This is a genomic window from Campylobacter concisus (genome assembly GCF_003048605.1).
Classification (GTDB): Bacteria; Campylobacterota; Campylobacteria; order Campylobacterales; family Campylobacteraceae; genus Campylobacter_A; species Campylobacter_A concisus_BM.
In genome coordinates, this window is record NZ_PIRX01000008.1 from 1 (window position 1) to 57,671 (window position 57,671).

At 41.2% G+C, this 57,671-nt stretch carries 54 protein-coding genes (1 of these 54 running past the window's edge); 6 read left to right on the forward strand and 48 right to left on the reverse strand.

Annotated elements, in window-relative coordinates; genetic code table 11:
• The 4 genes from CVS86_RS07495 to CVS86_RS07510 all read right to left on the reverse strand — a co-directional run.
• Nucleotides 1-1,033: cache domain-containing protein (locus CVS86_RS07495; protein WP_159070817.1), on the reverse strand; the 1,033-nt coding region annotated here is incomplete at its 3' end.
• Between the two features lie 128 nt (nucleotides 1,034-1,161).
• Complete coding sequence (locus tag CVS86_RS07500) at nucleotides 1,162-1,932, reverse strand: transporter substrate-binding domain-containing protein (RefSeq protein WP_107791477.1); 771 nt, start codon at nucleotides 1,930-1,932, stop codon at nucleotides 1,162-1,164.
• A gap of 12 nt (nucleotides 1,933-1,944) precedes the next feature.
• Entirely contained in the window at nucleotides 1,945-2,673 is a 729-nt protein-coding gene (locus CVS86_RS07505) for an amino acid ABC transporter ATP-binding protein (protein WP_107791478.1), read from the reverse strand.
• Complete coding sequence (locus CVS86_RS07510; protein ID WP_234399252.1) at nucleotides 2,666-3,376, reverse strand: amino acid ABC transporter permease; 711 nt, start codon at nucleotides 3,374-3,376, stop codon at nucleotides 2,666-2,668. Before CVS86_RS07510 ends, CVS86_RS07505 begins: the two co-directional genes overlap by 8 nt.
• A gap of 146 nt (nucleotides 3,377-3,522) precedes the next feature.
• On the opposite strand from CVS86_RS07510, the gene putP reads away from it, so the two are divergent.
• Nucleotides 3,523-5,010: a sodium/proline symporter PutP gene (putP, locus tag CVS86_RS07515; protein WP_021092063.1), complete on the forward strand. Its 1,488-nt coding sequence runs from the start codon at nucleotides 3,523-3,525 to the stop codon at nucleotides 5,008-5,010.
• 48 nt (nucleotides 5,011-5,058) lie between these two features.
• On the opposite strand, the gene tsaD is transcribed toward putP, so the two are convergent.
• The 11 genes from tsaD to CVS86_RS07575 form a co-directional block, all read right to left on the reverse strand.
• On the reverse strand, nucleotides 5,059-6,063 hold the full coding sequence (gene tsaD, locus CVS86_RS07520) for a tRNA (adenosine(37)-N6)-threonylcarbamoyltransferase complex transferase subunit TsaD (RefSeq protein ID WP_107791480.1): 1,005 nt from the start codon (nucleotides 6,061-6,063) through the stop codon (nucleotides 5,059-5,061).
• Complete coding sequence (locus CVS86_RS07525) at nucleotides 6,060-7,358, reverse strand: M99 family carboxypeptidase catalytic domain-containing protein (protein ID WP_107791481.1); 1,299 nt, start codon at nucleotides 7,356-7,358, stop codon at nucleotides 6,060-6,062. The genes tsaD and CVS86_RS07525 overlap by 4 nt, the downstream gene beginning before the upstream one ends.
• Nucleotides 7,358-8,593, reverse strand: coding sequence for a uracil-xanthine permease family protein (locus CVS86_RS07530; protein ID WP_107791482.1), 1,236 nt, complete (start codon nucleotides 8,591-8,593; stop codon nucleotides 7,358-7,360). Before CVS86_RS07530 ends, CVS86_RS07525 begins: the two co-directional genes overlap by 1 nt.
• A complete protein-coding gene (gene dxr, locus CVS86_RS07535; protein WP_107791483.1) occupies nucleotides 8,580-9,689 on the reverse strand; it encodes a 1-deoxy-D-xylulose-5-phosphate reductoisomerase in 1,110 nt (369 codons plus the stop codon). The genes CVS86_RS07530 and dxr overlap by 14 nt, the downstream gene beginning before the upstream one ends.
• On the reverse strand, nucleotides 9,671-10,402 hold the full coding sequence (locus CVS86_RS07540) for a phosphatidate cytidylyltransferase (protein ID WP_107791484.1): 732 nt from the start codon (nucleotides 10,400-10,402) through the stop codon (nucleotides 9,671-9,673). Before CVS86_RS07540 ends, dxr begins: the two co-directional genes overlap by 19 nt.
• Before the next feature lie 175 nt (nucleotides 10,403-10,577).
• Complete coding sequence (locus CVS86_RS07545) at nucleotides 10,578-10,730, reverse strand: hypothetical protein (protein ID WP_234399253.1); 153 nt, start codon at nucleotides 10,728-10,730, stop codon at nucleotides 10,578-10,580.
• 343 nt (nucleotides 10,731-11,073) lie between these two features.
• Nucleotides 11,074-11,793 carry a fumarate reductase iron-sulfur subunit gene (locus CVS86_RS07555; protein ID WP_004317555.1) on the reverse strand — a complete coding sequence of 240 codons (720 nt, stop codon included), beginning with the start codon at nucleotides 11,791-11,793 and terminating at the stop codon, nucleotides 11,074-11,076.
• Nucleotides 11,786-13,804: a fumarate reductase flavoprotein subunit gene (locus CVS86_RS07560; protein WP_107791486.1), complete on the reverse strand. Its 2,019-nt coding sequence runs from the start codon at nucleotides 13,802-13,804 to the stop codon at nucleotides 11,786-11,788. Before CVS86_RS07560 ends, CVS86_RS07555 begins: the two co-directional genes overlap by 8 nt.
• A 14-nt stretch (nucleotides 13,805-13,818) precedes the next feature.
• Nucleotides 13,819-14,517: a fumarate reductase cytochrome b subunit gene (locus CVS86_RS07565; RefSeq protein WP_035160410.1), complete on the reverse strand. Its 699-nt coding sequence runs from the start codon at nucleotides 14,515-14,517 to the stop codon at nucleotides 13,819-13,821.
• Between the two features lie 119 nt (nucleotides 14,518-14,636).
• A complete protein-coding gene (lgt, locus tag CVS86_RS07570) occupies nucleotides 14,637-15,452 on the reverse strand; it encodes a prolipoprotein diacylglyceryl transferase (protein WP_107791487.1) in 816 nt (271 codons plus the stop codon).
• A gap of 36 nt (nucleotides 15,453-15,488) precedes the next feature.
• Nucleotides 15,489-16,124, reverse strand: coding sequence for an IMPACT family protein (locus CVS86_RS07575; protein ID WP_107791488.1), 636 nt, complete (start codon nucleotides 16,122-16,124; stop codon nucleotides 15,489-15,491).
• Between the two features lie 126 nt (nucleotides 16,125-16,250).
• On the opposite strand from CVS86_RS07575, the gene galU reads away from it, so the two are divergent.
• Genes galU through CVS86_RS07595 form a run of 4 tightly spaced genes read left to right on the forward strand, consistent with a single transcriptional unit; the run spans nucleotide 16,251 to nucleotide 20,488 of the window.
• Entirely contained in the window at nucleotides 16,251-17,072 is an 822-nt protein-coding gene (gene galU, locus CVS86_RS07580; protein WP_103630602.1) for a UTP--glucose-1-phosphate uridylyltransferase GalU, read from the forward strand.
• Nucleotides 17,069-18,289: a glucose-6-phosphate isomerase gene (locus tag CVS86_RS07585; protein ID WP_107791489.1), complete on the forward strand. Its 1,221-nt coding sequence runs from the start codon at nucleotides 17,069-17,071 to the stop codon at nucleotides 18,287-18,289. Before galU ends, CVS86_RS07585 begins: the two co-directional genes overlap by 4 nt.
• Before the next feature lie 3 nt (nucleotides 18,290-18,292).
• On the forward strand, nucleotides 18,293-18,838 hold the full coding sequence (locus tag CVS86_RS07590) for a DUF1287 domain-containing protein (RefSeq protein ID WP_103608126.1): 546 nt from the start codon (nucleotides 18,293-18,295) through the stop codon (nucleotides 18,836-18,838).
• Between the two features lie 60 nt (nucleotides 18,839-18,898).
• Nucleotides 18,899-20,488, forward strand: a complete 1,590-nt coding sequence (locus CVS86_RS07595) for an ABC-F family ATP-binding cassette domain-containing protein (RefSeq protein ID WP_103608127.1) — start codon at nucleotides 18,899-18,901, stop codon at nucleotides 20,486-20,488.
• 204 nt (nucleotides 20,489-20,692) lie between these two features.
• Here CVS86_RS07595 and CVS86_RS07605 read toward each other — a convergent pair whose 3' ends face one another.
• From CVS86_RS07605 to galE, 31 genes are all read right to left on the reverse strand, one after another.
• Nucleotides 20,693-21,370: a DUF4272 domain-containing protein gene (locus tag CVS86_RS07605; protein WP_107791565.1), complete on the reverse strand. Its 678-nt coding sequence runs from the start codon at nucleotides 21,368-21,370 to the stop codon at nucleotides 20,693-20,695.
• Between the two features lie 39 nt (nucleotides 21,371-21,409).
• Nucleotides 21,410-22,756, reverse strand: coding sequence for an FAD-dependent oxidoreductase (locus CVS86_RS07610; protein WP_107791490.1), 1,347 nt, complete (start codon nucleotides 22,754-22,756; stop codon nucleotides 21,410-21,412).
• Nucleotides 22,757-22,884: 128 nt separating this feature from the next.
• Nucleotides 22,885-23,991: a TonB-dependent receptor domain-containing protein gene (locus CVS86_RS10055; RefSeq protein ID WP_234399254.1), complete on the reverse strand. Its 1,107-nt coding sequence runs from the start codon at nucleotides 23,989-23,991 to the stop codon at nucleotides 22,885-22,887.
• Complete coding sequence (locus CVS86_RS10060; RefSeq protein ID WP_234399255.1) at nucleotides 23,955-24,878, reverse strand: TonB-dependent receptor plug domain-containing protein; 924 nt, start codon at nucleotides 24,876-24,878, stop codon at nucleotides 23,955-23,957. Before CVS86_RS10060 ends, CVS86_RS10055 begins: the two co-directional genes overlap by 37 nt.
• A gap of 233 nt (nucleotides 24,879-25,111) precedes the next feature.
• Complete coding sequence (locus tag CVS86_RS07620; RefSeq protein WP_107791491.1) at nucleotides 25,112-26,134, reverse strand: NADH:flavin oxidoreductase/NADH oxidase; 1,023 nt, start codon at nucleotides 26,132-26,134, stop codon at nucleotides 25,112-25,114.
• A gap of 854 nt (nucleotides 26,135-26,988) precedes the next feature.
• Nucleotides 26,989-28,503: a 2-isopropylmalate synthase gene (locus CVS86_RS07625; protein WP_107791492.1), complete on the reverse strand. Its 1,515-nt coding sequence runs from the start codon at nucleotides 28,501-28,503 to the stop codon at nucleotides 26,989-26,991.
• A gap of 140 nt (nucleotides 28,504-28,643) precedes the next feature.
• Nucleotides 28,644-29,375 carry a CDP-diacylglycerol--serine O-phosphatidyltransferase gene (gene pssA, locus CVS86_RS07630; protein ID WP_009294672.1) on the reverse strand — a complete coding sequence of 244 codons (732 nt, stop codon included), beginning with the start codon at nucleotides 29,373-29,375 and terminating at the stop codon, nucleotides 28,644-28,646.
• 1 nt (nucleotide 29,376) lies between these two features.
• Nucleotides 29,377-29,994 (reverse strand): phosphatidylserine decarboxylase, encoded by a 618-nt coding sequence (locus CVS86_RS07635; RefSeq protein WP_087582760.1) that lies wholly within the window; start codon nucleotides 29,992-29,994, stop codon nucleotides 29,377-29,379.
• A gap of 2 nt (nucleotides 29,995-29,996) precedes the next feature.
• Nucleotides 29,997-31,922 carry an ATP-dependent zinc metalloprotease FtsH gene (ftsH, locus tag CVS86_RS07640; protein WP_107791493.1) on the reverse strand — a complete coding sequence of 642 codons (1,926 nt, stop codon included), beginning with the start codon at nucleotides 31,920-31,922 and terminating at the stop codon, nucleotides 29,997-29,999.
• Nucleotides 31,915-32,748, reverse strand: a complete 834-nt coding sequence (locus CVS86_RS07645) for a 50S ribosomal protein L11 methyltransferase (protein ID WP_103575593.1) — start codon at nucleotides 32,746-32,748, stop codon at nucleotides 31,915-31,917. The genes ftsH and CVS86_RS07645 overlap by 8 nt, the downstream gene beginning before the upstream one ends.
• Nucleotides 32,748-33,113, reverse strand: a complete 366-nt coding sequence (locus CVS86_RS07650; protein WP_002939933.1) for a chemotaxis response regulator CheY — start codon at nucleotides 33,111-33,113, stop codon at nucleotides 32,748-32,750. The genes CVS86_RS07645 and CVS86_RS07650 overlap by 1 nt, the downstream gene beginning before the upstream one ends.
• A 63-nt stretch (nucleotides 33,114-33,176) precedes the next feature.
• Nucleotides 33,177-33,887, reverse strand: a complete 711-nt coding sequence (hisA, locus tag CVS86_RS07655; protein WP_107791494.1) for a 1-(5-phosphoribosyl)-5-[(5-phosphoribosylamino)methylideneamino]imidazole-4-carboxamide isomerase — start codon at nucleotides 33,885-33,887, stop codon at nucleotides 33,177-33,179.
• Complete coding sequence (hisH, locus tag CVS86_RS07660; RefSeq protein WP_087581521.1) at nucleotides 33,887-34,498, reverse strand: imidazole glycerol phosphate synthase subunit HisH; 612 nt, start codon at nucleotides 34,496-34,498, stop codon at nucleotides 33,887-33,889. The genes hisA and hisH overlap by 1 nt, the downstream gene beginning before the upstream one ends.
• Nucleotides 34,495-35,391 (reverse strand): PDC sensor domain-containing protein, encoded by an 897-nt coding sequence (locus CVS86_RS07665; protein ID WP_103573201.1) that lies wholly within the window; start codon nucleotides 35,389-35,391, stop codon nucleotides 34,495-34,497. The genes hisH and CVS86_RS07665 overlap by 4 nt, the downstream gene beginning before the upstream one ends.
• Nucleotides 35,392-35,393: 2 nt before the next feature.
• The gene (pglF, locus tag CVS86_RS07670; RefSeq protein ID WP_107791495.1) at nucleotides 35,394-37,175 is read right to left on the reverse strand and encodes a UDP-N-acetylglucosamine 4,6-dehydratase (configuration-retaining); all 1,782 of its coding nucleotides are present in this window, start codon (nucleotides 37,173-37,175) and stop codon (nucleotides 35,394-35,396) included.
• Nucleotides 37,176-38,267, reverse strand: a complete 1,092-nt coding sequence (gene pglE, locus CVS86_RS07675) for a UDP-N-acetylbacillosamine transaminase (RefSeq protein ID WP_107791496.1) — start codon at nucleotides 38,265-38,267, stop codon at nucleotides 37,176-37,178.
• Between the two features lie 49 nt (nucleotides 38,268-38,316).
• On the reverse strand, nucleotides 38,317-38,907 hold the full coding sequence (pglD, locus tag CVS86_RS07680) for a UDP-N-acetylbacillosamine N-acetyltransferase (protein ID WP_107791497.1): 591 nt from the start codon (nucleotides 38,905-38,907) through the stop codon (nucleotides 38,317-38,319).
• A complete protein-coding gene (pglC, locus tag CVS86_RS07685; protein WP_107791498.1) occupies nucleotides 38,894-39,499 on the reverse strand; it encodes an undecaprenyl phosphate N,N'-diacetylbacillosamine 1-phosphate transferase in 606 nt (201 codons plus the stop codon). The genes pglD and pglC overlap by 14 nt, the downstream gene beginning before the upstream one ends.
• Nucleotides 39,492-40,607 (reverse strand): N,N'-diacetylbacillosaminyl-diphospho-undecaprenol alpha-1,3-N-acetylgalactosaminyltransferase, encoded by a 1,116-nt coding sequence (gene pglA, locus CVS86_RS07690; RefSeq protein WP_107791499.1) that lies wholly within the window; start codon nucleotides 40,605-40,607, stop codon nucleotides 39,492-39,494. Before pglA ends, pglC begins: the two co-directional genes overlap by 8 nt.
• 2 nt (nucleotides 40,608-40,609) lie before the next feature.
• Entirely contained in the window at nucleotides 40,610-42,709 is a 2,100-nt protein-coding gene (locus CVS86_RS07695; protein WP_107791500.1) for an STT3 domain-containing protein, read from the reverse strand.
• Nucleotides 42,702-43,826 (reverse strand): glycosyltransferase, encoded by a 1,125-nt coding sequence (locus CVS86_RS07700; RefSeq protein ID WP_107791501.1) that lies wholly within the window; start codon nucleotides 43,824-43,826, stop codon nucleotides 42,702-42,704. The genes CVS86_RS07695 and CVS86_RS07700 overlap by 8 nt, the downstream gene beginning before the upstream one ends.
• Nucleotides 43,823-44,866, reverse strand: coding sequence for a glycosyltransferase (locus tag CVS86_RS07705; protein WP_107791502.1), 1,044 nt, complete (start codon nucleotides 44,864-44,866; stop codon nucleotides 43,823-43,825). The genes CVS86_RS07700 and CVS86_RS07705 overlap by 4 nt, the downstream gene beginning before the upstream one ends.
• Nucleotides 44,863-45,921 (reverse strand): glycosyltransferase, encoded by a 1,059-nt coding sequence (locus CVS86_RS07710; RefSeq protein ID WP_107791503.1) that lies wholly within the window; start codon nucleotides 45,919-45,921, stop codon nucleotides 44,863-44,865. Before CVS86_RS07710 ends, CVS86_RS07705 begins: the two co-directional genes overlap by 4 nt.
• On the reverse strand, nucleotides 45,918-46,850 hold the full coding sequence (locus CVS86_RS07715; protein ID WP_107791504.1) for a glycosyltransferase family 2 protein: 933 nt from the start codon (nucleotides 46,848-46,850) through the stop codon (nucleotides 45,918-45,920). The genes CVS86_RS07710 and CVS86_RS07715 overlap by 4 nt, the downstream gene beginning before the upstream one ends.
• Entirely contained in the window at nucleotides 46,851-47,612 is a 762-nt protein-coding gene (locus CVS86_RS07720) for a glycosyltransferase family 25 protein (protein WP_107791505.1), read from the reverse strand.
• On the reverse strand, nucleotides 47,613-49,130 hold the full coding sequence (locus tag CVS86_RS07725; RefSeq protein WP_107791506.1) for an MATE family efflux transporter: 1,518 nt from the start codon (nucleotides 49,128-49,130) through the stop codon (nucleotides 47,613-47,615).
• Nucleotides 49,130-51,259, reverse strand: a complete 2,130-nt coding sequence (locus CVS86_RS07730; protein ID WP_107791507.1) for an STT3 domain-containing protein — start codon at nucleotides 51,257-51,259, stop codon at nucleotides 49,130-49,132. Before CVS86_RS07730 ends, CVS86_RS07725 begins: the two co-directional genes overlap by 1 nt.
• Nucleotides 51,260-51,267: 8 nt before the next feature.
• Nucleotides 51,268-52,500 carry a nucleotide sugar dehydrogenase gene (locus CVS86_RS07735; RefSeq protein ID WP_002939912.1) on the reverse strand — a complete coding sequence of 411 codons (1,233 nt, stop codon included), beginning with the start codon at nucleotides 52,498-52,500 and terminating at the stop codon, nucleotides 51,268-51,270.
• Nucleotides 52,497-52,943: an ecotin gene (locus CVS86_RS07740; protein WP_107791508.1), complete on the reverse strand. Its 447-nt coding sequence runs from the start codon at nucleotides 52,941-52,943 to the stop codon at nucleotides 52,497-52,499. Before CVS86_RS07740 ends, CVS86_RS07735 begins: the two co-directional genes overlap by 4 nt.
• The gene (locus CVS86_RS07745; RefSeq protein ID WP_103617188.1) at nucleotides 52,940-54,262 is read right to left on the reverse strand and encodes a UDP-glucose dehydrogenase family protein; all 1,323 of its coding nucleotides are present in this window, start codon (nucleotides 54,260-54,262) and stop codon (nucleotides 52,940-52,942) included. Before CVS86_RS07745 ends, CVS86_RS07740 begins: the two co-directional genes overlap by 4 nt.
• An 8-nt stretch (nucleotides 54,263-54,270) precedes the next feature.
• The gene (gene galE / locus CVS86_RS07750; protein ID WP_103617189.1) at nucleotides 54,271-55,254 is read right to left on the reverse strand and encodes a UDP-glucose 4-epimerase GalE; all 984 of its coding nucleotides are present in this window, start codon (nucleotides 55,252-55,254) and stop codon (nucleotides 54,271-54,273) included.
• Between the two features lie 188 nt (nucleotides 55,255-55,442).
• On the opposite strand from galE, the gene CVS86_RS07755 reads away from it, so the two are divergent.
• The gene (locus CVS86_RS07755) at nucleotides 55,443-56,483 is read left to right on the forward strand and encodes an LLM class flavin-dependent oxidoreductase (RefSeq protein WP_103617190.1); all 1,041 of its coding nucleotides are present in this window, start codon (nucleotides 55,443-55,445) and stop codon (nucleotides 56,481-56,483) included.
• Here the strand turns inward: CVS86_RS07755 and CVS86_RS07760 are convergent.
• Both CVS86_RS07760 and CVS86_RS07765 read right to left on the reverse strand, forming a co-directional pair.
• Nucleotides 56,480-57,346, reverse strand: a complete 867-nt coding sequence (locus tag CVS86_RS07760) for a DNA ligase (protein ID WP_413784225.1) — start codon at nucleotides 57,344-57,346, stop codon at nucleotides 56,480-56,482. The genes CVS86_RS07755 and CVS86_RS07760 overlap by 4 nt on opposite strands.
• Nucleotides 57,343-57,671, reverse strand: the end of a protein-coding gene (locus CVS86_RS07765; protein WP_107791509.1) for an NAD-dependent epimerase. 730 nt of this gene lie beyond the right edge of the window; only the last 329 of its 1,059 coding nucleotides appear in the window; its start codon lies beyond the right edge, outside the window; the stop codon is at nucleotides 57,343-57,345. Before CVS86_RS07765 ends, CVS86_RS07760 begins: the two co-directional genes overlap by 4 nt.

The following is a 57,671-nucleotide window of genomic DNA, read 5'->3' on the forward strand; positions in this document are numbered from 1 at the left end:
CCATTTGACCAAATTCATCTTTAGATGTTATCTCTATAGGCTGGGCTTTGTTTGTCTTATGATTTAGTAGATCAAAGAAAGATAGTAGGCCTGTTTTTAGTTTGAGGATAATTTTTAGGAGGTAAGAAGATAGGTAAAGTGAGAGCAATAGTCCTAAAATAAGCACCACCACAAGCACTCCGACAGACGCATAAGCAAGTGAGTTTAGATCCTCTAAAAGCTCATCTTTGTCAAGCTCGCCGATCAGATACCAGCCCATACTTTTGATATATTTCGAGCCGATCAATAAATTTCTTCCATCTTTATCTAGCGATATGTAGCTGCCGTTTTCGTTGATTAGCTTTTTAAGATTTGCTTCGCCTACTATATCTTTTAGATTGCCGCTTTCATCTTTGCCGATTTTGATGTCTCCTTTTTCATCGACTAGTAGAAATTTACCGCCACGACCTATCTTTTGTGACTGGACAAAATTTACTATCTCGCTTAAATTTACGCCAGTCGCTGCGATACCATAAAATTTATCATCTTTTTGAACTTTGTAGTTTATATACATCATTATCTTGCCGCTGCCGTCTTCAGCCTTGTTGATGTCGATTAAGCTTAGGCTGCTGCCATCTTTTAAGGCGTAGTACCACTTGTCATTTTCTGGGTTAATGACCTTTAAAATTTTGTCTTCGACGTAGTAGTTTAGGGTTCTATCTGAGCCAAACATTATCGTATCTAGCTTTAAATTTTTAGCAAGAGTTTGAAAATAGTCAAACAAGACCTTTCTGCCGTGCTCATCCTCGCCGTTTTTAACCCAGTCTATTAAAAAGCTATTTTGAGTTATTTGATAAGAAGCGTCGATTATCTTATCGATGTAAGATTCTATTTTATAGCCAACTTCATTGATAGCAAGTGGAAATTCTTTACTTTCGACCCTGTCGGTATATAAATTTTTAGCCATATTATAGGTAATAAGGCCGACTACACTGACACAAACCAAGATCATGACACTTAGCACAAGTGCCGTTCTCATCCTGAGTGACTTCATTATATTCTCCTTAAATCAAATTGACAATTTTATTACAATATATTTAAATAACATTTAATTTTATAAATTAGAAATTTGTGAGATTTTTTGCAAGAAGCATCTTGCCTCTTGCAAATTTATATTAGGATTTATTTTTTAAGGTCGTATTTAGCTAGCATTTTGTCAAATTCGCCAGATTTTTGTAGCTCTTCGATCGCAGCATCTATCTTTTTGATAAGATCAGTATGTTTGCCCTTATCAAATGCCATCGCAAAGCCCTCTGTGCCGTCAGGAAGTCTTAAAAACTCCTCTAAGTCTGGATTTTGTTTCAAAAACTCAACACCTATTGGGCTATCTGTTAGTACAACATCGATCTTACCGGCATTTAGTGACATTATGGCAGAGGCTACATTTTCAGCTGGGATTGACTGAGTTGTGATATTTTTAGCTGCCTCTTCTTGAAGTGTGCCAACTTGAGCTGAAATTTTCTTATCTTTAAGGTTCTCTTTATTTACATCTGAGCCTTTTTTGCGGATAAATAAATTCTCTGAAAAATAATATGGTTTAGTAAAATCAACCGACTTTCTTCTCTCATCAGTAGCGCTCATACCGCTTATCGCGATATCTATCTTGCCAGTTTTTAGTGCTGAGATGAGGCCGTCAAAATTCATATTTGCAACGTCAAATTTGATCCCAGTTTTTTTAGTGATCTCATTTAGAAGATCGATCTCAAAGCCAACGATCTGATTTTTCTCATCAAGGTACTCAAACGGAGGATAATCAGCGCTTGATCCGACCTTATAAACTACCTCTTTGCTAGCTTCTGGCGCATTTGCCGCACTTTTTTTACTGCTATCATCGCCACAACCTATAAAAAATACTACTAACCCTAATGTTAAAAATTTTAAAAAATTTTTCATTTTTATCCTTTATTAGTGGTTTAAAATTTTGCCTAAAAACTCTTGTAGACGCTCATGCTGAGGATTTGTAAAGACATTTTTTGGCGTGTCATCAACGGCTATCTTGCCTTTGTCCATAAAGAAAATTCTATTTGCAACGTTTCTTGCAAAGCCCATCTCATGGGTCACCACAAGCATCGTTATACCCCTTGCTGCGACATCTTTCATGATATCAAGCACCTCGCCGATCATCTCAGGGTCCAGCGCGCTTGTCGGCTCGTCAAACAGTATCACCTCAGGCTCCATAGCTAGGCTTCTAGCGATCGCAATACGCTGCTTTTGACCGCCTGAGAGCTTGTGCGGATAGGCAAATTTCTTATCGCTTAGCCCAACGCTCTTTAGCAGCTCCTCCGCCCTCCTCTCAGCACTCTCTTTGTCTAAGATACCAGCTTTTATCGGAGCTAGAGTCAAATTTTGCAAGACATTTTTGTTTGCAAAAAGGTTAAAGTGCTGAAAGACCATACTTACTTTTTGACGAATTTTATTTATGTCTGATTTTTTATCCAAGATATCTTCGCCATTTATCTTGATATGCCCGCTATCTGGCTCTTCAAGGCGGTTTATGCAACGCAAAAATGTACTTTTGCCGCCGCCACTTGGACCAATTATCGCTATGACTTCGCCTTTTTTGATATTTACGCTAATGTCATTTAAAACACGTAAATCGCCATAGCTTTTGTTTAAATTTTTAATCTCAATCATGGCGATTTAGTCTCCTCTCAAGTAGTTTCACCAAAAGGGTGAAAAATTTAACGCTCACATAATATACAATGCCCGTAAAAATGACTGGCTCTGGGCTGTAAAAGACCGCTTGAAGGCTCTTGCTTTGCATCGTAATATCAACGACACTTATGTAGCCAACGACTGAAGTCTCTTTAAAAAGCGATATAAACTCGTTTGCAAGTGCTGGCAAGATATTTTTAGTAGCTTGTGGGAAGACTATCTCACGCATCGAAACGTAGTAGTTTAGCCCCATCGCCCTAGCTGCCTCCATTTGCCCTTTATCAACGCTATTTATGCCGCTTCTTACGATCTCAGCGACGTATGCTGAGCTATTTAGTCCAAGTGCGATCACAGCGACGTAGAAGTTATCGCTCCAAGTGGCGAAAATCACCACTGAAAATATTAGAAGTTGAAGTATTACAGGCGTTCCACGCAAGATGTCGATATACTCGTCTATGACGAAATTTAAAACCTTGATATCTAAAAATTTAATAAAAGCTAAAACAAATCCAAGCGTTATACCTATGACGATGCCACCTATCGTAAGGCCAAGTGTTACTCCATAACTTTTGATATATGCGATCTCTTGCGCCTCACTAAGATCTCTTGGATAGAAAAAGTATGTTCCAAGTGAGACAATTATTATAAAAAATAGAAATTTGGCTAAATTTTGAGCGTTCAACTTCATCCTTTCTTTAAAATGTAGCCTTAAATGATACGAAAAAAAATATATCATTTTGCTTAAATGAATTTAAGGATTGTCTTAGCATTGAAATTTAAATAAATTTGTAATAACATAAGCGTTTTATTTTATTTGAAAGGAAATTTATGAGCTTTGGGTCTTATTTAGCCATCGCCATCTATTTTGGTTTCTTGCTCTTCATCGGACGATATTTCTACGATAAAAATGCAAGTATGAACGAGTATCTACTGGATAACCGCCAAATGGGTCCAGTCGTCACCGCACTTAGCGCTGGCGCTTCTGATATGAGTGGTTGGATGCTACTTGGCGTGCCCGGGGCCTTATACGCAACTGGCGTTGCAAATGTCTGGATGATAGCTGGCCTTATCGTGGGAGCTTACTGCAACTACTTATTTCTAGCAAAAAGGCTTAGGGTCTATACTGAGGTTGCGAGCGATAGCATCACGATACCTGATTTTTTAGAAAACCGCTTTAAAGATAGGACGAAAATTTTAAGGATTATCTCAGGTCTTATCATCTTGATATTTTTCACACTTTACGTAAGTAGCGGCATCATCGCTGGCGGCAAGACTTTCGAGAGCTTTTTTGGCTTAAAATTTGCATACGGAGCGGTCTTTACGCTCATAATCGTAGTCTTTTACACATTTTTTGGCGGGTTTAAGGCTGTTAGCATAACTGACGCATTTCAGGGGCTTTTGATGTTTTGCGTCCTAGTTTCAATCCCAGTCGTGGCATATCTAAATTTAGACTTGCCAAGCGATACAAATTTGATAAAAGAGATAAGCAGACTTGATGCAAATCACCTAAATCCATTTAGAGACCAGACTTTCTGGGGCATTTTGGGCCTTCTGGCTTGGGGCTTTGGCTACTTTGGACAGCCACATATCATCGTTAGATTTATGGCGATACGCGACTCAAAAGAGCTTGCAAAGGCAAGAAGGATCGGCATTGGCTGGATGACGATCGGCCTACTAGGTGCTATCATGAGCGGACTTATCGGCTTTGTCTACTTTAGCCAAAGAGGCGGACTAAGCGACCCTGAGACCGTGTTTTTAAAGCTTGGTGAGCTACTTTTCCCACCATTTTTTATAGGCATTATCATCTCAGCCGTGCTTTCAGCGATCATGAGTACCATCTCAAGCCAGCTCTTAGTCACTTCAAGCTCGGTCACAAAGGACTTCATCTTTGCCTTTTATAAAAAAGAGGTGAGTCAAAGCACGCAAACAGCGATCAGCCGCTATGCAGTCGTGGTCGTGGCGATAATTGCCACAGTGCTTGCCTTTATCTCTACAGATAACGTTCTAAACGTCGTTGGTAACGCTTGGGCTGGATTTGGCGCGAGCTTTGGTCCGGTGCTTCTTTTTAGCCTTTACTGGAAACGTATGAGCGCACTTGGAGCGCTTGCTGGTATGATAGCTGGCGGTGCGACCGTGATATTTTGGATAACATCAGGGCTAAATGCCTATGTTTATGAAATTTTACCTGGCATTTTAACCTCAAGCCTAGCCATCATCATGGTCAGTATCTGGGGCGACGCGATAAATAAAATGACTAGCGAGCCACACGAGCAAGTGATAAAAGATGAATTTGAAAAGATGAAAACAAGGCTTTAAATTTAAGCAAGGTGGCTAGCTTTAGCCACCATCAAATTTACTCTAATTTTAAATTTCAAACTTCTTAAAGCTAACCCTTGGATTTATAGTTAGCTTATCATGTGAGATAAACTCTTTTTTTAGGTATTTTTCGCGACCAGCTCTTGCTATCATCAGCGCATTATCAGAGCAAAAAGAAAGTGGGGCTAGCAAAAGCTCGCACCCATTTTTTTGACAAAGCGCTTTAAGCCTTTTGCGTAAATTTAAATTTGCACTTGCTCCGCCAACCACGCCAAAACGCTTAAAGTTTCTTAGCTTAAAAACCTTTTCAAGCTTATTTAAAATGTGTTCGCAGGCGGTATTTTCAAAGGCGTAGCAAATATCTGAGATATCTTTTAGTGTGATGGTTTCAAGCTTTGAAATTTCAACTCTGACTTGGTTTTTAAGCCCTGAAAAGCTGTACTCAAGGCGTTTGTCGTGAAGAAGCGGGACGGTAAATTTAAACCTATCTTTATCCTCGCATAAAAGTGCGTTTTGCTGCACAACAGCACCCCCTGGATAGCCAAGATCAAGCATCTTTGCCACCTTGTCAAAGCTCTCGCCAAAGCTATCATCGCCAGTGCTTGCAAGCTCTAAAATCTCACCATTTTCGTCAATCTCAAGAATCATCGTATGTCCGCCACTTACTAGCAAAACTCCAAGTGGGAAGGTTGCTTCGTGGTCTAAAAATAGCGAGTAGATGTGGCCAACTAGGTGATTTACAGCAATTAGCGGTATATTTAGGGCGATGCTTAGCGCTTTTGCCATACTCACACCACCTATTAGGCTCACGCTTAGCCCTGGCTCGTTTGTCACAGCGATCGCGTTTATATCTTTTAAATTTGGCAAGATATCATTTAAAAGCGCTGGCAGCGCCTTTGTATGAAGCCTTGCTGCAAGCTCTGGGACCACACCACCAAAAATAGCGTGCTCCTCTTCTTGCGAGATCTTTTTATAATAAATTTGCTCTAACGTGCCTTCATCTATAAGTGCAACAGAGCTGTCATCGCAGCTACTTTCTATGCCAAGTATCATCTAAACTCCGCTAGTATCATGCCAGCAAATTTCTCTTTGCCACTTTCGCTTTTGTAAAACTCAACTCGGTAAATTTTGCCATCTTTATCTATGCTATAGCTTTTGTTTAGGCTGTTTTTATCGATCTCTTGCTCGCTCTCATCAACGCTTTTAGTGCCGTATCCTATGACATTTACGCGCACGTTTTTGATAGCTTTTATCTTAAAACTCTTTTTAACGCTAAATTTATCGCCACTTTTTAGCTCCTGCTCATTGCCATCGCTCAAGAGAGAAATTTTATCAAGTGGCTTTGCAAACTCGAAGTATTGCGGCTTTAGCCTTGTGACATAGCGGTTGCCATACTGCACTTTGTAGGTGTCGTTATCTTTTATGACGGCGATTAGCGGATTTGGCGAGTGGTAGCTTAGCTCGCCCTTTTTAAATGGCACGAAGCTTATCACTGGTTTTAAATTTTTAAGACTAAGAGCGTAGCTGTCAAATAGCTCAAGCCTGATCTCTTTTTCGATCGCCTTTTTCACGCTTTTGACATCGAGCTCAAATGGCCTAGTAAAGCTAATGCCAGCCTTTTTCATATACTCCTCGATCGCTATAAGGTGATAATATGTCCTTTGCTCGGCGTTTAAATTTTTGCTAGCTTCGTTTGCAAAGGCGGACTTGTTTTGCGTGATCGCGTAGTAGGTGAGGCTTTTTAGCATCTCTTTGTCGCCCATCGCTGTGTGCGTATTTTTTACGTGATACTGATGTTTTGGATCTATAAGGTGCTTATTTAGCACGTCTTTTACACTTGATGCGATGCTTTCAAGCTCTGGATACTTTGAGCCTGGCAGTGTGCTTTGGTCGATGATGCAGGTGTTGCCCCATTTGTCTGGATTTTCGTCCTTGCTTATAAATTTATCTCTATAATATCCGCTACCATCGTGTAAATTTAATATGAGAGTGACGTTTTTGTCGGTGATGACGTCTTTTATCTTCATCACTGAATTATAGTCTGGATCGTCCTTTTCGACGTGGGCAAATTTTCTATTCATATCGCCCTTTGTGCCGCGACTTCGCTCGATGATACTTGGGAAATTCAAATTTGGCACGACCCAAAGTGAGCCTTTTGTGATGTTATAGTCAGTCGCCACGATAGAGGCCGCCAAAAAGCCGCCTGGCTCGTCGCCTTGTATGCCACCGATTAAGAGCATAGTATTGCTACTTGGCTCACCTTTTTTGATAAGTGCATAGTCTAGTGCGCCTGCATTTGCAAGGCTTGCAGCCGCTAGAGCTGCTAGAAAAAGTCTAAATTTACGCATTAATATCCTTCGTAATGCTTTGTCTTTGGCAAAAGCAAATTTAAAACTATACCAGTAACCGCGCCAAGTCCGATACCTGAAAATTTAACCGCACCAAGGTCAAGCACCATGCCGCCGATGGCAAAGATGAAGATGAGGGCTACGATTATCATATTTCTAGGATCGGCAAGATCGACTCTGTTTTTTATAAGTGTCTCCATGCCAACGCTTGCGATGATGCCAAAAAGTAGCAGCATGATGCCGCCGATGACTGGAGCTGGGATGGTCGAGAGCACCGCGCCAAGCTTGCCAACGAAGGCTAGCACGATAGCAGTGATCGCTGCAAAGGTCATGATCGCTGGATTATACGCTTTTGTAAGGCTAACTGCGCCTGTGACCTCTGAGTAGGTAGTGTTTGGCGGACCACCAAAGGCAGCAGCTAGTGAGGTGGCTAGTCCGTCGCCTAAAAGGGTATTTTTAAGCCCTGGATTTTTCAAAAAGTCCTCTTTTGTGACGTTTGAAATGGCGAGCATATCGCCGATGTGCTCGATCGCTGGGGCGATGGCGATAGGTATCATATAGATGATCGCTTCGAGTTCAAATTTTGGTGCGCTAAAGCTTGGCACTCTAAACCAAGGAGCGCTTGCGATGGCGCTAAAATCAACCATGCCAAAGCAGTAAGCCACGATGTAGCCAGCGATGATGCCAAGCAAGATCGGTATGAGCCTAAACATCCCGCGTCCTAGCATCATGACAACGATAGTAGCGATAAGCGAGGTGGCTGCAACTATCATCGCTACGTTTTGAGTGTAGGTCTGGGTAGCTGAAGTAGCCATCTTAACGGCATTAGGAGCTAGTATCAGACCTATGGTCATGATGACAGGGCCAACGACAACTGGAGGCAAAATTTTATGCAAAATTTTCTCACCGCCAAAGCGAACCACAAGACTTAGCGCGACGTAGAAAAATCCAGCAAATATAACGCCGCCCATGGTCACTGGTATGCCCCATTTTTCGATGCCGTACTGAAGTGGAGCGATGAAGGCAAACGAGCTTGCTAGAAAGATAGGTGGGACGTTTTTTCTAGTTATTAGCTGAAAAAGCAACGTGCCAAGGCCAGCTGTAAAGAGCGCGACATTTGCATCAAGACCCGTAAGGATAGGCACGAGCACGAGCGCACCAAAGGCGACAAATAAAAACTGCACACCGATCAAGCTTTGCTTAATATCAAATTTATACCCCTCATACCTTTGCATTTAGCATCCTTTTTGCGTATTCTCTAACCTCTTTATCAACTTCATAAATTTCATCTACGCTTGAAATTTTAAGACTCTTAAATTTTTTTGCTGAGCCTAAAATAAGCCTTGAGATATCCAAAAATGAGCACTTTTTCTCTAAAAAGCTAAATACTCCAATCTCGTTTGCAGCGTTTATTACAACACCTAGATCAGGACTAGCTAAGACTTCATCTTTTAGCGAAAAGACTGGATATTTTTTAAGGCTGATCTTGTGAAATTTGATATTTTTTAGATCAAGTAAATTTGCGTGCGAGACGATATTTTGCTCAACTTTTTCAAAGATAGCATGCGCGATAGCTAGCTTCATATCTGTGCGTGAGAGATGCATCGTGCTTGAGCCGTCGACAAACTCGACTACGGCATGGATGGCTGAGGTTGGCTCTATCACGGCCTCGATATCTTTGATGCCGTAAAGCCAGTAGGCCTCCATCACCTCAAAAAGCTTGTTTGTCATCGTCGCACTGTCAATCGTTATCTTTGCGCCCATGTCCCAGTTTGGATGTTTCAAAGCGTCGCTTGGCGTGGCACCTTTTAGAAATTTGATCGGTTTTTTATAAAATGCCCCGCCACTTGCTGTGATGATGAGCTTGCTTGGGGTAGTTTTATTTTCTAGTAGAAATTTAAGCCCAAAATGCTCACTATCAATGGGCAAAATTTCTCTTGTTTTTAAAAATTTACCGCCAACGACAAGGCTCTCTTTGTTTGCAAGTGCCAGCCTTTTACCAAGTGCTTGCGTCTTTAGACTAGGAGCAAGCCCAGCAAAGCCAACAAGGGCGTTTATCACCTTTTTTGAGCTTGAAATTTCAAGCATTTCTAGCAGTCCAGCCTCACCAAAAAAGATGTTTTTAGCCTCAATGTTTTTTACATTTTTAGCTAGCTTTTCGTCGCCCACACAGACAAATTTTGGCTTAAATTTTAAAATTTGCTCGTTTAACAAAGCTACGTTTTTAGCGCAGCTTAGCGCCTCAACCTCTACATTAAATTTCACGCAAAGCGCTAGAGTATTTTTGCCGATCGAGCCAGTTGAGCCAAGTATTACCACGATAGCGACCAAAGTAGCGCAACAACGCCAAATAAATAGCCATCTATCCTATCAAGCATACCGCCGTGTCCCGGGAAAAGCGCGCCGCTGTCTTTGACGCCACAAAGTCTTTTTAGGTAGCTTTCAAAGAGATCTCCCCAGACTGCAAAAACGCAGACTAAAAAGCTTGAAAATAGAATTTGGAAAAAGCCTTCTGTTACGAAATTTCCAACGACGCAGCCAACTACCGTGCCTAGCAAGACGCCGCCTGCTGCGCCTTCGATGGTCTTGTTTGGTGAGCTTGGGCTAAATGGGTGCTTGCCAAAGGCTTTGCCGACAAAAAATGCCCCACTATCGCTTGCCACGACGCTTAAGATAAGCCACGCAAGATAGCCCATGCCATACTCTGAGTAGAGCATCCACATCATAAAGATAGGAGTTGTCGGATAGACAAAAGGGGCGACTAGCTTTAAATTTTCGCTTTTTATGTGTGCAAGGATAGATGCTACCAGCATGATCGCAAGGATCGCGATGAAGATCGGATTTGTAAAATATGTAAGCACGTAAAATGCGAGTGCTGCATAAACTAGCTGTTTGTGATCGATGCCATAAAGCTTGAGCGACTCATTAAAGGCAAAGTAAAGCACAGCGCCAAGCAAAATAAAATTTAAAATATAATTATCTATAAAAAAAACTACCAAAATAGCAACAAACATCAAAACGCCAGTGATAATGCGTGAAGACATACACTCTCCTTAAAATCGTTATTTTGCCGTAATTATAACACTTAAAATTTAGACGGCGTTTATAAGAGTGAAATTTGGTTTAAAATGTGTTTTGAGTTGGTAAATTTTAGGTTTATTTGGGTGGCAGCGCAAAAAATTTATGTGATAAAAGCAAAAAGATTGCTTATTTTCGTATCTAGAAATTATTTTCCTCAAAAAAGTCGGTGTCGATCTTGCAAATTTCATAAATTTGGCTTGTTTGAACGCCTACTTTATACTTTATCATTAGCTCGGCTAGTCTGTCGCCATCTAATCCTTTATTTGTAAGACATCTAGTTCCATAGTCCATTTTTTTTCTAAAATAATAGATAAATTTTCATCAATTTTTGTAATCTTAAAAGCTATAATCACCGCATGAAATATATAAGCTTAACAGAGTTTTTCTCTGATAATATCAATTTATTTATGAACGTAATCGCTTCATTATTTGCGCTATTTTTTTGTTTTAGTGTTGGTTTTGATCTTTTATTTTTTATTACCTTGCCGCTTGGCTATATAATGGGCTTAGTCTTGTCGTTTCCGCTTTTAATATTTGTATTTTTCTTATTTGCAGCGCTAGATATTTGTATCTGTATCTTGGCGTCAGTTTGTAGAGTTTTTAAATAAATTTGGGGCTTTTTACAGCCCCTTTGCTACTTTATAGCAGCCATTTTCCTGCGCATATAAGCTATGCGGCTTTGAAGTGGTAGATGTTTTGGGCAGTTATCTTCGCAGCCAAGCAAAGTCATACAACCAAATACGCCATCATCATCGCCGATTAGCTCGTAAAAGTCCTCGTCAGTTCTCTTATCAAGCGCGTCTATCTTAAATCTAGCAACCCTGTTTAGACCAACAGCGCCGATGAAATCAGGTCTCATGATAGCTGTTCCGCAAGATGCGACGCAAATTCCGCACTCTATACAGCGATCAAGCTCGAAAACTTCTTGGGCGACTTCTGGCTCAACTTTCTCTTCAAGCTTAGAGATATCTGTCTCATGATCTGTGTGTATCCAGCTCTCGACACGCTTACTCATAGCGTTCATCCAGTTGCCAGTATCTACGCTTAGATCTTTTAGTAGTTTAAAGACTGGCAAAGGCATAAGCTCGATGACACCGCTTTCAAAATCTTTTGTTAGAGTTCTGCAAGCTAGGCTTGGTTTGCCATTTACTAGCATGCCACAACTTCCGCAAATTCCCGCACGACAAACAAAGTCAAAGCTAAGATCTGGATCAAATTTCTCACGAATTTGATTTAACGCGATAAATAGCGTCATACCATCAGTCTCTTCAAGCTCATAAGTCGCAAAATGAGGCTTTGAAACTTTGCTTAAAGGATTGTATTTAAAAGCTTTTATGGTTATTTTTCTACTCATTTCCTATACCTGCTCTTTCATTTGGTGCTTTATATTTTGGTTGAAGGTCATAGTGCATCAAAGCCTCTTGAATTTCTTGTCTGCTCTTGCCTTCTGCTTGCATTTTCTCGCGAATTTCATCGACCTCTTTTTGGCGGATAGCGCTGTTTGGATGCTCGATGATATTTCCTTTTGCACCATAACCTCTAAATGCTGGCGGCATCTCCATCTTCATGATATCAAGTGGCTCATAAGTGATAGTTGGCATAGTGTCGCCTTCTTTCCAGCTTGTAAGCGTTCTGTTTAGCCAGTTAAGGTCATCTCTCTTTGGATAGTCTTCACGGCAGTGAGCACCACGGCTCTCTGTTCTATCAAGCGCACCTTTTGCGATACAAAGCGCTAGTTTTAGCATCTTTGGCACACGGTAAGCCTCTTCAAGCTCTGGGTTGCCAAATAGTGCTTTGTTGCTTACTTTTACATCAAGTGACTCTTTATATAGTGCTTCAAGCTCTTTAACAGCAAGCTCTAGACCTTTACCTGTTCTAAATATCGCAACGTGCTCCCACATTACCTCTTTCATCTTGTTTTTGATATCAAAGACGTTAAATTTACCCTCTTTATTGACAAGACTTAGTAGATAATCTTCTTGTTTTTTAACAAATCTCTCGATATCAGCTGTATTTATCTCGATCTCGTGGCTAGCGCAATAATCTGCAAAATAATCACCAACGATCATACCAGCGACAACTGTCTCAGAAACTGAGTTACCACCAAGGCGGTTAAAGCCATGCATATCCCAGCAAGCAGCCTCGCCAGCACTAAATAGACCAGCTAGTGTTGGGCTCTCGCCAGTTGGTTTTGTCTTGATGCCGCCCATTGAGTAGTGCTGCATAGGTAGGATCGGTGCCCAGCCTTTGCCACGCTGATGTCCTGTCTCGTCGGTATATACTTCAGTGTCAGCAGGATCGATGCCGTTAAAAATTTCGCAAATTTCTTGAACGTCACGTAAATTTTTCTCGATGTGCTCACGTCCAAGGATAGAGATATCAAGCCAAACGTGATAGCCATAAGGGCTAGGCACACCTTTGCCTGCACGGATGTGCTCCATGATACGGCGGCTAACGACGTCACGGCTAGCTAGCTCTTTTTTCTCTGGTTCATAATCAGGCATAAAGCGGTATCCATCAACGTCACGTAAAATTCCGCCATCACCACGGCAACCTTCTGTTAAAAGAATGCCAGATGGGACGATCGGAGTTGGGTGAAACTGAACAGCTTCCATGTTACCAAGCTGAGCTACGCCAGTCTCAAGTGCGATCGCAGCGCCGATACCTTCGCAAACAACAGCGTTTGTAGTGTGTTTATAAACTCTACCATAACCGCCAGTCGCTATAAGTGTGCCTTTTGAAACATAAGCTGTGATCTCGCCATTTACTAGGTCACGAACGATCGCGCCGTAACAGCGGTTATTTTGGTGTATCAAAGCGATCGCCTCTTTGCGGTCGTGAATTTCTACATTGTGCTTAAGCGCTTCGTTTGCAACAGCAAAAAGCATGGTGTGACCAGTTGCGTCAGCTGTGTAGCAAGTTCTCCACTTTTTTGTACCACCAAAGTCACGTGAGTGGATAAGGCCATGAACCTCTTCTTTTTCAACGATAGTTGTCTTTTGAGCGTTGATGATAGCGCTTCTTTCGCCTTTTGTGATCCTAGTCCAAGGCACGCCCCAAGCTGCAAGCTCACGGATAGCTTTTGGAGCAGTTTGACAAAACATACGTGCAACTTGTTGATCGCAACCCCAGTCGCTACCTTTTACTGTGTCAGCAAAGTGGACATCTTCGTTATCGCCTTCACTCATTTTAGAGTTACCAAGGCTTGCTTGCATGCCGCCTTGCGCAGCAGCAGAGTGAGAGCGTTTTACAGGGATGAGGCTCAAAACTACGGTACTTAAGCCCTTTTCTCCAGCAGCCACAGCAGCTCTAAGACCAGCTAGACCGCCACCAATTACCAATGCGTCATAATATTTTACATTCATCTTCTAGCTCCTTTTTAATGGCTGATCCACACGAAATCGGCGATTAGCGCGATCACAGCAAGTATGCCATAAATGACAAATACAACTGTCTTTGCCTTATTTCTTTTAGCAAACATTTCGTGTTTATTTACGCCATCAATGCTTACCCATTTGACATATAAGCGGTACATGCCAACGCTAGCGTGAACGACCATGAAAACAAGTAGTGCGAAGTAGAAAATTTCTAGTTTGTGAAAAGCAGCGGCTGATTTATCAGCAGTGATGTGTCCGCCAAAGATGATGTCGATGAGGTGGGCGCTTGCTGCAAAAAATAGAGCAAAGCCTGTTAAAAACTGGAACCACCAAAGTGTGGTATCAAGGTGCTTCATGCGGTCTTTGTGGCCTCTAAACATTAAGTATTGTCTGTAATTCGCAGGAAATTTTCTCATTGCCAAGAAGGCGTGAGTTACAAAAACTACAAAGATAACAGCAGCTATAACATTTGTGATCCACCAAGTAGCCTCGCCAAATAAAAATTTAGCCTCTGCAAATCCTACGACAGCGTTAAATGCGTCTTTGCCAAGTAGTATAGTAGAAGTAAAAACCATATGGCACAATATGAAACAGGCTAGAATAAATCCTGTAATACTTTGCCATCTATCCCAAGCGGCTGGAGTGCGGCTTTTTTTGCCGTCCGACCGTTTCCCCAAAAAACCTTCTATAAGCCCGGTCATGAGCCCTCCTAAGAAATTTGAAATAAGTTATCATTTCTTAATACTAATTTAAACATTAGCATTAATTGATAAAGCTAATGTTATCAGAACTTTACTTTAATAAATTTTAAATATTGACATTAAATTTTCGTAAATCTCTTATAGAGTTTAATATAGACAAAAATTCCAAACACGCACATAATAAGTGATAAAATTTGCCCCATTGATAGACCAAAAATAATAAATCCAAGTCCAGAATCAGGCTCTCTGTAAAATTCACAAATAAATCTTGCAAATGTGTATAAAATGGCGTAAAGTGCTATGAGCTCTCCATTAAATTTCTTATATTTTCTATATAAAAATAAAATGACAAAAATAACTAAGCCTTCTAAGAATGCCTCGTAAAGCTGGCTTGGATGTCTTGGCTGACCAAAGACATTTATCGCCCAAGGCACGTCTGTAACCCTGCCAAAAAGCTCTTGATTTAAGAAATTTCCTATCCTGCCAAAGGTGTAGCCAAAAGGTATGCAAATGGCGCAAAGATCAAGTAGCTGCCATGCGTTTTGCTTATATCTTTTGCAAAATAAAACTGTCGCTAGCAAAAAGCCAACCACAGCGCCGTGATAGCTCATGCCGCGAATTCCTATAAACTCGCCGTTGTGGATTGGATTAAAAATTTGCCAAGGCTGCGTTAGATAATATCCCGCTTCGCCAGAATAAACTAAAACCCAGCCAAGTCTAGCGCCTAAAATGACGCCTATCTCTACCCAAAAAAAGTAATTATCCAAAAGTTGATTTGAGATAGGGATATCATCTTTTTTAACGAGATACTTTGCCATGGCAAGCGCCAAAACAAGGGCTAAAATATACATAAGCCCATACCAGTGCACGCTAAAGCCAAAGAGGCTAAAAGCGACTGGGTTAAAGTGGTTATAAATGTCGTTCCAAATTTCCATTTTTTACTTTCTTTTTAAATTTATGTGATTTTACAATTAATAAATAAACAGCGCTTTGCTACCAAGTGGCAAGGCTATAAATTTAAACTCGCTTGCTTCAAATTCTTTGCAAAATTTAAATAGCTCGGCAAACTCGGCTTCGTTTAAATTTACGCTCCAGATCGCTCCAACATCATTAAATTCCCTTTCAAACTCGCTTAAATTTTTAGTGGCGAAGTAGTGCTCAAAGCGGCTCATCAGCGAAAATGGCGTAAAAAATTTAACCTCATCTTTTAACTCAAATTTCATCACGCCACCATCTTTTATAGCCTCGTTTATCGCTTCATTCACAGCCCCTGAGTAGGCTCTAACAAGCCCTCCAGTGCCAAGCTTTATCCCGCCAAAGTAGCGAACTATCAAGACCCCAACGTTTATAAGCCCCGCCCCTCTTAGCGCGTTTAGGCTTGGCTGGCCGCTAGTGCCCTTTGGCTCGCCATCATCGCTTTGATTTTCAACGATTTGTCCATATTTGTTTAGCTCTCTTGTCGCCCAAACTACGTGAACGGCCTTAAAATGCTCCTCTTTTAGGTGTTCGTGCAAGCTTTTAAACGAGCTTATAGGGCACAAAAATGCTAAGAAATTTGACTTTTTTATATCAAGCTGGGCTTTGAAAATCCTATCAATCGTCTGCAAATTTGCTCTTTTTTAAAAATTTTAAAAATCTTATCAATTTGCTAATTAAAGCCTTGTAAATTCAAACAAATTTATATTATTAAGGAAAAGATAGTAGAATTTTGCAATTTTTTACGAAGGACTAAAATGATACAAACTTGCCTATTTCCAGCGGCTGGATATGGAACGAGGTTTTTACCAGCTACAAAATCGCTCCCAAAAGAGATGTTGCCGATCCTTACAAAACCGCTCATTCACTACGGCGTTGATGAGGCGCTTGAGGCTGGCATGGATAATATGGCCTTTGTCACAGGACGCGGAAAAAGGGCGCTTGAGGACTATTTTGATATCAGCTACGAGCTAGAAAAAGAGATCGCAGGCAGCCAAAAAGAGTCACTGCTTAGCGAAGTTAGAAATTTAATGAGCTCATGCACATTTTCATTTACTAGGCAAAATGCCATGAAAGGGCTTGGACACGCCATTTATACAGGCAAAACACTAGTTCGAGATGAAGCTTTTGGGGTCATTTTGGCAGATGATCTATGCATAAATGAAAATGGAGAGGGCGTGCTTTCGCAAATGGTTAAAATTTATGAAAAGTATCGCTGCAGCGTTGTTGCAGTGATGGAGGTGCCAAAAGAGCAGACCAAGTCTTATGGCGTCGTAAGCGGTAGGTTTATAGAAGATGATCTCATAATGGTTGATGATATGGTTGAAAAGCCTGATCCTGCCGAGGCTCCGACAAATTTAGCGATAATTGGCCGCTACATCCTAACGCCAGATATTTTTAACATCTTAGAGCGAACAAAACCAGGCAAAAACGGCGAAATTCAGATCACTGACGCGCTAAAAACGCAGGCAAAAGATGGCATGGTGCTAGCTTATAAATTTAAGGGCAAGAGATTTGACTGCGGCAGTATCGACGGCTTTGTCGAGGCTACAAATTTCTTTTACGAGCGCAGTAAATGATAGAGACTTCATTTAAATTTAACTTTGCAAGTAGCGAGGTCATCGACTCTTATGCCAAACGCATAAACGACGAGTACGAAAGTGGCGAGATAGGCTACTACCACCTACCAGCTCTTGGGCAAAATTTGCTTGGTGAGATCGAGGAGTATAAAAAGGGGCTAGCTAACATCAAAAACGTCGTGCTAGTTGGCATTGGCGGCAGCAGTCTTGGCGTAAAGGCGCTAAAATCAATGCTTGATGGCACAAAGGGGATAAAAAGAGAGCTTTTATTTTTAGACAACGTCGATCCTTGCAGCTACAAAAGCACGCTTAATGGGCTAAATTTTGACGAGACACTTTTTATAATAAGCTCAAAATCAGGCAACACGATCGAGACGATCACCATTTTTAAGTGCTTGCTTGATGACTTTAAGCCTCAAAATTTAGGCAAAAATTTCCTCATCATAACTGATCCAGGCACAAATTTAGAAAATTTTGCCAAAGAAAATGGGATCAAATTTTTCAATATCCCAAAAAATGTTGGCGGGAGATTTAGCGTGCTAAGTGCTATCGGTCTTGTGCCTCTTGGAATTTGTGGCTACGATATAAAGGCACTTTTGGAGGGCGCGCTTGCTTGCAAGAAGCAATACATCGAGCAAAAAGATAGCTCAATAGTCGCTAAAGCCTACCACTACGCCACTAGCAGAAATGCCAGCATAAACGTCATTTTTAGCTATTGCGATAGATTTTTTGAATTTAACGACTGGTACGTGCAGCTTTGGGCGGAGAGCCTTGGTAAAAAAAGAGGCTATAAAAGGGTCGGCCTTACGCCAGTTGGACTTGTCGGCAGTCGTGATCAACACAGCTTTTTGCAGCTTATCATGGACGGCGTAAAAGATAAGAGTGTGACATTTATAAAGATAAAAGATCACGCGAGCGACAAGACTATCCCAAATTTAAGCCTAAAAGGGCTTGAAGAGTGTGATTTTGTGGCGGGTCTAAGCCTAAATGAACTTATAAATTTGCAGTGCGACGCGACGGCTATGGCGCTGGTGCAAGAGGGCATAAGTGTCGATACTATCACGCTTGAGAGGCTTGATGAGTTTCATGCTGGCTGGCTCATTTTTTACTACGAGCTACTAACCTCGGCCACTGGTATCATGCTAGGCATCAACACCTACGATCAGCCAGGTGTTGAGATAGGAAAACGTATCTTAAAAACCATGCTTTTAAAGTAGAAAATGAAGAAATTTCTACTTTTAGCTCTTTTTGCCACGCAAATTTTTGCCTTTTCGGCGAGTAAATTTGTAAATGACGCTAGGTCGCAGATCGGCGTGACGCTAAGTTACGACCCTAGCTACGAAAGGCTCGCCTATCCTATGGGCGACGTGGATATCAAAAAGGGTGTTTGCACCGACGTTGTGGTAAGGGCGCTACGTCATCAAGAGATGGATCTGCAAAGGCTCATTTTTGAAGATATGAGTAGAAATTTCGCAAGCTATCCTAAAAAATGGGGACTTAAAAAGGCTGATAAAAACATCGATCACAGGCGTGTTTTAAACATCGCTACCTATCTAAAAAGAAAAGGTTTTGAGGTGAGCGATGATAAATTTCAGCCAGGGGATATCGTCACATGGATGCTGCCAAGAAATCTACCTCACATCGGTGTGATCTCAGATAAATTTGAAGGCCAAACACCGCTTGTCATCCACAATATCGGCTCTGGCGTGCAAGAAGAAAACATACTTTATAGCTACAAGATCACAGGGCATTTTAGGCTAAAGTAGCAAATGGCTTTTTAATCAAATTTTAGGCAAAATCGCAAAAAATAAATTCAAGGAAAAATAATGTTAGAAGTTAGGGGACTTACTCAAAGATTTGCAAGCAGCTTGCTATTTGAGGATGTAAATTTAAAGCTAAATCGCCACAACAGATACGGACTAATCGGCGCAAATGGCGCTGGCAAATCGACATTTTTAAAAATTTTAAGCGGAGCTATCGAGCCAACTAGCGGTGAGATCATCATAGAAAATGGACTAAAGGTTGGCGTGCTTGGGCAAGATCAGTTTGCGTTTGAAAATTTCACACTAAAAGATGCGGTGCTTTATGGCAACAAACGCCTATATGACGCTGTCAAAGAGAAAGAAAAGCTCTATATGAGCGAGGAATTTACAGATGAGATAAACGAGCGCTTAAGCGAGCTTGAGATGATAAGCGCTGAGGAGGATCCAAGCTACGAGTACGAGACTAGGATAGAAAAAATCCTAAGCTCGCTTGGACTAAATGAATTTGATAAGCTCATGAGCGAGGTCGAAAACTCAGATAAAGTTAAGGTTTTGCTAGCTCAAGTGCTCTTTCCAAAGCCAGACATCTTGTTCTTAGATGAGCCGACAAACAACCTTGACATAGACGCGATCGCATGGCTAGAAAACGAGCTAAACCGCCACGAGGGCACACTTGTAGTCATCAGCCACGACAGACACTTTTTAAATAGAGTTTGCACAAACATTTTGGATGTGGATTTTAAGAAAATTCGCGAGTTTTCAGGCAACTACGACGACTGGTATATGGCTGCAAATTTGATCGCAAAGCAGCATGAGATGGAGCGCGATAAGAAGCTAAAAGAGAAAGAGGAGCTGGAGAAATTTATCGCGAGATTTTCAGCAAATGCGAGCAAAGCAAAGCAGGCGACCTCTCGTGCAAAACAGCTTGAAAAGCTTGACATAGCAGAGATCGCAGTCTCAAGCAGACGTGATCCAAGCATTCTGTTTCGTGCAAACCGCGAGATAGGCAATGAGCTAATTGAGCTAAAGAACAATAGTAAGAAATTTGATGATAAAGTGATATTCGAAAATTTTAACTTTAAGCTCGAAAAAGGCGACAAGCTAGCTATCATCGGTCATAACGGCGTTGGTAAAAGCACACTTTGTAAGATCATAATGGGCGAGATAAAGCCTGACGCGGGCGAGGTGCATATAGGCGCGACCATCGAGCTTGGATATTTTGCGCAAGATACTGTAAATAAGATAGATGGCGAGCTAAAGCTTTATGAATACTTGCAAGATGCCAAAAACAAGGACATCGACGAGATCAGAAAGTGCCTTGGCAGGATGCTTTTTAGCGGTGCCGAGCAAGAAAAAGCAGTTGGCGCGCTAAGCGGTGGTGAAAAACACCGAGTGAGACTAGCTCAACTCATGCTTCACAGGCCAAATTTACTTGTCATGGACGAGCCAAATAACCACCTTGATCTTGAGGCTATCATCGCGCTTGGCGAGGCGTTTTATAACTTTAATGGCTCAGTCATCTGCGTGAGCCACGACAGGGAGCTGATAGACGCCTTTGCAAATAGAATTTTACACCTAAAAGGTAGTGGCGAGGTCGTTGATTTTAAAGGCACATACGAAGAGTATAGAGCAAATTTAGGACTTGAGAGTTAGTTTTTTACCGTTTAAACCGCGCTAAGTTAGTTAAATTTGCTTAATGCTTATTGCGACATATACGAGCATTTTAGCCACTTATTAAAGGCGAGTAAAAAGCAAGCTCTGAGTTTCCAAAGCCAAAAGAAGCTCGCTATCTTCGCTTTCCTATAGCATTTACATTAAGATAAATTTTAAGCTCATTTGAGCTTAAAATTTCTTAGATCAAGTGTTTAGATCAGGATAGTCCCAGCAGTTAAACTCAGCACTCAAATCGTCATTTTCTTGCCCTTTGCAGCATAGCCATTCAAGCCCCGCTCGTCTCTCCATAACGACCTCTTCGTCAAGTCCAGCCACCTTTGTGCCATTTACTCTTGCATTTACGCACGCCCAGTGGTAGCGATAAACTAGATCGAGCTTGCTTAAAATTTCATCCATGCTACGAAGCTTTGAGCGGCTTTTTAGCCCGCCCTCTTTAAAGACATTCATCACAAACTCGCAGTCGCAAATTTTATCCATCTGACCGATATCTTCAGCTATGCCAAGTGCCCAAAGCAAGATCCAAAGCGACTCATATTTCCAGCCCATATTCACAGCCGTGTCCATATCAGATCTATCCTCAACGACCTCTTTTTCTTTTACACTTAGTCCGTCGTAAGCTTCACCTAAAAAGCTCTTTGCCCACGCCATATTTTCTTCGCCCAAAGAGCCTTCATCACGGATCGTGCAAGCGCACATGATCGCTGTAAATGAGCAAACTGCGCGCTTTATTATCTCGTCAATATCTCTTGGCGTAACCTCACTATTTTCATAGCGAAGCGGCAAGCTCTCAAGCACCGCCACGCCCTCTTGCTTTAAAATTTTTATGCTCTCATCTTTTCTTTGTTGTGCTGTTTTTGGCATATCCACACCTCTTTTAAAAATACCAAATACTCCCATTTCCTACCCAAAAAACTCGGCGTTAAATTTCTCTTCGTCGAAATTTTTACCCAAAAATTTACAAATTTCCTCCATATCAGCCCTCGCCGTTTCAAAACAGCTAGTAGCCCCCGGGCTTGGCGTCATGTTAAAGCTTATGCCCTCGCCTGTGCTGATCTTGCCCTCACCAAGCTCTAGCCTTTTTTTGTTGCGGTCGATCACCTGCGGCCTTACGCCACCAAAATTTACAGCGTAGCTTAGGTCATTTTCGCTTAGACTTGGCACGATCTTTCTAGCGTCTTTAACAAATTCTTTTTTGTTGATAAATGGCACTTCAAATAAGAAATTTCGCAAAATATATGACCTTATGTCCCCATCTTTTAGTAAATTTGTAAAGACTTCAAGGACGTTTTTGTCAAATTTTAAGCACTTTAAAAAGTCAAAAAAGCTAGAACTTCCGTGAAATCTCTCAAGCTTTGGTATGACAAGGGCAGTTGGCCCAAAGCGAGTGTTGCCATTAGCTAGGATGTCTGGGTCGCCGTGAAGTGCGGCAAATGGTAGCTTGTCGTTTTGCACCATATAGACTTTGCCGTTTAGCAGGCGCTTGTTAGCAAAGTAAAAGCTTCCAGCAACTGGCAGCGTGCTAAGATGCAGCCCATAACCCATCTTGTGAGCTAGAAACAGCGAGTGCGCTCCAGCATCGACTACGACGTAGTTTGCTGTGATCACCTCGCCATCATTTATCTTGATGTGAAAGGTATCGCCCACCTTTTTCATATCGGTCACTTCTGAGCTTAGGCTGATCTCATAGCCATCTCCGCCCAAATTTAGCGCATTTTGAACGAGCGAATTTGCCACGCCGCCAAAGTCCATCGTAGTGTACTGGCCATTTTGCGCGCCTATTGCGATGATATTTTCTGGGCGATCATTGCCATTTGCGTCAAAAACGACATTTGGCTCGATCTGCTTTAACTTCTCTTTGTCATAAATTTCAAGATAAGGAAATAACTCTTTAAAGCTCTCATATCGCTCCTTGATGCGCTCTACTTCGGCATCTCCGATGGCTAGCGTCATCTTTTGATGAGCAAACATATATTTGCCCTCTAGGTTGTATTTTAGGGCGTATTTTACTGGCATATTTGCCACTTGTGAGACCTTTTTTGCCTTTTCTAGCGTGTAGTTTGTCTCGATATCGCCGCAGTGGATGGTCTGCGAGTTGCCCTTGCCGCTTGAATTTAGCGTCGCTACGCCGTCATATTTTTCTAAAAGCGCGACCTTTTTTATATCGCTAAATGCAGCCAACTCGTAAAAGAGTGCCGTCCCGCTAATGCCCGCTCCAATAATTGCCACTTCAAAGTGCTTTTGCCTCATTTTCTCCCCTGAAAGTTTAGTTGCACAAATGATACTATATTAAATTTAAATCAAACAGCAAAAAGCGAGGTGTGAAAAATAGGCTGTGTAAAAGTGAAATTTGGCAAGGCTCTCACCTTGCCATAAAGCTAAAATTTATAAGAGACATTTACCTTGAAATTTCTACCTGGCTCCCAGTCTACGTAGTTTGGATCGCCTGTATAATCAGCCGTTCGTTGTGACTGCGAAGCGTATGCTTTGTTAAAGAGGTTGTAAATTCCAGCATTTATCTCTAACCCTTTAAATTTACCGCTACTTGGCGCATAGGTAGCGTAGATGTCGCTAACTGCGTAGCTTGGTATCTTGACATTTTCATTATCGCCAGCTGAGATGGTGTTTTTTGATGCAAAGTAGATTAGGTTGTAACCTATTAGCGTATCGATCCTTGAAAATGCGTACTCGGCGTTAAATGTGTATTTATCGCCCTGATCTCGGTAGCCGATGATGTTTGAGGTGTAGTAACTGCCATTTGGTTTAGCGACCCTATCTTTATATTTTACCTTTTGGTGAGTGTAGCTAGCAGCCAGGCTTAGTGCGTCTAAATTTAGCCTTGCAAGTAGCTCAACGCCACTTATATCAGCTCCACCAGCGTTTATACGTCTGGATATAGTTATTTCATTTGGCGGCGTTCCAATCACATAAGAGCCATTATCTACGATTAAGTTTTTATATTTTGTCATGAAGTATTTTGCAGAGAGGCTATATGAGCTAGCTTCGTTTATATCGCCATAGTATTTAAGACCGGTTTCGTAGCTATTGCCAGTTGTCGCTTTTAGATCTTTATTTGCTTCAAAATTTTCTGCTCTACTTGCATACATCGACTCCATAACGTCAGGCCCTCTAAAGACCCTCGCATAGCTTGCAAACGCGTGTAACCCTTTAAGTATCTCATAGTCAAGCGCAAGCGCTGGGGTAAATTCGTTAAATTTATAGGTGTAGCTCTTTACATTTCCAGCTAAGCCATCATAGCTTTTTAGCTCATGGTGCGTATATCTGACGCCAGGAGTAACGGTTAGTGAGCTAAAATTTAGCGCATCTTCTGCGTAGATAGAGTAGTTATTTACCTTTTCTGGGTAGTGATTGTCTGGTTTGTTGAAATTTTTACTTTGGTAAAACTCAGCGCCGTATCTAAGCGTCTGCGTCAAAGCGCCGCTCTCGACTACTTTGCATTTATGCCGTTCGTCTCTACGCCCCATTTTGAATCATCAACCCTTTGGTGTCTTGTGTTGTAAGCTGTCACATCTAAATTTAAAAGATCGCTAGGCTTATACTCATATTTTAGCGTTGTTGTGTCGCGCTCATACTTGCGGTTATCGACACTATTTGAGCCACTATACCAGCTGCCAAATTCTGCTCTTAAAGGATAAAGACCCTTAAATTCATTATGCTCTCTTGAGATAGAAATTCTATGTGCATCAAGGAAGCTATAACCAAGTTTTAGAAGATAGCTAAGGTCGTTTCCGTCGCCACCTATCTTTCTTTTATTGCCGCTTTTGCCATAGTCGTAGCCTTTGTGATTAATAGCTGCTATAAAGTCAAGCCCTTCAACTGGGGCAGTAAAGAGCATAAGGCCTTGAGAAAATTCGCTGTTATTTGAGGCGTATCCTGTCTTTATCTTTGCACCAATGATCTCGCCGCTTTCTAGCAAGTCTTTTGCATCGACCGTTTTAAAGGCGACTGAGCCACCAAGCGCGCCTGAGCCATTTACGACTGACCTTGAGCCAACCTCGACGTCTATTGCCTTTATGAGATCAGGGTCGATCAGCAAGTCGGCGTTGTGGTGAAACGTGTTTCCATTTTGTTTCGCGCCATCTATCGTGATATTTAGACCGCGGTCACTTACGCCTCTCATGTAAATTTTTTGATTCATACCGTTTGTGCCGCCCACATAGACGCCAGGGATGTCCCTCATCACGTCTTTTGCTAGGCCAGCGTTTCTAGTTGAAATTTTGATGTCATCAACGCCGTATCCACCGCTGCTACTTGTCACTTCAACGCCACTTAGCACGCTCTCGTCTGCTGCGTTTGCACAAACTGCCACGCTTGCTGCAAGAGAGAGCTTAAATAAGCCCTTAAATCTCATCTCTCCTCCTAGTTTGATTATTAAAATTACTATTTTAGTTTGTAATCTTATTTTGAGATTGAATATTATAATTTTAAATATAAATTTCAGGTAAAAATTTAAAATAAGTGCGATTTTGTAGCTATAAAAATATAAATTTGTATTTGTTGTATAGAAAAAATAGCAAGCAAATTCTAGTGATTTTTATTTAAGAAAAGTGAAATTTGGCAAAGCTCTCGCCTTGCCAAGAAAATTTAGTAAGCCCTTTTATAGGCGTTTTCTATTTTGTCATTTTCGCCAAATTCTTTCATGGCGCTAAAAGCAAAATATGGGTTGCGTAGTAGCTCTCTGCCAAGCGCCACGCCGTCGCAAACATCGCCAAGTAGCAGTGCCTCGCACTCACTTGCCTTTGTGATAAGACCGACTGCAAAGACTGGGATATTAACTGCACTTTTAACCGCTTTTGCGTAGCCAGCCTGATAAAGAGGCGTAAATTTAGGCGCATTATCAACTTTTGCATAGACTCCGCCAGCTGAGACGTGGATGAAGTCAGCTCCATTTTTCTCTAGCTCACGCGCTAGCTTTACGCTCTCCTCTACGTCCCAGTCGCCCTTAAGCCAGCTACTTGCACTTATCCTCACGCCAACTGCGATATTAGCGCCAGCCTTGATCTCTCTTAAAATTTCAAGCAGCAGCCTTATGCGGTTTTCAAATGTGCCGCCGTATTCGTCACTTCGCTTGTTTGTACCAGCGCATAAAAATTGATTTATCAAATATCCATGCGCCGCGTGTATCTCAACAGCCTCGTATCCTGCGCTCTTTGCCCTAATGGCCGCCTCCACAAAGCTTTGCTTAACGCTTGCGATATCCCCAGCGCTCATCTCTTTTGGCGTGGCGTATTCATCGCTAAATTTGATAGCACTTGGTGCGATGATGCCCTCACAAGTGCCCTTTCTACCAGCGTGAGCAAGCTGGATGGCCATTTTTGAGCCGTATTTACTGCAGCCTTTTACCAGTTCCGCGTGAGCCTCGATCTGCTCGTCACTCCAAAGCCCAAGGTCTTTTTTGGTGATCCTGCCACGCGCCTCCACAGCCGTCGCCTCAACGATGATCATGCCAACACCGCCGATCGCCCTTGTAGCGTAGTGGAGCTTGTGAAAGCACCTTGGACGGCCGTCCTCTTTTTTGACCTCATACATACACATCGGAGCCATGATGATGCGGTTTTTGATCTCGATGCCGCCTATCTTAAGCGGCGTAAAAAGCTTGTTTTGCATGAAATTTCCTTTAAATTTTTTGATTATTTTAGGATATTTGTTTAAATTCTTGGATATGTAGGAATTTACTTCTTGTGACTACAAAAGTGCTTAGTAAATTTTAAATTTAAAAACCTGCTCAAATGAGCAAGCAAGGTTTTAAATTTACGAATTTACTTTGTCAAATTAGGTAAGTGTCAAGTAAATTTTAAAATTTCATGAACGAGTAATTTCGGCTCTAAAATTTGAGCTAAGCGGTAAGCGAAGCCAAATTTTAGTAGCCAATTCTTGCGAGTGAATGGAATTTTAAAATTTGCAAAATAGTTTTTTAAAAATTTAAAGTTTTTGTTTCTTTGTTAAGGGGAAAGAGGCTTGAATTACGTTCTGCTTCAGTTGCGAGCTAGCGAAGCAAAAAGCTCCCTTCCCCCTTAACAATCCCCTAACCCCAACGACGTTATATGAGTGAGCATATCACGCTTCCAAATTCAGTGGCAAGTGATAACGAGACCTGAATTTGGCAAGTTGCTAAGGCGAGTGAGTAAAGTTTTAAAATTTGCAAAATAGCATAACTAAATTTGTTTTATCCTAAAGGGAGACAAGGGGGACTTGAATTACGGTCTGCTTGCAGTTGCGAGGCAAAGTCCGAGTAAAAACCCCTCGCACGTTAGAGGTGGCATGCTTCGACACTTCGCACCGCATGCGGTTTTGCTACAAAAAACTCTATCAAATTTTAAAATTTCATGAATAGGCAAAGCCAAATTTTAGTAGTCAATTCTTGTGAGTGAATGAAATTTTAAAATTTGAAAAACGCAGTAAATTTAAAGAGTAGCTAAATTTAAATTAGCCAGCTGCAAATTCAGCAGCCAGCTAAAATTTTAGTTTTTATGGATGCGAAGGTAGCTATTTAGTGCGCCGACATAGGCCTTAGCGCTTGCCATCATCGTATCGATATCAAGTCCGTGACCCATTACAGCTGTCTTGCCCTCAAACTCGACTTTTACATCGACCTTTGCAAGTGCATCTTTGCCTTGAGAAACAGCTGTGACCTTGTAGTCTTTTAGCGTGCCATTAATGCCGCTGATGCGATCAACTACCTTAAATATCGCATCAGCAGTGCCATTGCCAAGGGCTGAGTCGCTAACGATCTCGTCGTTGTGCCTGATGCTCATAGAGGCACTTGCTAAGCTGCCACCGCTACTTTGGAGTAAGTCTGTGATCTCGTAAGCTTGCGGGATCTTGGTGATCTCCTCTGCTACAAGCGCCCTGATATCATCGTCAAATATCTCTTTTTTCTTATCCGCCAAGTCTTTAAATTTCTCAAACGCCTTATTAAGCGCATCGCTATCAAGGTCAAATCCAAGGCTTGCAAGCTTATCTTTAAACGCATGGCGACCACTGTGCTTGCCAAGAACGAGCGAGTTTTTCTCTAAGCCGATACTCTCAGCACTGATGATCTCATAGGTCTCTTTGTGTTTTAGCACGCCGTCTTGGTGGATGCCACTTTCGTGTGCAAAGGCGTTTTTGCCAACGATTGCTTTATTTGGCTGTGGCTCGATGCCTGTGATGCTAGCGATCAGTCTAGAAGTCGGATAAATTTCTTTTGAGATGATGCCTGTGTAAAGCGGCGCAAAGACGTCCTGACGAGTTTTTATAGCCATCACGATCTCTTCAAGTGCGGCGTTTCCAGCGCGCTCGCCGATGCCATTTATCGTGCCTTCAACCTGCCTTGCACCAGCTTTTATAGCAGCTAGTGAATTTGCTGTAGCCATGCCTAGATCGTTGTGGTTATGCACCGAAACTACCGCTCTATCGCCTATAAATTTTACTATTTCGCTAATGCGAGCTGTGATCTCCTCTGGATACAAGTAGCCAACCGTATCTGGGATGTTTATGGTTTTTGCCCCTGCGTTTATCGCTGCGTCACAAATTTCTTTTAAAAAGCTCATCTCACTTCTGCAAGCATCCTCGCAACTAAACTCCACATCATCGCAAAACGTTTTTGAGTATTGCACCGCCTCGACTGCACGTCTGATCACCTCATCTGGGCTCATTTTTAGCTTGTACTGCATGTGGATCGGACTTGTTGCTATGAAGGTGTGAATTCTTTTATTTTTTGCTGGAGCTAATGCCTCTCCAGCTACCTTGATATCACGCTCAACCGCACGTGCAAGCGAGCAGACAGTGATGTTTGAAGCTTGCTTTGCAATCTGATTTACTGCGTCAAAGTCCCCTGGGCTTGCAGCTGCAAATCCAGCCTCCATCACATCCACACCAAGCCTTTCAAGCTGAAGTGCGATCTGAAGCTTTTCAGCTGTGTTCATAGAAGCTCCTGGGCTTTGCTCGCCATCTCTTAAAGTCGTATCAAAGATTATAATTTTATTTTTATCCATTTTTTGTCCTTTTATGATTTTTTATATTTAAATTTAATGAGTTAAGTAAAGAAGAATTTGCTACCTAAGTAGCAGCAGTAGAGAGTTTTTGATTTCAATTTTTGGTAAAAATTTACGCGATTTTATTATGCCATTTTCGCTCATTCGCTCTCCTTTTTTTTGTGATTTTTGCTAAACATTATCGCCGCTCTAATAATACCATAAAGCATATAAACGCTCATAAAAAAGGTCGCACTCTCGTAAGGATATAGATAAAGCATAGAAAATACAACTACAAGTGCTACTAAAATTCGCATAACATGAGTTTGTTTTAAATTCATCTTTTTAAAGCTTGGGTAGCGGATGTTGCTAACCATCAAGATAGCTAAAACTGCTTCAAGCAATATCAAGCACCACTCAAAACCATATAAAAATTCATGCTTTAGATAAACACCAACCCAAAGCACTCCGATGATGGCTGCTGATGGTATAGGAAGTCCGATGAAAACATTTGGTTCGTATGTGCCAGTAGTAACGTTAAAACGAGCTAGCCTAATAGCACCAAAGACAACAAACATAGCTGCTATTAGCGCACCAAATCTGCCAAATTTTGCACCAACTGTTAGATAAAATAAAATCGCTGGAGCCACGCCAAATGCTACAAGGTCTGCAAGGCTATCAAACTCCACGCCAAATTTACTTGTAGTCTTTGTAAGTCTTGCCACGCGTCCATCAAGTCCGTCTAAAATCAGTGAAAGAATGATGTAAATAATAGCTTTAAAATAGTTTCCCTGAATAGATGAAATAATACTTATAACGCCCAAAAAAGCGCTTGCAGCGGTAAATAAATTTGGCAAGATATACATTAACTGCATTTTTTGTATGCTATTCATTTTATTTTTCCTCTTCAAAGTATCCAAGAAGTGAAGCAGCTTTAACGCTCTCGCCAACGCTTACGCAAATTTTAGTATCTCTTGGCAAGTATAAAATCACTTCGCCGCTTCCTAAAAAGCCAAATTTTCTAGAGGCTTTTAGACTGGTAATGTTATAAATTTCTAAACTTCTACTAAAAACTCCAGCTATGATCTTCATAGCAAATTTAATATTTCCTTTTTCAAAACGAATTATCGCTCTTTCATTTAACATCTCTGAAATTTTCATCGCCTGACACAAAAAGAGCCCATGCCTTCTTTTAACTTCAGTGACGTTAGCATCGCTTATAGCCCTTAGCGTACCTACGCCAAAAAATGGCTTTGAGATAACTATCTTAGCTGCCTCTTTATCATCAAAATTTGAAACGCTGATCTCTTTTATCTTACCATCTATGGGCGAAAGTAAGGCTAGTTTATCATCAGTAAAAGGCTCTCTTTCAGGGTCTCTAAAAAAATAAAGAGTTAAAAGAAGTAGTGCTAGAAAAAATAGTGGCGCAATACCAAACAATGCAGATATAGCAAATAAAATCAAAAAGAATAATATAAATTTATACCCTGCTTTTGCGATGTAGCCACTCATTTTTATTCCTCTTTTTTGCCTTTTTCCTCTTCTTCAAGCTCTACAAGCCTGCTTTCAAGACCATTTTCTTCTTCGTAATTTTTGATGATCTCTCTAACTCTTTTTCCCTCGATAGTCTCCTCTTCATAAAGTGCTGAAACCATGTTTTCAATGGCGCCTTTATAAATTTCAAGAAGACCAAGCACAGCTGTATATCTCTCATGAAGAAGTGCTTTTACAAACTCATCAACCTTTTCAGCCATCTTGTCGCTATAGTCTTTTACGCTTTGTCCACCATTTAAAAATGTCGCGCGTTGCTTCTCAAGTACCATAAGACCGGCGACATCGCTCATACCATACATGCTAACCATAGCTTTTATGATATCAGTTGCACGCTCTAGATCATTGCTAGCTCCAGTTGAAATCTCTTTTATAAATACCTCTTCAGCAGCCCTACCAGCCAAAAGCACATCGACTTCTGCAAGTAGTTCATGCTTTTGCATCATAAATTTATTCTCTTCAGGTGTATTTAGTGTATAGCCAAGCGCTGCAAGACCGCGTGGCACGACTGAAACCTTTGTTACTCTTTTTGCACCTTTTGTTAGCTCAGCTATCAAGGCATGGCCGCTTTCATGGTAAGTAACTATCTTTTTCTCTTTTGGATTTACGCGGCGTGATTTTTTCTCAAGGCCAGCTATAGATCTCTCGACAGCCTCCACTAGATCAGCCTGCTCGACAAAAGTCTTTGACTTACGTCCTGCAAGAAGTGCCGCCTCATTTATGATATTTTCAAGATCAGCACCTGCTAAACCAGTAGTAAGCCTTGCGATATCCTCGATATTTACATCTTTGCCGATTTTCACGTCTTTCATATGGACTTTTAAGATATCACAACGTCCTTTAAAATCAGGCTTATCAACAAGCACTTGCCTGTCAAATCTACCCGGTCTTAAAAGCGCAGCATCCAAAACCTCAGGTCTATTTGTAGCTGCTATAACGATGACTGGCGACTTGTCCGCATCAAAGCCGTCCATCTCAGAAAGAAGCTGATTTAGCGTCTGCTCTCTCTCGTCATTGCCACCCATCGGACCAGAATTTCTGCTCTTACCGATCGCATCGATCTCATCTATAAATACAATCGCTGGAGCCTCTTTTTTTGCATTTTCAAAAAGGTCTCTAACCCTACTTGCGCCAACGCCAACAAACATCTCTATAAAGCTTGATGCCGACATAGAGAAAAATGGCACGCTAGCCTCACCCGCAACTGCTCTTGCAAGAAGTGTTTTACCAGTGCCTGGAGGGCCAACTAGCAAAATACCTTTTGGAATTTTAGCTCCAAGTCTTAGATATTTATCTGGGCTTTTTAGATAATCAACTATCTCTTGAACCTCTTCTTTTGCCTCTTCAACGCCTGCAACATCGTCAAATTTAACTTTTGGTTTTTCAGAATTTATAAGCTTTTTCGCACTTCCTATGCCTAGTATGCCACCGCCGATATTCTTTTGCATACGACTAGCGATAAACATCCAAATAGCAAAAAATATAAACACCGGTATGATCCATGAAAATATAAGATCTCCAAACCAGTTATTTTCACTATAAACGCTGTAAGTTATGCCGTTTTGCTCAAGTATACCAATGAGCGTTGGATCATTTATTCGCTTTGCGAGGTAGATGGTTTTGTCATTACCAACGCCTTTTATCGTGGTTTCAGATATCGCAACTTCATTTAGTTGCTTATTTTTTAGCATATCTTTAAATTCAGAATAAGCTATCATCTTGCTTTGAGCGTTGCTGCCAAGCCCAAAAGTACCGCCTAATCCGTCGCCACTAAAGCTTCTAAAAGCTAGAACTATAACTATCGCAAAAATAGCAAAGATAAAGATGGGATTTTTGTTAAAAAAACCGTTATTATCGCCATTATTTTGGTTATTATTTTGATTATTCATCCATTTCCTTATAAACAAAGCTAACCCAATCATTAGCCTGTTTTATCTCAACTAGCTCCAAATCCTTAAACGTATCTTTAATCCTATCTTCGTATTTGTTCAAAATTCCTGACAATACTAAATAGCCGCCTTTTTTAAGCGATTTTTTTAAGTCATTTGAGAGCATAAAAATGACATCGGCGATGATGTTTGCTACGACGATATCATATTTTTGCTCTAAATTTGCAATAGATCCTGTCCAAATTTTATTAAATTTAACCTCATTTAGCTGGGCGTTACTTAGCGAGCTTTGCGTGGCTTGCTCGTCCGTATCGCAGGCATCGACCTTACAACCAAGCTTTGCTAAAGCAATGCTTAATATCCCACTTCCGCATCCCACATCTAAAGCGCCATCGCCACTTTTTGCATATTTTTGTAAAAGTTGCAAGCAAGAATTTGTGCTTTCATGGTGCCCTGAGCCAAAGGCTAGAGCTGGGTCGATTATGATATTTGTTACGCCTCTAAGTGGCTCTTCCCAGCTAGGTCTAATATAAATTTTATCAACCAAAATAGGCTTAACTGCCTTTTTATATTCACCTAGCCAGTCTTTATTTTCTTTTAAATTAATAGAAATTTTTAAATCATTTGAAATTTTACGAACGCTAGAGAGCCCTTTTGCATACTCTTCGACACCCCAAGCTATATCTTTTAGATCATACTCTTCCCTGATGATGATCTCATGATCTAGCTCTTCTACACAGGTAACCCCAAAAGAAAAAACTAACTCTAAAATTTCATCATAAAAATTTGATGTTTTGATGCTTAATTCGTAAAATTTATCTTTCATTAACCAAGAACGTCTTCAAGCTTCTCTTTTAAAACTTGTGGCGTAAAAGGTTTAACGATGTAGTTATTAACACCTGCTTTTAAAGCTGTTATAACCTCGGCTTTTCCGCCCTCTGTTGTTACCATTATGATAGGCATATCAACATATTTTTGCTCAGCTCTTACTTTTTTAACAAGCTCAAGACCATTCATCTCAGGCATGTTCCAGTCAGTAATAAGAACCTCAATACCCTCGTTTTGCGTCAAGATATTCCAAGCTTCAAGCCCGTGCTCAGCCTCGAGAATTTCTTGATGTCCTAACCTTTGCAAAGTATTTTTTATGATCCTTCTCATTGTTGAGCTGTCATCTACAACCAAAATCTTCACATAATATCCTTTTAGTAAAAATTGCCCTATTCTAGCTAATTAAAATTTATAAAAGCTTTAACGCTAGCCAACTTGTTTGAAAGCATCTTTTAAATCAAGTCGTCCCTCATAGTAAGCTTTACCAACGATCACACCAGCTATCTCATTTGTCTCTTTAAGTGCTAAAATGTCGTTTATATCGCTCACACCGCCACTTGCTATGGTCTCAAGCTTGCTGCTTCTAGCTATTTGCAAGCTAAAATCAACATTAACTCCGCCAAGCATTCCATCTTTGTTAATATCGGTGCAAATCACAGCTTCTACACCCACATCTGCAAATTTTTTTGCAAGATCGACCGCTTTTATGTTTGAAACCTCGCCCCAGCCTTGCACTGCCACATAGCCATCTTTGGCATCAATGCCAACCACGACCCTATAAATTCCAGCCATTTTTGCTGTAAATTCTGGATCATTTAGGGCAACTGAGCCAAGGATTACCCTGCTAACTCCAAGGTCTAAATAGCGCTTTATGCGCTCTTCATCCCTTATGCCGCCACCAACTTGCACCTTTAAATTTGTAGCTTTTACTATCTTTTCGATCGTGTTAAAATTTATAGCTTCTCCTGCAAATGCGCCGTCAAGATCGACCACATGTAGCCATTTTGCGCCGTAGCCTTCAAACCTCTTTGCAAGCTCACTTGGCTCACTGCTATAAATTTTAGCGCTTTGCATGAGCCCTTTACTAAGCCTAACCGCCTGCCCCTCTTTTAGATCTATCGCTGGGAAAATTTCCATCACAACCTCGCAAAATTTTCTAAAATTTTAAGCCCAACCTCGTGACTTTTTTCTGGATGAGGCTGAAAACCAAAGAGATTTTCATGCTGCACCGCACTTGTAAATTCATATCCATAAGTTGTCTTTGCAAGTGCAAATTTATCATCACAAACCACGTGATAGCTATGCACAAAGTATAAATACTCAAGCTCTTTTAATCCTAATCTTAAAGGGCTATTTTGTTTAAACTCGAGTGTGTTCCAGCCAACGTGTGGGATCTTTAGTGGTTTATCAAATTTAGTTTCATCAAATTTAACGACCTCGCCTGGCAAAAGAGAAAGCCCTTCATGCTCGCCAAATTCAAAGCTCTTTTCAAACAAAAGCTGCATACCAAGGCAAATTCCTATAAAGGCTTTTCCGCTTTTTACAGCCTCTTTTATCGCTTCATCCATGCCGTTAAATTTGAGCTTTTTCATCGCCTCACCAAATGCCCCAACACCTGGCAAAACGATATGGGAGTGCTCTTTTAAACTCCCAGGCTCACTTAGCAAAACGCACTCATGTCCAAGAAATTTAAAAGCATTTATCACGCTTTTGATGTTGCCCGCGCCATAATCAATAATAGCAATCATCTATTTTCTTGTCTTTTTACACTAAAGAGATAAAAGCTAAGTGCCGTCATTAGCATAGCTACGCCGCCTATTAGATAGATAGCGTTTATGATATTTTCAGGTGCAGTGATAGCAAATTTAAAGACTAGCATAAGCGCCTCGATAGCAAGTGCGATGATGATAGAGCCAATAAATCTCACCATCGTCTTATAAATAACGCTATTTTCCTCGTGATTTTTGCCTAAAACCTCTTCTTCAAATATCGTCTTTACAAGGTCAAAAATGGCTAAGGCAAGCGTTAAAATGATGGTTGATTCAAAAATTTCTTCGACATTTATATGTTCGATGCTCTTTGAGATAAAGCTCTTTACGCCATGCCAAAATAAAAATGCGCAGATCATAAAAAGCGATGCACAAAAGAGCGCATAGACTGTCTTTAAAAATCTACCAAAATGCTCCTCGACAAAGCCGCTATCGACCATATTTAGGATATTTTCTAGGCTTATGTCGATGCAAGCGATAAATTTAAGCTCATTTTTTTCATTATAGATAGGCACGCTTGCTGTGACGCACAAACCTCCATTTAGACTTGATGGATATGGATCGCTTAAAACGCACCTTTTCTCGCGTACGGCGGTGTAGTAGTAGGCTTTATTTGCGCGGTTTTCGCCTTTTGGGATTTTATACTTTTCATTTAGACTGATCGAGTCTTCGATCTGTATGCCATTTTCATCTAAGATGTATAGTGCATCAAAATTTTCTATCTCGTGGCTGATCTTATCAAAGCCAGCTTTTATGTTTTCTAAGCACACTCCAGGCAGTCTGTTTGGCAAATTTCTACTAAATAAATAGCAGATATACGCCCTTGCCTTGTATCTCGTGTCACTAAATCTCTTAATATCTTTTATAACCAAAACTAGCCTTTTAAATTTAATGCATGGTTAAACTCTGGCACGATCACCTTAAGAGCAGGTGCCACCTCGTCATCTTCAAGCTGTAAAAGCCCATCTATCTGGGAATTTAAAAGGGTCAGATCATAAGGCTGTGAGTGTGTCACAAAGATTGACTCATACTTAGTTTGGACGTCATCTTTGTTGATAAGCAGCTCCTCATAAAGCTTCTCGCCAGGTCTAAGCCCTACAAATTCGATACCCAGATGCTCTTTATTTGAAAGCAGAAGCATCTTTTTAGCAAGATCGACGATCTTAACTGGCTCACCCATATCAAGCACGAAAAGCTCTCCACCTTTTGCGATAGAGGCTGCTTGAAGGACTAGTTGACACGCTTCAGACGTAAGCATAAAGTATCTTGTGATCTCTGGGTGCGTGACGCTTAAAGGCTTGTTTGCAGCGATCTGCGCTTTAAATTTAGGTATGACTGAGCCACTTGAGCCAAGGACGTTACCAAAGCGCACACAAACTATCTCGCAGACACCTGCTTCGTTTGAATTTAGCGCATAAAGCTCGCAAACACGCTTAGTTGTACCCATTATGTTTGTTGGGCGCACAGCCTTGTCTGAAGAGATCATGACAAATTTCTTAGCACCATATTTTTTAGAAAGATCGACTGCATTTTTTGTGCCAAGGATGTTGTTTTCAACTGCTGAGCGAGGATTTAGCTCGCAAAGTGGCACGTGTTTGTAGGCTGCAGCGTGGATGACGATCTCTGGTCTAAATTCTTCAAAAACCTCTTCAAAGTCTTTTAAATTTGTGATATTTACAAGCTTGCTAACAGTTCTTTTATCTCTTGTATCTTCGCCTATTTTATAAAGGTTAAATTCGCTGTGCTCGACCATTATAAGCTCACTCACGCCATATTTCAAGCACTGCTTACAAATTTCGCTTCCTATGCTGCCACCAGCTCCAGTGACAAGCACTTTTTTATCTTTTAAGAAATTTGAAATGGCTTCTGGATTAAGGTCTTTTGGCTTTCTAGCGAGCAAATCTTCGATCGAGATATCTTTGATCGGCTCATTTTCGATAAGCGAAAAGAGCTTCATATCTCTTATGCCATATCCAGTTAGCTCATCAACTAAAGCTTGAAGCTCGTCTTGATCAAGTGCTAGTGCGATGATAGCAGTCTTTGCGTCGTAGTCTTTTATAAGGCTTGGTATATCTTTTTTATCTTGAACTAAAAATCCATCACAATATGTGCCAACAAGATCGCTTCTGCCATCTACCACACCAACTGCATAGTAGTCAAGATAGCCCTGTTTTAAGCCGCGCAAGACGTGAAGCGCCTTTGAAGTCGCGCCTATAACGATACAAGGCTCGCCTTTGTGAGGTCTGTTTGAAAAGTCAAGCACCATACGCTTTGAAATTCTCAAAAGCCCGATAAGTAGGCATGAGATGAGAAGGTCGATAAAGATGACGCTTCTTGGGTAAGGATTTAAAAAATCTTGTATGATGAAAAATACGATCGTAAATAAGATCGCCGCGCAAACGTGAGCTAGGAAAATTTTACGAGCTTCATTTAAGCCAAAAAATCTCCACGGCACCTTGTAAATTTTAAACATCCACATAAAAAAGAGCTTAAATACGATCAAAAATCCAGCCGTTACAAAAAGCCCTTGCACGTAGATATCTGGGATGTCGGCGTTAAATCTTAAAAGATATGCCGCATATATCGAAAAAACAAATATAAAAACATCGCCAAGAAGGAAAAATACGAGCCTTTTTAACTTCGTTGCATGAAACATTTACGCATTTTCCTTGACTATTTTTATCACTCTTTCTTGTGTCTGCTCGCTCATATCGCTGCCACTTGGCAAGCAAATTCCTCTTGAAAATAGATCTTCACTATATCCATCAACAAAGCTTAACGCACCTTTAAAGACAGGCTGCAAGTGCATAGGCTTCCAAAGTGGGCGGCTCTCGATGTTTGCATCAGCTAGTGCTTTTATAACCTTTAAATGTGCATCTTTTTTAGCAAAAACGCCAGTTGTGAGCCATCTGTTACCACGAGAATTTGGTAGCTCTGGCATAAATTCTAAAATATCACCAAGCTCTTTTTCATAAATTTCAAATACTTTTCTCTTTTGCTCGACTCTCTTTTCTAAAACCTCCATCTGAGCCACGCCAATAGCGCCTAAGACGTTGCTTAATCGGTAGTTGTAGCCATAGTCTTTGTGCTCGTAGTGAAGCAGCGGCTCTCTTGCTTGTGTGCTGTAAAATCTAGCTTTTTCTACAAATTCGTTATCTCCAACTAGCATGCCGCCACCTGAAGTGGTGATGATCTTGTTGCCATTAAAGCTATATCCGCCCATCACGCCAAATGTGCCAAGTGCCTTGCCACCGTAAAATCCACCAAGTGCTTCAGCTGCGTCCTCGACCAAAGCGATGCCCTCGTTTTGGCAAATTTCGCAAATTTCTTTCATCTTTGAAGCTTGTCCATAAAGATGAGTGACGACTAGCGCTTTTGGCTTTTTAGGTAAATTTGAGATCGCTTTTTTAAGTAGTTCTGGGCTTAAATTCCAGCTCTCGTCGCTATCTATAAAGACTGGAGTTGCCTTTTCATAAAGTATCGGCGAGACCGAAGCCATAAAAGTAAAGCTAGAAGCTAGCACAAGATCGCCCTCTTTTACGCCAAGGACGCGCAGTGCTAGGTGAAGTGCCGCAGTTCCAGCGCATAGCGCAAGCGCATCTTTAGCGCCAGTGTAGCTTTTTATGCTATCTTCAAATTTATTGACATATTCGCCAAGTGGCGCTATGTAGTTGCTTTCAAAAACTTTTTTTATATATTCTTGCTCTTTTCCACTCATATTTGGTGGAGATAAAAAAACCCTATCCATTTTCATACCTTTCGTGATTTTTTGGCGATTTTAGCACTTATTTTTAAATTTATATCTTAGCGCGCTCACATGCAGGCACGCCATACGCCTTTATGCCGTCCTTTATATCTCTAACGACCACGCTTCCAGCGCCTATGATGCAGTTTTTGCCGATGCTTATGCCTTGAATGACGCTTGAGCCAATGCCAACGTGCGTAAATTCACCCACGCTCACATTTCCAGCAAGGGCTACATTTGGGCTGATGTGAGCAAATTTGCCTATCGCGCACTCATGCTCTATCACTGCGCCAGAGTTTATGATAGCGCCCTCTTTTATACGAGCCTTTGCGTTTATCACGGCATTTGGCATGACAACTACGCCTTTTTCTATCACAGCACTCTCGCTCACAACCGCACTTTTATGGATCAAATTTACTATCTCAAAGCCAACATCCTCCACCTTTTGGCTGATCTTTTGCCTTGTTTTATTATCACCTATGGCTATTATGATGTCAGCTTTTTCAAGCTTTGGGCTAAATTTAAACTCACTAGCATCATCTAAAAAAACTATCTCATCATAGCCATTATCTCTAGCGATGTCAGCTATCACAAGCCCATGCCCACTCGCTCCGTAGATGTAAATTTTCTTAGTTTTTGCCATTAAATTTCTCCGTCGTCGCCTGCCCCTCTTTGCTTACACCACTTCGTTTTAGCACCTTTTCGATGGTCTGCAAAGCGATCTTTACATCAAGCATAAAGCTTAAATTTTTAGCATAATAGACATCGTATTCAAATTTTTTCTCCCAGCTTATGGCGTTTCTGCCATTTACCTGCGCTAGCCCGGTAATGCCTGGGCGCACATCGTGGCGATGCTTTTGTGTTTCGTTATAGATGGGTAGATACTCAACCAAAAGCGGCCTTGGTCCGATGAAGCTCATATCGCCTTTTAGCACGTTAAAGAGCTGTGGCAGCTCATCAAGGCTAAGTGAGCGTATCAGCTTGCCAAATTTACCAAGACGCTGATCATCTGGCAAGAGCTCGCCATTTGCGTCACGCTCGTCGCTCATCGTCTTAAATTTATAAATTTTAAAAATTTTCTCATTTAGCCCTGGTCTTGCTTGCGTAAAAATGACGTCACGGCTTACCTTAAAATAGATAAAAATAGCCGTTGCTATGATGATGGGCGATGTTAAAATGAGCAAAAACAAAGCCCCAAAAATATCAATCACCCTCTTTAAAAAATTTCTATACATCTATAAATTTCCTATAAATTTCTATATATCTTTTTGCGATTTGCTTCTCGTCAAACTCGCTTACCGCCCAGTCCCTGCCATTTTGCCCAAGCTTAGCGCAAAGCGCTTCGTCATCAAGCAAAATTTTTATCTTACTAGCAAGATCACTTGCGTCTTTTACCTTGCATAAAAGTCCGTTGTAGCCATCTTTTACAGCTTCATTGCAGCCTGTTACGTCACTTGCAACGACTGCTTTTGCCATGCTCATCGCCTCTAAAACCGTTCTTGGAAAGCCCTCTTTGTAGCTTGGCAAAGCTAGCAAGTAAGAAGCCTTTAAAAGCTGTGGTATGTCGTTTCTAGCGCCAAGATATCGCACTTTGCCACCTTTTAAAAAGCTCTCGTCTGCGGTTGATTTATTACCAGCAAAGCCCTCGCCCACAAAGACAAATTCGCAGTTTTTATAGCCATTTAAAATTTCTGCTGCCTCGTAAAATTCACGAACGCCCTTGTGCCACATGGCTCTGGCGATCATGAGAACCACCCTTTTTTCACCCAAGTCAGCCGCCTGCGTGATAGCTGGGTCAAATTTAGCAGTATCGACGCCGACACTTTTTATGCGGTACACCTTGCTTTTATCTATCAAATTTCTTGAGATCAGATAGTCTGGATCTGCGTCATTTACGAAGATGCAAGCATCAGCCTTTGCAAAAGATAGCTTATAAAGGCTCTCCATGACAAAACGCACGGCCTTTGTCTTAATATCATCATCGATATAAAAGCTACCAAGGCCTTCGACCAAATTTATCACGTGCTTTATGCCAGCATTTTTAGCAGCAAACGTGCCAAAGACATTTGACTTGTGAGCGCCAGTTTGAAGCAGGTCTAAATTTAGCTCGCCTAAAATTTGAGATAGTTTTTTTGAGTTATTTATCACGGTTAGCGGATTTAGGCTCGCCTTATCAAGCTCATAGGTGACGGTGTGAAAGCTTTTAGCAAGCTCATTAGTGAAATTTCCTTTTGGAGCGATAGCAAAAACCTCATGCCCCATATCTTTTAAAGCCTGCATGATAGGGCGTCTAAAAAAGTGTATGCTCATATCAGCGTGGCTTAAAAATCCTATCCTTGCCATCTCTACCTCTTTAGCCTATAAACTTTTGCCGCCCCATCAAGTATGACTGGCTCAAAGACCTTAGGATCGTATCTTTCAAGCACGAAAAGCTGTATGTAGGCGCTATTTAAAATGCTCTCATCAAGGATGATAAATCTACCATAATCCCTCATAAAAATGACAGAAATGTTTGAACTTTCATTATTTTTATACTCTTTTACGTTTAGCTTGCCAGCCTCGTTGTAGTCGGTCTCTATGAAAGATCTTAGTGGCAAGACATTGCCATCATAGATCAAATTTGTGACATCGCTTGATAGAGTAAATCCACCACTTAGCCTAATGCCCTTTTCGCTTTGCGAGATCGCTCTAGTGGTGATGAAAAGTCCGTTGTTTAGGTTTTTACCACTTTTTAGATCGATCTTGCTAAACTGCAAAATGGTCGGGAAGATGCTAAGCATCCTATCTGGCAGGTAATAATATATCTCTCTGCTCTTTGCTGGTAGGCTAAAATTTGCCTCTTTTATCTCGCTAAAAAACTGATCAACGCTTAAATTTCTATCTTTTAAAATTTGAGCCAAGTTGCCATTAAAGTGTTCTTTGAAATTTCGCTCAGTGTATTCTACATCGAGCCTTGCCATATTTGCCGAGCTCATCTCGTCGCTTCCAAGCGCAAAGCTCACGGCAAAATTTTCACGTCCAAGGTGCTTTCCGCCGTCAATTAGCGTCTTAACATCGCTATAATATCTAATCGGATATCCATAGTCCCACCACGCAACCACGTAGTCCTCGCGTCCTGCAATACCTTTTAGCTTATTTAAAATTTCAACCTCTTTATTTACAAAGACTGGCTCAGCCTTGTAGCCATAGATGTGAATGAGCGCTGGAGCAAGCACTAGAGCTGCTATGAAGGCTCTTATGAGATTTAAAACTGCCTCTTTTAGCTTTAAATTTGCAAGCACGAACTCTACTAAGTAGCCAAAGCCAAGCGCCATGATAGGCACAGCATAAATGGTAAATCTAAGGCCGCTTTTAAAGGCCAAAAAGCCAAGTGCAAGCATGCCAAGCGAGACGGCAAATGAGCGGTGCTTGTAGCAAAACAGAGCGACGCCAGCAAGTGAGATCAAAAATGTGATGACATTTGCGCTTATCCTCTCGCAAAATAGCGTAAAATCAACGACGCTTGACTCTTGGATAGTTTGATTGACATTAAAAAAGTGAAAGCTCATACCGCCAACTTCAGGCGCATCTCTAAAGACGTAAAATTTAAGCTGAAAGATTATCGGATTTAGCCCACCACGGATGACAAAAACGACAAAGATAATCGCCAAAATGCCAAGAGCAATTTTTAAATTTATCACATCTTTTTTAAATAGGCAAAGTGCGTAAATAACGATAACAACGATAAATTTAAGAGTTAGATCAAGGTTTGAGATAGCAAGTAAAAGCAGAGAAATTTCAAGGTAAAAAAGTGGATTTTTCCTATCAAAAATGAGCGTGTAAAGTAAAAATAGTCCAGTTAAAATGCTAATAAGCGAAAACGCACTCATATACCACCACATATAAATAAGCACGCTTAAAGGTGCTATTATCAGGCTCTTTGCGTCCTTTTTCTCAAGCACTCTAATAAGTCCCCAAACGACAAAGACGCTAAGCGGGATGATGAGCATGTCGGTGTCGTAGTAACCAGCCATCGTGCGGTTGTAGTAGCTATTTGCGATCACTGCAAGAAGTGCAGCGATGAAGCCAGCCATTTTTGCTTTGTATTCATTTGCGATCAAGATAACAGGCACAGCCACAAGCGACGAGAAAAATACACTCATATAAATCATCGCCGTCTCAAGCTTGACGCCTAGAAATTTCACGATCCAGTAAGTAAGCGTCGAGAGCGGATAGCCATAGTAGCTAAGGTCGTTTTCTTGGTGAAAGCCAGCCAGCATATCCCTTGCTCCCTCGGCAAATGCGTAGCCGTCGTTTGTGCTGATCATCAGCTCGTTGTTCCAAAAAAAGACTGGATACTCGCTCGCCCAAAAGACCCAGTAAAGCCTGCAAACCATGCCAAAGATGACCGCTGCAAATATCATAAGGTATAAAGAGTAATTTTTAAAAAATAAATTTCTATTCATTAGGATTTTCCAAAAAATTTATAAGCTTGCTCGCTATATTTTCACTATCAAAAAATTTAGCCCGATTATACGCAACATTTTCAAAATTTTGCCTTATTTCTGGCTCGTTAAGCACCTTTATCATCGCCTCTTTCATCGCATTTTCGTCATCAACTGGCACTAAGATGCCAAACTCGCTATCGCCCAAAAGCTCCTTTGCGCCGCTCTTGTGCTCGGTTGAGATGATAGTTTTTTCGCATGCAAGTGCCTCCAAAAGCACATTTGAAAAGCCCTCAAAACGCGAAGCACAAAGCAAGCAAGAGGCATTTTTTATGTGCCTAAAAGGGTTTTTATCAGTGCCAAGAAGCTTTACTCGATCACTCACACCAAATTTGTCTATCAAATTTTGTAACTCATCTTTTAAAGGCCCTTTGCCAAGGATGCCAAGCGTGGCACGAGGGTCGCTAATGGAGGCAATTATTTTTATTAGCATGGCTTGATTTTTACCGCTATCAAGGCGGCCTATGTTTATGAAAAATGGCTTAAAGCCATCCTCAAGCGGCTCATCTTTTAGCAAATTTATAGTTTTTAGATCAAGGGCGTTATAAAACACCTTTGTTTTTGCTTCGCTCATGCCAAAATTTCGCACCAGATCCTCTTTGTTGCCAGCTGCATTTGCAAGGATTAGATCAGCTTTTTTATAAAGATGAGTGAGTAAAAATTTATTAACTCGCCCGCTTAGATCGTCTTTATATAGGATCGACGGACAGCTTCGCTCGCTGATAACTAGCCTAGCCTTTAGCCCTAAAATCCTAGCAACCCCAGCGATATAACAAGGGCGGTTCATCAGCACAAACTGCGTGTCGATGTTTAAGCTTTGACAAAGATTTTTATATTTAAAGGCAAGCATTGGCATCGCTAAAAAGAGCCTTGCAAGCTTCTTTAGCCCACTCTCGTAAGGATCGCTATTTTCTATAAAGTGGATCTGCACCTCGCTTGGGATCTCGTAAGCGATGACCTTGCTCATTAAGATGAGATGAACTTCATAACGTTTTACCAAAAATGGCAGTAAATTTGCCACATTTCGCTCAGCCCCGCCAGGCCCCATCGAGTATAAAAAAACGGCTAATTTTTTCACTTGCTAACAACCTTTTTTATAAATTCTCGCCACTGCTTGATGATATTTTCTTTGCTAAATAAATTTGCACTTTCGCTGGCGTTTTTTGCTAGTTTTTGCCTTAAATTTTCATCTTTTAAAAGCATCTCAAGCTTCTCTTTTAGATCATTTGCATCTCCATTTTTAAAGATAAGCCCGTCTGTGCCGTCACTTATAAGCTCTCTTGCGCCCACAGTGTCGCTACTTAGCCTAGTGCAACCAAAAGCGCCTGATTCTATTAGCACATTTGAAAGCCCCTCGCTTCTTGAGCTAAGAGTAAAAATTTTTGCCTCGCTATAAAGCTTTGTGACGTCGCTCATATGGCCTAGAAATTTGATATTAAGCCCTAAATTTGACGCCATTTGCTTCAGTTCAGTCTCCTGCCTGCCACTACCCGCGATCTTTATCTCCCAGCCATCAAGCAAGCTCTTATCCACCTTGCTAAGCGCTTCAAAATAGATATCATAGCCCTTGACCGCCTCCAGCCTCGCCACGCTTAAGATGACATTTTGCTTCTCACAAATTTCAGACACGTCGATAAAGAGTGGGTTGTGGATAACCTCGCGGTTTTTGGCAAATTTATAGTAGTCGTAGTCGCTTTTACTTAGCACGCTTAAGCCATCTACAAAGCGGTAGCTAATATCACGCATAGCGCTTGCGATTTTGCTTTTTAGGTAGCTGTGCTCGTGATGCTCGGTTGCTATTAGTTTGCTCTTTAGTCCAGCATTTGCCAGCACACAAGCGACGTTTGTCCAGTCGATAAAGCTCATTATCAGATCAGCCCTTTGCTCTTTAAAAAGCGCTCTAAGAGCGAGGATTTTTTTAAATTTTAAAGCAAGCCCTGAGCCAGTCACATTAAGGTTTATGATATTTATCTTTTCACTAAATTTATAAAGCCCAAGGTCCTCTTCAAGAAGAGCGATAGTGATCTCATTGTCTTTGCAAAGCTCGTTTGCAAGCACGTTTAGCACACGTTCAGCTCCGCCATTTCTAAGTGCGGCTATGACAAAAAGAATTTTCACTTTACACCTCCAAGCTTTAAAAGCTCCAGCCATTTTTTATAAATTTGCTCCACACTAAACTCATCAAGTCTAGCTCTTGCATTTTTAGCAAATTCGCCCATTTTTGCCTCATCTTGCAGCAAATTTGCAAGCTTTTCGCTCATCTGATCAGCGTCATTTATCTCACAAAGCAAACCATCAAAACCATCTTTTATAAGCTCTTTTGCCCCGCTAGTTCTTGTCGCAACCCGCACACAGTCGTAGTTTATCGCCTCTATCAAGGTGTTTCCAAGACCCTCGAAATTTGAGCAAGAGAGCAGCACCTTTGCCCTTTTATAAAGCGAGGCGATGTCGCTAACATTGCCTAAAAACTGGACATCAGCGCCCAAGCTTTTAGCTAAATTTTCTAAATTTGCCCTCTCTCCGCCGTCTCCAGCGACAGCAAATTTATAGCCGCTTTGCTTTAAATTTGCAGCCACTCTTACAAACATTTCGCAGTTTTTTATCTTATTTAGCCTGCCAACAAAAATGATCAAATTTTCTTTAGCAAAGCTCTCACTGCGCACCTTTTCAAAGAGTGGGTTGTAAATTTTCATCACATTTTTGCAAAATTTTGAGTAATGTCCTAGATCCTCGTCGCTTAGGACGCTAAGTGCGTTTGCAAATGGATAACTTATGCGTCTTAGCACCTTAAAAATGGCTCTTTTTGGCGCAAGATAGTTTGTGTGCTCGCTTATGATTATAGGCGTTTTTAGCCCAGCCGAGCTAAAGAGCACCAAGGTATTTACGGCGTCTAAAAAGGATATCACAGCGTCAAATTTGCCCTCTCTTATGAGCGCTCTTAAGGCAAGCACCTTTGAAACTCTCTTTTTTAAATTTCCAACCAAGCCAAGCTCATCAGCCCCAACGCCTAAATTTATGAGCTTCACGCCGCTTGCTAGCTCGTAAAATGGCTCGTCTTTGTCAAATTTAACAAGGCTTACATCATGATCCACGCTAAATCTTGATGCGATCACCGCGCAAACTCGCTCCGCACCGCCACTTCTAAGCGTTGATGTGACAAATAATATCTTCATACGCCAAACCTTTGCTTGATCTTCACTCTAAGTCTTGAAAGTGCCGGTAAAATGCCACTTGGAAGCGGGCTAAGTAGTAAGAAAACAAACGCTTCTTTACTAAATTTAATGCTAAGACTTTTAAAGATACACCTTAGCATCAGCCCATATTCACCTGCTATTTTGGCGTAGTAAGCGGCGTTTTTATACTGCATAGCTAGAAATTTTGGCTCATTTTTTATAGCGATGTCGTAGTGCAAATTTGCTGTTTTTATGTAGGCGTTTGCCACGTTTAACGCGTGTTTGCCAGCATTTAGCGTCGCACTATCACTTCTTGCGATACGATAGATGTAAAGTGGCTTTTTAAGATAAAAGACATTTTTTTCAAAAAAGCGGATATAAAGCTCATTTTCGCCTCCAAAACTACTCTCATCAAACCTAAAGCCGTCTATAAATTCACGCGAAAAAAGCTTAAAATACTCGCCATTTATCCGTCCACAATGATAATCAACCTTGCTCATCGCCCCACTCTTGCTATATGGGCTTCTACCAGCCACGATCTCTGTCATCACGCCATCTTTCTCGCAGATCGCGTCTGCAAAAACGCACGAATACTCGCCACCTTTTAAAATTTCATAGCACTGGGCAATCGCCTCTGGCAAAAGCTCATCGTCATCGTCAAGCAAGCAGACAAACTCGCCTGTTGCGTTGTCAAAGCCGTTATTTTTATTGCCATTTGGGCTCTTTTTGTGAGTGCTGTTTTTTACAAATTTGATCCTTGCGTCATTAAAACTCTTGCAAATTTCACTCGCACTCTCGTCATCGCCGTCATCAGTGATTATGATCTCTAGGTTTTTATAGCTTTGAGCTAGAGCGCTTTTTATCGCCTTTTTTAAAAGCTCTGGACGCTTGTAAGTCGCGGTTACGATGCTGATTAATGGCTCGCTCATTTAGCCCCTTTTAAAAATTCTCTCATAGCCTTGAAACTTTTCAAGCCTTGAGAAAAGTATAAATTTAATTGTCTTGATGTAGGCCTTTAAATTTGCGCTATATCCTCTCTCAAGGCGCTCGCCCTCGATGTTTGAGCCACTAAGATCAGTTGGGTGCGCAAAAAGATCGCAAAAATACATCTGCATATCATTAACGCCAAGCAAATAGTCCCAAACATCGGTCGTGCAAAGCGCACGTTTATGAATTTCAAGCAAATTCTTAGCGCTTTTTTTAGTTAGCACATAAGCCCCTGCTCTATAAATGCTCGAAAATGAGTGCTTTGAGACCTGCCAAAGCGGCTTACTTAGGCTAGTATCCACCTTTTTGCCAAAGGCGCTAAACCTGCCCTCCAGCCCATCTTGCATGCCACATATCAGCACGCTCTCTTCTGGCATCTTGCTAGCTGCCAAAAAGGCCTCTTTTATAGCCTGATCATCTCCTATCACGTCGTCTTCAAAGATGAGGGCAAATTTAGCCTCGCTTGCCAAAAACGCTTCGTAGGCTTTCACGTGCGAGAGCGAACAGCCAACTTCTGCTGGGCTTAAAACCTTGCCATAAGCTTTAAATGACGGCGAAATGATCTTGTAGTACTCCCTTGCGTTTAGCTCCCTGCCATCAACTGCGTCTATTAGATTAAAGCTATCATAAGAGCTAAATTTCTGCTGCAAAAGCTCGCGCCTTTTGGTATCTTTTGCCAAAGAGATCAGGTAAATTTCATTCATTTAAGACCTTTTAATTTTTTTTAAAATTTTACGCCAGACTATGCCTCGCTCGAAGGCATTAAAAAACAAAAAATATCCCAAAATATAAGCTGCGCTGGCGTATATCGCAGCAAAGATAGCAAATTTTAGCCAGTTATTTAGGCTTACAAAGTCCTTGCAGGCAAACATCACAAGCACGCATAGCGCAAAAACGGCTAAATTTTTAAAATAAACCCCGTAAAACGTGGTGAGCCTCACCTCTAAATTTAAGGCGGCATTTATGAGGTCAAAGCCAAGAATTCTTATGCTATAAAAAATGGCTGCGACGATGACGATACCATAAACGCCGTAGTCACTAAATTTAAGCAGTGCGATCTGCGCTATGATCGTGCTAACGCCAAGGATAGTGTTGGCAATGGCTGGGCGGCGAAGCTTGTTTGTCGCGCTATCAAGGTTAAAAAGAGAAAAAACAAAGCTTATAAATACGATCGGCACTAGCGTGATCATCGAGACGTTGTAGATAAATTTGACCTCATCTGCGCTCTTAAAAGGTAGCCAAAGCGTGTAAAAATCAAGCCCAAAAACGACGAAAAATGCGGCCGGAGCGCTCATCACAAAGGCGATCACCTTCATCGAAAATTTAGCCTCTTTTATGAGGTCCGTGATCAAATTTTTAGAGTAAAGCTCGACAAATTTTGGCGCAAAGATACCGCTAAGCTGCGCCACAAAGCTCTCCAGTATGATAGGAGCGGCCTTGGCGACTGAAAGAAGACCAGTGGCGTTTGCATTGACAAAAATGTTGCAGATAAAAAGATCCATGCCTGTTAAAAGTATGCGGTTTAGCGCATTAAAGCTGTTCCAAATGCCAGAGCTTAAAAGCTCTTTTATCTTAGAAAAGTCAAATTTACTAAGGCTAAATTTTAGCTCTGGCGTGATGCGAGCTGACATAAAAATGGTGCTAAAAAAGACAAAAAGGTTAGCAACTAGCGCTGAAATGGCGATATATGAGATAAATGGCTTAAAAAAGAAAAAGAGCGCCACGATGAGGGCTGCTAGGACCATGCTTGAGATGGCGTTTCTGATGGAGAGTAGGTAGAGCTTGTTTGTCACAAAAGCACAAACCGTCAAAACGCCGTTAAATAGCCCAACGCAGAAATTTATAAAGTAAAAAACAAGGGTCATTCTCACGTCAAAGAGTAAATTTTCAGGGACGTTTAAAAAGCTTTGCAAATTTAGTATAAAAATGGAGCTAATTGCCACGACAACGGCGCAAAAGAAGATATTTACAACAAGCACTGATGAGTAGTAGGTGTTTGCAAGGCTTAGATCTTTTTTGTGCCACGCATGAGCGACAAAGCGCCCGCTTACCGAGTTTATGGCTACACTTACGACCGCTGCGTAGCTAACGATGGCGTTGCTAAGGCCTACAAAGCCAAATGCCTCGTTGCCAAGGCTTTTTAAGATAAATGGCGTAAGAAAGAAATTTATGCCCATTGATACGATAAAAACGACGATTGAGCTTATTAGATTGATCAGCATTAGACTTTTAACCTGTAAATTTTTACGCCACTTGAGATGATAAATGGCTCAAAGTATCGCTCATCTGCTCGCTCAAATATAAAAAGCTGCACAAGGGCTGAATTTAAGGCATTTTCATCAACTAAAACCACGCGCGCATAGTCCTCTAAAAATAAAACAGAAATTTTCGCCTTTTCGTCGATAGTTTTCTCGTCTATTTGTAGCTCTTTACCAGAGCCTTTTATCTTATAAAAGGACTTTACCGCCACTTTTTCGCCGTTTTGTGTGATAAATTTTGGCTCTTTTAGTGGTAAGATATAGCCATTTCCAAGGTCTATGCCAGCCTCGCTAACGCTATTTATAGGGCTAATGTAGTAAAAAAACTCCTCTTTTGGCCGCTCGCCACTCATAACATCGATGTAGCTATATCTAAAGATGTTTGGAGCGATATCTATCATATCTGGCACAAGATAGTAAAAAACCTCTTTTTTTGCCGCTGGCAGAGTAAAATTTGCGCTTTCAAGCTGGCTTAAAAAGAGGTTTAGGTCGCTTGTGTTGTGTTCTTTTAAAATCTCTTCAGCAAGTCTAGTATTTTTATCAAGCGAGATGTCGCTATACTCGCTCACTACTCTAGCTAGTTTGGCTGAGGTTGCCTCATCTTTTCTTAAAGCAAGGCTAACAAAATAGCCGTTCTCGCCGCCTTGCCTGCCAGGATCATTTAGCGTCTTAACATCAGCAAAGTATCTTACTGCATATCCATAATCCCACCACGAAAGCACGTAGTCATCGCGCTTTGCAGCCTTTTTTAACTGATCAAGTGCCATTGCCTCATCGTGCGTGATCAAAGTATGCGGTCTATAAGAGTAGGCGATCTCTAAATTTGGGGCAAGCGCAGCAGCCGAAAAGATAAAAAAGGATAAATTTTTAAGAGATTTTCTAAGGTCAAATAAATTTAAAAAAAAGTGTAAGAAATACCCAAAACCAAGTGCAACAAGCGGCGTTATATACATAGCAAATCTAACTCCGCCAAATAGCGATAAAGCGCCAAGTCCAAGCAGTGGCAAGCTAAGTAAAAATGGGCGAAATTTAAAGCAAAGCAGTAAATAGCCAATCACTGCAGCTAGCAAAATAAGGATATTTCCAGCCATGAAATAGACAAAATATAAAGGGCTAGCGCTTTTTACCTCGTCAATTAGTGTGTATTCGCTTATAAAGTGAAATTTACTTGCAACCTCTGAGCTGCTTTTTAAAACGTAACTGCCAATCTTTGAAATGACAAAATCAAAACCACCAAAATAGATAAAAATAGCTAGCATAATAGCTAGAAAAATGCTTAAATTTCTAGGTGAAAGTAGTTTTTTATATTTGCAAAAAATGGCGTAAAATGAAGCAATAACCGCTAAATTTAAAATCAAAATTTTATTTGCGATGAGTGGATCTTTTGAAAAAATATTGAAGCTAACAATGCTTATAAACATAAAAAATATCGCTTGGTAGTTTTCTATCCTGCTTCGCATAAAAGCAAGCGTGTAGATAAAAAAGATAAAAATGATGCTTAAAATAAGGGCATAAGAGCTTTGATACCACCAAAGATAAAGCGATACAAAAAGGCTGGGTAAAACGATAAATTTTTGTTCATTTGCATTTAAAAGTCTGATCAAAAGATAGATGATAAAAAGCGCAAATGTGACATTTAGCATATCGCTATCAAAGTAACCAAGCGACGTTCTTACAAGATAGCCTGGCAAGATAACGCTCATAAATGCAGCCACAGCCCCAGCTTTTAAGGCTTTAAACTCACTTGATATCAAGATAACTGGAAGCGCGATAAGGGGTGCTAAAAGCGCGCTCATATAAAACATCACGCTTTCGATCTTGAAAGGTAAAATTTTGCAAATATAAAAAACTATGGTTGAGATTGGGTGATTAAAGGGGCTAAAGTCATTTTGCTGATGAAAGTCAGCAAGCATATCTCTAGCGCCCTCTGCGTAATAATATGCGTCATTTGTCGTAAGCATGAATTCGCCATTAAAGTAAAACTCTGGCATATCCTTTGCCCACAATACCCAAAGCATCCTAGCTGCAAATCCAAACAGATAAGCAGCTAGAAAGATAAGTAAAATTTTACAATTTACGCTTACTTTGTGCACTAAATTCCTTACAGCCTAGCGTCAGCCTCTGGGTAGATATTTTTTATATCATAAACCAAGTGGCCTTTTAGGTTGAGCTTTTTAAATTCATTATGAGCTACGGCGATCACGATGCAGTCGTAGTCGTCTAGGTTATACTCTTTTACTAGATCAAAGCCGTACTCGTGTTTTACCTCAGCGCTATCAGCCCAAGGATCAGTCACATCAACCTTGCAGCCAAAGTCTTTTAGCTCATCAACCACGTCTATAACGCGAGAGTTTCTTATATCTGGGCAGTTTTCTTTAAATGTCATACCAAGAACAAGCACGCGCGCTTTGTTGATAAGCACGCCTTTTCTTATCATTAGTTTTATCACTTGATCGGCTGCGTATCTACCCATATCATCGTTGATGCGGCGACCTGCTAGGATCATTTCAGGGTTGTAGCCTACCTCTTGAGCTTTGTGAGTTAGATAGTATGGATCTACGCCGATGCAGTGACCGCCGACTAGACCTGGGCGGAAATTTAAGAAATTCCACTTAGTGCCCGCAGCCTCAAGCACGTCTATGGTGTTTATGTGAAGCTTTTCAAAGAGCATCGCAAGCTCGTTTATAAAGGCGATGTTGATGTCGCGCTGAGTGTTTTCGATGACCTTTGCGGCCTCTGCTACTTTGATACTTGAAGCTTTGTGAGTGCCAGCTGTGATGATAGAGCGATAAATTTCATCGACCTTGTCAGCGATCTCTGGAGTTGAGCCACTTGTGATCTTTTTGATCTTTGTAACAGTGTGCTCTTTATCGCCTGGGTTTATGCGCTCTGGAGAGTAGCCGCAGAAGAAGTCTTTGTTAAATTTAAGCCCACTCTTTTCAAGAAGTGGCACGCAAATTTCTTCTGTAACGCCTGGATAAACGGTGCTCTCATAGACAACGATGTCGCCTTTTTTAAGCACTTTTGCCACGCTCTCAGTCGCTTTTACCACTGGGGTTAGATCAGGGCGTTTGTTCTTATCTATCGGAGTTGGGACGGTTACGATAAAGAAGTTGCAACTTCTGATGTCATCTAAATTTAGGCTAAATTTCATGCCATTATCGATCGCTTTTTTCATCTGCTCGTTGCTAAGTTCAAGCGTTCTATCATAGCCACTTTTAAGCTCTTCTATACGTTTTGCATTTACGTCAAAGCCGACTACTTCGTACTTTTCACTAAAAGCTGCTGCTAGTGGAAGTCCCACATATCCAAGTCCTACTACTGCTATTTTCATTTCTCTTTCCTTTTTAAAATTTTTGGTTTTATTGTTTTTATACGTTCATAAATTCTTATCTCTGCGCCCACGCCTTGCGGAGTTACGATCTTAATGGGGCTAATGCCAGGCAAAATTTGGGTAAATTCATAATAAATTTGCCTCTTTTTATTTTTGCCATTGCAAGGTTTAAGCGGTTCATCATCTGCGCTAAATTCATAATAAACCCCGCTTTTATCCTCTTTTTTATCTAAATGTCCGCCCCCTAGCATAGCAAATTCGCAATCCGTTTGCATCTCTTTAAAAAATGCAACTTCATATTTAAAATAATCAACCGGCATCTTTGAGATAGGCAGCTCAAAAACCTGCTCTTGCGTCTTGGCTTCACTTTTGCCTGCCGCATCGCTAGCTAAAAGCGAAAAAGGCAATAAACAAGCTATGAGAAAAAGTAAAATTTGCCTCATGCTTTGACGCCTATCTGAAAATACTTAAAGCCATGCTCAGCTAAAGCTTTAGCGTTATACTGGTTGCGTCCATCAAATATGACAGCATTTTTTAACCTCTCTTTGATCTCCATAAAATCAGGCGATCTAAACTCACTCCACTCTGTCACAAGCACCATTGCATCGGCGTTATTAAGAGCGTCATATTTATTTTTAGCATATTTCACATCTAAATTTGGCATATATTTTTTAGCTTCTTCGCTCGCTTTTGGATCGTAAGCGACCACTTTTGCACCAGCCTCGTCTAAAAGCTTTATCAAAGTTAGCGAGCTAGCCTCTCTCATATCATCGGTATTTGGCTTAAACGCAAGCCCCCAAAGTGCGATCGTCTTGCCCTTTAGATCGCCGCCAAAAAAGTTATAAATTTTATCAAATAGCACTCTTTTTTGAGCCTTATTTCTTGACTCGACCGCGTTTAAAAGCTCTGGCTCAAAGCCATTTTGTCTAGCTGTATAGATGAGCGCCTCGACGTCTTTTGGAAAGCAACTACCGCCATATCCGCAGCCTGGATAGATGAAGCTATATCCGATCCTTGAGTCGCTGCCGATGCCCTTTCTTACCAAATTTACATCAGCGCCCACGCGTTCGCAGATATTTGCTATCTCGTTTATAAAGCTTATTTTGGTTGCTAACATCGAATTTGCAGCGTATTTTGTCATCTCGGCTGACTTTACGTCCATGCAAATGAGCCTGTCGTGATTTTTCATAAATGGCTCATAAAGCTCCCTCATCACGCTAAAGCCCCACTCGCTGCTAGCTCCGATAACAACGCGGTCTGGCTTTAAAAAGTCCTCAACCGCCGCGCCCTCTTTTAAAAACTCTGGGTTTGAGACGACTTCAAATTTAACATCTAAATTTCTCTTTTTAAGCTCAGCTTCGATCACCTCATGCACCTTAGCTCCAGTGCCCACTGGAACGGTTGATTTATCGACTACGATTAGCGGTTTGCTTAAATTTTCTCCGATCGATTTGGCAACTGAAAGCACATATTTTAAATCCGCCTGCCCGTCAGCGCCCATAGGCGTGCCAACTGCGATAAATAGCACATCTGCATGCTCTAGCGCCTCGGTTATCTGCGTGCTAAATTTAAGCGAGCCATTTTTGTAGCACTCACTCACGATATCAGCAAGCCCAGGCTCATATATAGGCACGACGCCGTTTTTTAGTGCCTCGATCTTTTTGCTATCGACATCGACGCAGATGACGCTATTGCCCATTTTGGCAAAACACGCACCACTTACTAGTCCAACATATCCGGTTCCAATTACTGCTATTTTCATGTTTTCCCCTAAATTCTCTTTTCCCACTCAAGGGCAGTTTTTATGATGAGCGCTAGATCGTCTCTTTTTGGCTTCCAGCTTGTTAGCGAGCGCAGTTTGCTTGCGTTTGAGATGAGGATAGCTGGGTCGCCGTCCCTTCTTGGCGCATTTTGCACCTTGAAATTTACTCCGCTTACCTTTTTTGCGCTCTCGATCACCTCTTTTACGCTAAATCCCCTGCCGTATCCCACGTTAAAGGTTTCGCTGCCGTTTTCTCCGATATACTCCAGCGCGCTTATATGAGCATCTGCTAGGTCGCTAACGTGGATGTAGTCTCTAACACAAGTGCCATCTTTCGTCGCATAGTCATCGCCAAAGATACCCATGCTCTCACGCTTGCCAAGTGCTGTTTGGACGGCTACTTTGATAAGGTGCGTGGCGTTTGGATAGTTTTGACCGATAAGTCCCTCTTCGTCTGCACCTGCTACGTTAAAATAGCGCAAAATCGCAAATTTGAAATTTTCATTTGACGCAGCGTAATCTTTTATGATCTGCTCGCTCATGAGCTTGCTTCTGCCGTATGGATTTATCGGATTTGTAGGTGTTGTCTCGCTCACCTCCGCCACGTCTGGCTCGCCATAAACTGCGGCAGTTGAGCTAAATATAAATTTATTTACATTGTAAGTTTTTGCGTATCTTAGCACCCTTGCGACGTTTGCGGTGTTGTTTAGATAGTATTTTAGCGGCTCGCTCATACTCTCAAAGACCTCGATAAACGCTGCAAAATGGATAATCGCGTCAAATTTGCCATTTGCAAAAATTTCGCTTAGATCATCCTCTAAATTTGCATTTATAAATTTGAAATTTCCTATCTTTTGGAGTGCCTCAAGTGCTTTTTGTGAGCCCTTGCAGAGATTGTCGATGATGGTTATCTCATCTTTGCCTTGCTTTAAAAGTGCTTTTACTACGTGGCTGCCGATGTATCCAGCTCCACCTGTTACTAAAATTTTCAAGTTTAAGCCTTTCATTAAAAGTGTGTAATTTTATCAAAAATAGAGTAAAGCAAAAGTAAAGCAAGGTTAGTTTTTAAAATTTACCTAAAAGCTGCAAAATAGATATTTGCCTTTATAAATTTAAAATAGACTTACAATCTATTTTAAATTTAATCTTTATAATCCTTCATCTAAAAAAAAGGATAAGAATGGAAGTCTCGATATTAAATTTACTACCAATAAAGCAAGGCGGTGACGCAAAAGCTGCCATAGACGCGGCCGTTAGATTGGCTAAATTTGCCGAAGATATCGGCATAAAGCGCTACTGGATCGCTGAGCATCACAATATGAGAAACTTAGCAAGCTCAGCCACGCAGCTCATCATCGCGCACATTTTAGAGCACACAAAAAGCCTGCGTGTGGGCTCTGGTGGCGTGATGCTACCAAACCACAGCCCCTACTCTATCGCAGAGCAGTACGCCACCCTTGAGACGATATTTCCTAACCGCGTCGATCTTGGGCTAGGCAGAGCTCCAGGGACTGACCAAGATACAGCCGCAGTGCTTAGACGAGGCGCAAGAGAGATAGAGTTTGACCTGCAGATAAACGAGCTAATGGACTATTTTAACGCCAAAAGAGCCGTGAAAGCCTATCCAAAAATTGAAAAATTTCCGCCCATCTACATACTTGGCTCAAGCATATATAGCGCATACGTGGCAGCTGAGTTTGGCCTGCCTTACGCCTTTGCGTCGCACTTTGCACCACGTGCGCTAGAAAAAGCAGTAGAAATTTATCGTCAGAATTTTAAGGCTTCTGCGTTTCTTGCCACTCCTTATGTTATCGCAGGAGCAAATGTGATAATAGCCCAAAGTGACGAGCTAGCAAAGAGTTTGGCAACTACACAAACGCAGTTTTTCTTAAACGTGGTCACTGGCGAAAAAGAGTATTTGCAACCACCAAAAAAGGATAACGACGAGGTCTTTGCTATAAGTGGCAAAACAGGCGCCAAAGCTCCACATTTTGGTCCGATCGACTTTAGGCAAATAGAGCTAAAAAATAGAGAGAGAATCGTCACAGAAGAGATGATGGCATGCTCTTTTATAGGCTCAAAACAAAGCGTTAAAGAGCAAATTTTAGAGTTTCAAAATAGACTTGAAGTCGATGAGATCATGGCTCAAAGTTTCATTTTTGATAAGGAGGCACAGTTTAGCTCTTTTAGGGCGTTAAAAGAGACCATAGACGAAATTTAATCCTCTCTAACCCTTAAAAATATAGGAAATCTTGGCTTGCCATTAGAGGTTAAATTTTGAAATTTATATGTGATGATAGAGCCTATCTTTGGGGGATTTGTGCGTTGCTCGTCGCTTAGTCCTGAGCCTATTTTAAAGATAGTACCCTCTTTTGGCTCGCCAGCTTTTTCTTTATCATCTTTGCCGCCAAGCGCCTTGCAGGTGAGCGAACCAGCAAGATTTGCGTATTTGCCGCTGCCTTTATTTATAGAAACAACCTCGCACTCAGCGTCTTTAAATTTCTTAAATTTAAGTGCATTTTTGCTTCGTTTTCGCTCGTAGGGCGCATTTGGCTCACGCACGACTGCTCCCTCGCCGCCTCTTGCGATAATGTCCTTTGTAAATTTTAAAAACTGGGCGTTATCGCGCATTTTTATCTGTTTTATGATGGTTAAATTGTCATTTGGCTCATTTTTTAGAAATTTGGCCAAAACTTCAAGCCTATCAAGCAAGCCACCACTTGCCTCCGGCACGTCAAAAATGTGAAATTTAAGCCTGCCCCACGCCTTTTCATCTGGCAGCTTATCCATCACGGTCGCTTGAATTTCTTCAAATTTAAGCTCTTTTGCATAAAGCTCGCCATCAAGTGCAAATTTTGGGAAATTTTTAGTAAAACTTTGCGGTGCATTTAGCCTTTTACCCTGCCTTGAGAGTAAATTCTCTCCGTCCCAGTAGGCACGCACACCATCAAGCTTCTCGCTAGCTAGCCAGCCTGAGACGTTTTGATCTTTAAATTCACTAAGACGCAGCAGTTCAAACTTGCCCTGCCCTGCTCCAAAGGCAAAGCTAAGGCAAAATGCTAAGAAAAGGGCTATAAATTTCAAATTTTTATGCCGTAAAACTCGCTATACCACTCAACAAATTTAGCCACACCGTCATTTACTTTTGTATTTGGTTTGTAGTCAAAGTCAGCCACTAAGTCGCTCACGTCTGCAAATGTCGCTGGCACATCGCCTGCTTGAAGCGGGAGAAAATTTTTCTTGATCTCACGGCCGATCTTTATCTCAACTGCCTTAATGTAGTCCATGAGCTCGACTGGGCTGTTGTTGCCGATATTATAGACCTTAAACGGCGCTTTTGAAGTGGCAGGGTCTGGGTGCTTTGCGTCCCAAGCTGGATTTGGCTTAGCTGGGTTGTCGATGCACTTGA

Excerpts from the sequence above, each read along its gene's own strand:
- CVS86_RS07500 (WP_107791477.1), bottom strand. The coding sequence starts at position 1,932 with ATGAAAAATTTTTTAAAATTTTTAACATTAGGGTTAGTAGTATTTTTT.
- CVS86_RS07505 (WP_107791478.1), bottom strand. The coding sequence starts at position 2,673 with ATGATTGAGATTAAAAATTTAAACAAAAGCTATGGCGATTTACGTGTT.
- putP (WP_021092063.1), top strand. The coding sequence starts at position 3,523 with ATGAGCTTTGGGTCTTATTTAGCCATCGCCATCTATTTTGGTTTCTTG.
- tsaD (WP_107791480.1), bottom strand. The coding sequence starts at position 6,063 with ATGATACTTGGCATAGAAAGTAGCTGCGATGACAGCTCTGTTGCACTT.
- CVS86_RS07525 (WP_107791481.1), bottom strand. The coding sequence starts at position 7,358 with ATGCGTAAATTTAGACTTTTTCTAGCAGCTCTAGCGGCTGCAAGCCTT.
- CVS86_RS07530 (WP_107791482.1), bottom strand. The coding sequence starts at position 8,593 with ATGCAAAGGTATGAGGGGTATAAATTTGATATTAAGCAAAGCTTGATC.
- CVS86_RS07540 (WP_107791484.1), bottom strand. The coding sequence starts at position 10,402 with ATGTCTTCACGCATTATCACTGGCGTTTTGATGTTTGTTGCTATTTTG.
- CVS86_RS07545 (WP_234399253.1), bottom strand. The coding sequence starts at position 10,730 with ATGGACTATGGAACTAGATGTCTTACAAATAAAGGATTAGATGGCGAC.
- CVS86_RS07555 (WP_004317555.1), bottom strand. The coding sequence starts at position 11,793 with ATGAGTAGAAAAATAACCATAAAAGCTTTTAAATACAATCCTTTAAGC.
- CVS86_RS07560 (WP_107791486.1), bottom strand. The coding sequence starts at position 13,804 with ATGAATGTAAAATATTATGACGCATTGGTAATTGGTGGCGGTCTAGCT.
- CVS86_RS07565 (WP_035160410.1), bottom strand. The coding sequence starts at position 14,517 with ATGACCGGGCTTATAGAAGGTTTTTTGGGGAAACGGTCGGACGGCAAA.
- lgt (WP_107791487.1), bottom strand. The coding sequence starts at position 15,452 with ATGGAAATTTGGAACGACATTTATAACCACTTTAACCCAGTCGCTTTT.
- galU (WP_103630602.1), top strand. The coding sequence starts at position 16,251 with ATGATACAAACTTGCCTATTTCCAGCGGCTGGATATGGAACGAGGTTT.
- CVS86_RS07585 (WP_107791489.1), top strand. The coding sequence starts at position 17,069 with ATGATAGAGACTTCATTTAAATTTAACTTTGCAAGTAGCGAGGTCATC.
- CVS86_RS07590 (WP_103608126.1), top strand. The coding sequence starts at position 18,293 with ATGAAGAAATTTCTACTTTTAGCTCTTTTTGCCACGCAAATTTTTGCC.
- CVS86_RS07595 (WP_103608127.1), top strand. The coding sequence starts at position 18,899 with ATGTTAGAAGTTAGGGGACTTACTCAAAGATTTGCAAGCAGCTTGCTA.
- CVS86_RS07605 (WP_107791565.1), bottom strand. The coding sequence starts at position 21,370 with ATGCCAAAAACAGCACAACAAAGAAAAGATGAGAGCATAAAAATTTTA.
- CVS86_RS07610 (WP_107791490.1), bottom strand. The coding sequence starts at position 22,756 with ATGAGGCAAAAGCACTTTGAAGTGGCAATTATTGGAGCGGGCATTAGC.
- CVS86_RS10055 (WP_234399254.1), bottom strand. The coding sequence starts at position 23,991 with ATGGGGCGTAGAGACGAACGGCATAAATGCAAAGTAGTCGAGAGCGGC.
- CVS86_RS10060 (WP_234399255.1), bottom strand. The coding sequence starts at position 24,878 with ATGAGATTTAAGGGCTTATTTAAGCTCTCTCTTGCAGCAAGCGTGGCA.
- CVS86_RS07620 (WP_107791491.1), bottom strand. The coding sequence starts at position 26,134 with ATGCAAAACAAGCTTTTTACGCCGCTTAAGATAGGCGGCATCGAGATC.
- CVS86_RS07625 (WP_107791492.1), bottom strand. The coding sequence starts at position 28,503 with ATGGATAAAAATAAAATTATAATCTTTGATACGACTTTAAGAGATGGC.
- pssA (WP_009294672.1), bottom strand. The coding sequence starts at position 29,375 with ATGAATAGCATACAAAAAATGCAGTTAATGTATATCTTGCCAAATTTA.
- CVS86_RS07635 (WP_087582760.1), bottom strand. The coding sequence starts at position 29,994 with ATGAGTGGCTACATCGCAAAAGCAGGGTATAAATTTATATTATTCTTT.
- ftsH (WP_107791493.1), bottom strand. The coding sequence starts at position 31,922 with ATGAATAATCAAAATAATAACCAAAATAATGGCGATAATAACGGTTTT.
- CVS86_RS07645 (WP_103575593.1), bottom strand. The coding sequence starts at position 32,748 with ATGAAAGATAAATTTTACGAATTAAGCATCAAAACATCAAATTTTTAT.
- hisA (WP_107791494.1), bottom strand. The coding sequence starts at position 33,887 with ATGGAAATTTTCCCAGCGATAGATCTAAAAGAGGGGCAGGCGGTTAGG.
- hisH (WP_087581521.1), bottom strand. The coding sequence starts at position 34,498 with ATGATTGCTATTATTGATTATGGCGCGGGCAACATCAAAAGCGTGATA.
- pglF (WP_107791495.1), bottom strand. The coding sequence starts at position 37,175 with ATGTTTCATGCAACGAAGTTAAAAAGGCTCGTATTTTTCCTTCTTGGC.
- pglE (WP_107791496.1), bottom strand. The coding sequence starts at position 38,267 with ATGGATAGGGTTTTTTTATCTCCACCAAATATGAGTGGAAAAGAGCAA.
- pglD (WP_107791497.1), bottom strand. The coding sequence starts at position 38,907 with ATGGCAAAAACTAAGAAAATTTACATCTACGGAGCGAGTGGGCATGGG.
- pglC (WP_107791498.1), bottom strand. The coding sequence starts at position 39,499 with ATGTATAGAAATTTTTTAAAGAGGGTGATTGATATTTTTGGGGCTTTG.
- pglA (WP_107791499.1), bottom strand. The coding sequence starts at position 40,607 with ATGGCAAGGATAGGATTTTTAAGCCACGCTGATATGAGCATACACTTT.
- CVS86_RS07695 (WP_107791500.1), bottom strand. The coding sequence starts at position 42,709 with ATGAATAGAAATTTATTTTTTAAAAATTACTCTTTATACCTTATGATA.
- CVS86_RS07710 (WP_107791503.1), bottom strand. The coding sequence starts at position 45,921 with ATGAAGATATTATTTGTCACATCAACGCTTAGAAGTGGCGGTGCGGAG.
- CVS86_RS07715 (WP_107791504.1), bottom strand. The coding sequence starts at position 46,850 with ATGAGCGAGCCATTAATCAGCATCGTAACCGCGACTTACAAGCGTCCA.
- CVS86_RS07720 (WP_107791505.1), bottom strand. The coding sequence starts at position 47,612 with ATGAATGAAATTTACCTGATCTCTTTGGCAAAAGATACCAAAAGGCGC.
- CVS86_RS07725 (WP_107791506.1), bottom strand. The coding sequence starts at position 49,130 with ATGCTGATCAATCTAATAAGCTCAATCGTCGTTTTTATCGTATCAATG.
- CVS86_RS07735 (WP_002939912.1), bottom strand. The coding sequence starts at position 52,500 with ATGAAAATAGCAGTAGTAGGACTTGGATATGTGGGACTTCCACTAGCA.
- CVS86_RS07740 (WP_107791508.1), bottom strand. The coding sequence starts at position 52,943 with ATGAGGCAAATTTTACTTTTTCTCATAGCTTGTTTATTGCCTTTTTCG.
- CVS86_RS07745 (WP_103617188.1), bottom strand. The coding sequence starts at position 54,262 with ATGAAAATAGCAGTAATTGGAACCGGATATGTTGGACTAGTAAGTGGT.
- CVS86_RS07755 (WP_103617190.1), top strand. The coding sequence starts at position 55,443 with ATGGAAGTCTCGATATTAAATTTACTACCAATAAAGCAAGGCGGTGAC.